Annotated in this window: 41 protein-coding genes and 2 pseudogenes (1 of these 43 running past the window's edge); 14 read left to right on the top strand and 29 right to left on the bottom strand. The window is 71.2% G+C overall.

Annotated elements, in window-relative coordinates; translation table 11 throughout:
* Positions 1-213 precede the first annotated feature (213 nt).
* Together meaB and AC07DA_RS05860 are read right to left on the bottom strand one after the other, a co-directional pair.
* The gene (meaB, locus tag AC07DA_RS05865; RefSeq protein WP_383325262.1) at positions 214-1,170 is read right to left on the bottom strand and encodes a methylmalonyl Co-A mutase-associated GTPase MeaB; all 957 of its coding nucleotides are present in this window, start codon (positions 1,168-1,170) and stop codon (positions 214-216) included.
* A 40-nt stretch (positions 1,171-1,210) separates the two neighbouring features.
* Entirely contained in the window at positions 1,211-2,419 is a 1,209-nt protein-coding gene (locus tag AC07DA_RS05860; RefSeq protein ID WP_479124964.1) for an acetyl-CoA C-acetyltransferase, read from the bottom strand.
* 148 nt (positions 2,420-2,567) lie between these two features.
* Here AC07DA_RS05860 and mce point away from each other — a divergent pair, with 148 nt between their 5' ends.
* The 7 genes from mce (at position 2,568) to AC07DA_RS05825 (ending at position 12,575) form a co-directional block, all read left to right on the top strand.
* Complete coding sequence (mce, locus tag AC07DA_RS05855) at positions 2,568-3,008, top strand: methylmalonyl-CoA epimerase (RefSeq protein WP_333933921.1); 441 nt, start codon at positions 2,568-2,570, stop codon at positions 3,006-3,008.
* Between the two features lie 232 nt (positions 3,009-3,240).
* Entirely contained in the window at positions 3,241-7,188 is a 3,948-nt protein-coding gene (gene scy, locus AC07DA_RS05850; RefSeq protein ID WP_479124963.1) for a polarized growth protein Scy, read from the top strand.
* A 184-nt stretch (positions 7,189-7,372) separates the two neighbouring features.
* Positions 7,373-8,308, top strand: a complete 936-nt coding sequence (locus AC07DA_RS05845; protein ID WP_094055892.1) for a coiled-coil domain-containing protein — start codon at positions 7,373-7,375, stop codon at positions 8,306-8,308.
* Between the two features lie 86 nt (positions 8,309-8,394).
* The gene (locus AC07DA_RS05840; RefSeq protein WP_479124960.1) at positions 8,395-9,360 is read left to right on the top strand and encodes an ABC transporter ATP-binding protein; all 966 of its coding nucleotides are present in this window, start codon (positions 8,395-8,397) and stop codon (positions 9,358-9,360) included.
* Positions 9,361-9,362: 2 nt separating this feature from the next.
* The gene (locus tag AC07DA_RS05835; RefSeq protein WP_479124959.1) at positions 9,363-10,133 is read left to right on the top strand and encodes an ABC transporter permease; all 771 of its coding nucleotides are present in this window, start codon (positions 9,363-9,365) and stop codon (positions 10,131-10,133) included.
* Between the two features lie 118 nt (positions 10,134-10,251).
* Positions 10,252-11,706 (top strand): ABC transporter ATP-binding protein, encoded by a 1,455-nt coding sequence (locus AC07DA_RS05830; RefSeq protein WP_479124957.1) that lies wholly within the window; start codon positions 10,252-10,254, stop codon positions 11,704-11,706.
* The gene (locus AC07DA_RS05825; protein WP_479124955.1) at positions 11,703-12,575 is read left to right on the top strand and encodes an ABC transporter permease; all 873 of its coding nucleotides are present in this window, start codon (positions 11,703-11,705) and stop codon (positions 12,573-12,575) included. The genes AC07DA_RS05830 and AC07DA_RS05825 overlap by 4 nt, the downstream gene beginning before the upstream one ends.
* A 6-nt stretch (positions 12,576-12,581) precedes the next feature.
* Here the strand turns inward: AC07DA_RS05825 and AC07DA_RS05820 are convergent, their stop codons facing one another.
* Positions 12,582-12,911, bottom strand: coding sequence for an ATP/GTP-binding protein (locus tag AC07DA_RS05820; RefSeq protein ID WP_479124953.1), 330 nt, complete (start codon positions 12,909-12,911; stop codon positions 12,582-12,584).
* Positions 12,912-13,196: 285 nt separating this feature from the next.
* On the opposite strand from AC07DA_RS05820, the gene AC07DA_RS05815 reads away from it, so the two are divergent.
* Positions 13,197-14,225: an LLM class flavin-dependent oxidoreductase gene (locus AC07DA_RS05815; protein WP_479124951.1), complete on the top strand. Its 1,029-nt coding sequence runs from the start codon at positions 13,197-13,199 to the stop codon at positions 14,223-14,225.
* An 84-nt stretch (positions 14,226-14,309) separates the two neighbouring features.
* Here the strand turns inward: AC07DA_RS05815 and AC07DA_RS05810 are convergent, their stop codons facing one another.
* Positions 14,310-14,702: an SCO5389 family protein gene (locus AC07DA_RS05810; protein WP_311679350.1), complete on the bottom strand. Its 393-nt coding sequence runs from the start codon at positions 14,700-14,702 to the stop codon at positions 14,310-14,312.
* Between the two features lie 252 nt (positions 14,703-14,954).
* Here AC07DA_RS05810 and nucS point away from each other — a divergent pair, with 252 nt between their 5' ends.
* Positions 14,955-15,626 carry an endonuclease NucS gene (nucS, locus tag AC07DA_RS05805; RefSeq protein WP_479124950.1) on the top strand — a complete coding sequence of 224 codons (672 nt, stop codon included), beginning with the start codon at positions 14,955-14,957 and terminating at the stop codon, positions 15,624-15,626.
* 63 nt (positions 15,627-15,689) lie between these two features.
* Here the strand turns inward: nucS and AC07DA_RS05800 are convergent, their stop codons facing one another.
* From AC07DA_RS05800 to AC07DA_RS05785, 4 genes and pseudogenes are all read right to left on the bottom strand, one after another.
* A complete protein-coding gene (locus AC07DA_RS05800; RefSeq protein WP_479124949.1) occupies positions 15,690-18,194 on the bottom strand; it encodes an ATP-binding protein in 2,505 nt (834 codons plus the stop codon).
* A 266-nt stretch (positions 18,195-18,460) separates the two neighbouring features.
* Positions 18,461-18,784, bottom strand: a complete 324-nt coding sequence (locus tag AC07DA_RS05795; RefSeq protein WP_003993003.1) for an STAS domain-containing protein — start codon at positions 18,782-18,784, stop codon at positions 18,461-18,463.
* Between the two features lie 150 nt (positions 18,785-18,934).
* On the bottom strand, positions 18,935-19,783 hold the full coding sequence (locus AC07DA_RS05790) for a 3-hydroxyacyl-CoA dehydrogenase family protein (RefSeq protein ID WP_479124947.1): 849 nt from the start codon (positions 19,781-19,783) through the stop codon (positions 18,935-18,937).
* A 126-nt stretch (positions 19,784-19,909) separates the two neighbouring features.
* Positions 19,910-20,146: pseudogene (locus AC07DA_RS05785) on the bottom strand (TetR/AcrR family transcriptional regulator); the annotation flags it as partial.
* Here AC07DA_RS05785 and AC07DA_RS05780 point away from each other — a divergent pair.
* Together AC07DA_RS05780 and AC07DA_RS05775 are read left to right on the top strand one after the other, a co-directional pair.
* Positions 20,139-20,680: pseudogene (locus AC07DA_RS05780) on the top strand (ABC transporter permease); the annotation flags it as partial. The pseudogenes AC07DA_RS05785 and AC07DA_RS05780 overlap by 8 nt on opposite strands.
* Positions 20,681-20,693: 13 nt before the next feature.
* Positions 20,694-21,266, top strand: a complete 573-nt coding sequence (locus AC07DA_RS05775) for a cob(I)yrinic acid a,c-diamide adenosyltransferase (RefSeq protein ID WP_479124945.1) — start codon at positions 20,694-20,696, stop codon at positions 21,264-21,266.
* Positions 21,267-21,318: 52 nt separating this feature from the next.
* Here the strand turns inward: AC07DA_RS05775 and AC07DA_RS05770 are convergent, their stop codons facing one another.
* The gene (locus AC07DA_RS05770) at positions 21,319-21,900 is read right to left on the bottom strand and encodes a hypothetical protein (protein ID WP_479124943.1); all 582 of its coding nucleotides are present in this window, start codon (positions 21,898-21,900) and stop codon (positions 21,319-21,321) included.
* A 152-nt stretch (positions 21,901-22,052) separates the two neighbouring features.
* On the opposite strand from AC07DA_RS05770, the gene AC07DA_RS05765 reads away from it, so the two are divergent.
* The 3 genes from AC07DA_RS05765 (at position 22,053) to AC07DA_RS05755 (ending at position 25,844) form a co-directional block, all read left to right on the top strand.
* Positions 22,053-23,246 (top strand): sensor histidine kinase, encoded by a 1,194-nt coding sequence (locus AC07DA_RS05765; protein ID WP_479124941.1) that lies wholly within the window; start codon positions 22,053-22,055, stop codon positions 23,244-23,246.
* Entirely contained in the window at positions 23,243-23,884 is a 642-nt protein-coding gene (locus AC07DA_RS05760) for a response regulator (RefSeq protein WP_479124939.1), read from the top strand. Before AC07DA_RS05765 ends, AC07DA_RS05760 begins: the two co-directional genes overlap by 4 nt.
* Positions 23,885-24,017: 133 nt before the next feature.
* Positions 24,018-25,844, top strand: a complete 1,827-nt coding sequence (locus AC07DA_RS05755) for a glycosyl hydrolase family 18 protein (RefSeq protein WP_479124938.1) — start codon at positions 24,018-24,020, stop codon at positions 25,842-25,844.
* Positions 25,845-25,944: 100 nt separating this feature from the next.
* On the opposite strand, the gene AC07DA_RS05750 is transcribed toward AC07DA_RS05755, so the two are convergent.
* From AC07DA_RS05750 to rho, 20 genes are all read right to left on the bottom strand, one after another.
* Positions 25,945-26,391 carry a DUF2550 domain-containing protein gene (locus AC07DA_RS05750; RefSeq protein ID WP_479124936.1) on the bottom strand — a complete coding sequence of 149 codons (447 nt, stop codon included), beginning with the start codon at positions 26,389-26,391 and terminating at the stop codon, positions 25,945-25,947.
* A 130-nt stretch (positions 26,392-26,521) separates the two neighbouring features.
* On the bottom strand, positions 26,522-26,899 hold the full coding sequence (locus AC07DA_RS05745; protein ID WP_094055913.1) for a F0F1 ATP synthase subunit epsilon: 378 nt from the start codon (positions 26,897-26,899) through the stop codon (positions 26,522-26,524).
* 133 nt (positions 26,900-27,032) lie between these two features.
* On the bottom strand, positions 27,033-28,481 hold the full coding sequence (atpD, locus tag AC07DA_RS05740) for a F0F1 ATP synthase subunit beta (protein ID WP_479124934.1): 1,449 nt from the start codon (positions 28,479-28,481) through the stop codon (positions 27,033-27,035).
* A gap of 3 nt (positions 28,482-28,484) precedes the next feature.
* Positions 28,485-29,399: a F0F1 ATP synthase subunit gamma gene (locus AC07DA_RS05735; RefSeq protein ID WP_479124933.1), complete on the bottom strand. Its 915-nt coding sequence runs from the start codon at positions 29,397-29,399 to the stop codon at positions 28,485-28,487.
* A gap of 20 nt (positions 29,400-29,419) precedes the next feature.
* A complete protein-coding gene (gene atpA / locus AC07DA_RS05730; RefSeq protein ID WP_365087516.1) occupies positions 29,420-31,009 on the bottom strand; it encodes a F0F1 ATP synthase subunit alpha in 1,590 nt (529 codons plus the stop codon).
* A 124-nt stretch (positions 31,010-31,133) separates the two neighbouring features.
* Positions 31,134-31,949: a F0F1 ATP synthase subunit delta gene (locus AC07DA_RS05725; RefSeq protein ID WP_479124931.1), complete on the bottom strand. Its 816-nt coding sequence runs from the start codon at positions 31,947-31,949 to the stop codon at positions 31,134-31,136.
* On the bottom strand, positions 31,946-32,494 hold the full coding sequence (locus AC07DA_RS05720) for a F0F1 ATP synthase subunit B (RefSeq protein ID WP_031117488.1): 549 nt from the start codon (positions 32,492-32,494) through the stop codon (positions 31,946-31,948). The genes AC07DA_RS05725 and AC07DA_RS05720 overlap by 4 nt, the downstream gene beginning before the upstream one ends.
* 39 nt (positions 32,495-32,533) lie before the next feature.
* A complete protein-coding gene (locus AC07DA_RS05715) occupies positions 32,534-32,770 on the bottom strand; it encodes an ATP synthase subunit c family protein (RefSeq protein ID WP_247463749.1) in 237 nt (78 codons plus the stop codon).
* A 74-nt stretch (positions 32,771-32,844) separates the two neighbouring features.
* Complete coding sequence (atpB, locus tag AC07DA_RS05710; protein WP_479125424.1) at positions 32,845-33,612, bottom strand: F0F1 ATP synthase subunit A; 768 nt, start codon at positions 33,610-33,612, stop codon at positions 32,845-32,847.
* A gap of 273 nt (positions 33,613-33,885) precedes the next feature.
* The gene (locus AC07DA_RS05705; RefSeq protein WP_479124930.1) at positions 33,886-34,323 is read right to left on the bottom strand and encodes a hypothetical protein; all 438 of its coding nucleotides are present in this window, start codon (positions 34,321-34,323) and stop codon (positions 33,886-33,888) included.
* 298 nt (positions 34,324-34,621) lie between these two features.
* Positions 34,622-35,968 carry an MraY family glycosyltransferase gene (locus tag AC07DA_RS05700; protein ID WP_479124928.1) on the bottom strand — a complete coding sequence of 449 codons (1,347 nt, stop codon included), beginning with the start codon at positions 35,966-35,968 and terminating at the stop codon, positions 34,622-34,624.
* 129 nt (positions 35,969-36,097) lie between these two features.
* A complete protein-coding gene (locus AC07DA_RS05695) occupies positions 36,098-37,336 on the bottom strand; it encodes a serine hydroxymethyltransferase (RefSeq protein WP_479124926.1) in 1,239 nt (412 codons plus the stop codon).
* 68 nt (positions 37,337-37,404) lie between these two features.
* Complete coding sequence (locus AC07DA_RS05690; RefSeq protein ID WP_479124924.1) at positions 37,405-38,082, bottom strand: arsenate reductase/protein-tyrosine-phosphatase family protein; 678 nt, start codon at positions 38,080-38,082, stop codon at positions 37,405-37,407.
* Complete coding sequence (locus AC07DA_RS05685) at positions 38,079-38,726, bottom strand: L-threonylcarbamoyladenylate synthase (RefSeq protein WP_479124923.1); 648 nt, start codon at positions 38,724-38,726, stop codon at positions 38,079-38,081. The genes AC07DA_RS05690 and AC07DA_RS05685 overlap by 4 nt, the downstream gene beginning before the upstream one ends.
* A gap of 88 nt (positions 38,727-38,814) precedes the next feature.
* Complete coding sequence (gene prmC / locus AC07DA_RS05680; RefSeq protein ID WP_479124921.1) at positions 38,815-39,660, bottom strand: peptide chain release factor N(5)-glutamine methyltransferase; 846 nt, start codon at positions 39,658-39,660, stop codon at positions 38,815-38,817.
* Between the two features lie 39 nt (positions 39,661-39,699).
* Positions 39,700-40,776: a peptide chain release factor 1 gene (prfA, locus tag AC07DA_RS05675; RefSeq protein ID WP_479124919.1), complete on the bottom strand. Its 1,077-nt coding sequence runs from the start codon at positions 40,774-40,776 to the stop codon at positions 39,700-39,702.
* A 109-nt stretch (positions 40,777-40,885) separates the two neighbouring features.
* Positions 40,886-41,107, bottom strand: a complete 222-nt coding sequence (rpmE, locus tag AC07DA_RS05670) for a 50S ribosomal protein L31 (RefSeq protein ID WP_003992975.1) — start codon at positions 41,105-41,107, stop codon at positions 40,886-40,888.
* A gap of 197 nt (positions 41,108-41,304) precedes the next feature.
* Positions 41,305-42,441 carry an LCP family protein gene (locus AC07DA_RS05665; protein WP_479124918.1) on the bottom strand — a complete coding sequence of 379 codons (1,137 nt, stop codon included), beginning with the start codon at positions 42,439-42,441 and terminating at the stop codon, positions 41,305-41,307.
* A 207-nt stretch (positions 42,442-42,648) separates the two neighbouring features.
* Positions 42,649-44,445 (bottom strand): trypsin-like serine protease, encoded by a 1,797-nt coding sequence (locus AC07DA_RS05660; RefSeq protein WP_479125422.1) that lies wholly within the window; start codon positions 44,443-44,445, stop codon positions 42,649-42,651.
* Between the two features lie 121 nt (positions 44,446-44,566).
* On the bottom strand, positions 44,567-46,276 hold the 3' portion of the coding sequence (gene rho, locus AC07DA_RS05655) for a transcription termination factor Rho (protein ID WP_479124916.1). The gene runs 324 nt beyond the window's last position; 1,710 of the gene's 2,034 nt are visible here — the last part of the coding sequence; the start codon falls outside the window, past its right edge; its stop codon occupies positions 44,567-44,569.

The following is a 46,276-nucleotide window of genomic DNA, read 5'->3' as shown; positions in this document are numbered from 1 at the left end:
CTGCCGGCCCGGCCACCTCCCGGCACCGCCCCGGCCGCCTCCCGACGAGACTCAGCCCTCCGTCAGCCCCGCCACCAGCTCGTCCGCCGCCCGGTAGAGATCAAGCCCCCTGGCACAGCCCCGACCCACACCCGGCAACGGGCGCGCAACGGGCGAACCCACCTGCCGGCCCGGCCACCTCCCGGCACCGCCCCGGCCGCCTCCCGACGAGACTCAGCCCTCCGTCAGCCCCGCCACCAGCTCGTCCGCCGCCCGGTAGGGATCCAGCTCCCCCGCCACGATCCGCTCCGCCAGCGCCCCCAGCCGCCGGTCCCCGTGCAGGTCCCCGATCCGCTCCCGCAGGGCCGTCACCGCGATCGTCTCGACCTCCCGCGCGGCCCGGGACATCCGCCGCTCGGCGAGCACCCCCCGCTCCTCCATCCAGGCCCGGTGCTTCTCCAGCGCCTCGACGACCTCGTCCACGCCCTCCCCCCGCGCGGCGACGGTCTTCACGATCGGGGGACGCCAGTCGCCCGGCCCCCGCGCCTCCCCCAGCCCCAGCATGTGGTTCAGCTCGCGGGCCGTCGCGTCGGCCCCGTCCCGGTCCGCCTTGTTCACGACGTACACGTCACCGATCTCCAGGATCCCGGCCTTGGCCGCCTGGATCCCGTCCCCCATCCCCGGCGCCAGCAGCACCACGGACGTGTCCGCCTGCGAGGCGATCTCCACCTCGGACTGCCCGACCCCCACCGTCTCGACCAGGATCACGTCGCAGCCGGCCGCGTCCAGCACCCGGATCGCCTGGGGCGCGGCCCACGCCAGCCCGCCCAGGTGCCCGCGCGTGGCCATCGAGCGGATGTAGACGCCCGGGTCGGACGCGTGCTCCGACATCCGCACCCGGTCCCCGAGCAGCGCACCGCCGGAGAACGGGGACGACGGGTCGACGGCGAGCACGCCGACCCGCTTGCCCTGCTTGCGGTAGGCGGAGACCAGCGCCGAGGTCGACGTCGACTTGCCGACCCCGGGCGACCCGGTCAGACCCACCACGTACGCCCCGCCGGTCAGCGGCGCCAGCGCCGCCATGACCTCACGCAGCTGCGGGGACGCCCCCTCCACCAGCGAGATCAGCCGGGCGACGGCCCGCGGCCGCCCCTCCCTGGCCTGGGCCACCAGCGTGGAGACGTCCTGCATCACAGCTCCGTTCTTGAGAGGGGAATCAGAAAGCCGCCGTTCAGGCCTTCGGCACCCGCACGATCAGCGCGTCACCCTGACCACCGCCACCGCAGAGCGCGGCCGCGCCGACGCCACCGCCCCGCCGCTTCAGCTCCAGCGCCAAGTGCAGCACGAGACGGGCTCCGGACATCCCGATCGGGTGACCCAGGGCAATGGCGCCGCCATTGACATTCACCTTTTCGGTGGACACTCCGAGATCCTTCATCGACTGCACGGCCACCGCCGCGAACGCCTCGTTGATCTCGATGAGGTCGAGGTCCGAGACCTCCAGCCCCTCCTTCTTCAGCGCGTGCAGGATCGCGTTGGACGGCTGCGACTGCAGCGAGTTGTCCGGTCCGGCCACGTTCCCGTGCGCCCCGATCTCGGCGATCCACTCCAGGCCGAGCTCCCGCGCCTTGGCCTTGCTCATCACGACCACGGCGGCGGCGCCGTCGGAGATCTGCGAGGCGGAACCGGCCGTGATCGTGCCGTCCTTGGAGAACGCCGGGCGCAGCTTGCCGAGCGACTCCACGGTCGTGTCGCCGCGGATGCCCTCGTCCTTGCTGAACAGCACCGGGTCGCCCTTGCGCTGCGGGATCTCGACCGGCGTGATCTCGGCCTCGAACAGGCCGTTCTTCTGCGCGGCGGCGGCCCGCTGGTGCGACAGCGCGGCGATCTCGTCCTGCTCGGCCCGGCCGATGCCCAGGCGCGTGTTGTGCTTCTCCGTCGACTCGCCCATGGCGACGCCGTCGAAGGAGTCGGTCAGCCCGTCGTACGCCATGGCGTCGAGCATCTGCACCGCGCCGTACTTGAAGCCCTCGCGGGACTTCGGCAGCAGGTGGGGGGCGTTGGTCATGGACTCCTGGCCGCCGGCGACGACCACGTCGAACTCGCCCGCGCGGATCAGCTGGTCGGCCAGCGCGATGGCGTCGAGGCCGGACAGGCACACCTTGTTGATGGTCAGCGCGGGCACGTTCATCGGGATGCCGGCCTTGACCGCGGCCTGGCGCGCCGGGATCTGCCCCGCCCCGGCCTGCAGCACCTGCCCCATGATCACGTACTGCACCTGGTCGCCGCCGATCCCCGCACGGTCGAGGGCGGCCTTGATCGCGAAGCCGCCGAGGTCGGCTCCGGAGAAGGACTTGAGCGAGCCGAGCAGCCGTCCCATGGGCGTACGCGCGCCCGCGACGATCACCGAGCTGTTCGCCTCAGATGTTCCAGAAGTCATGAGCTGCGATCCCCTTACCGGCTGCACAGCCGAGGAGTGAACGAGGGTTTACTTCGAATGTACTGAGTGGCACTCCGTGCCGTCATCGGGCTGTCGGTGTGATCGCGCGCACGTTGCGTAACCACCTCGGGGGCGCTGCACTGAGACCATGCTGACGCGAATCGACCACATCGGAATCGCCTGTTTCGACCTCGACAAGACCGTCGAGTTCTACCGTGCCACCTATGGCTTCGAGGTGTTCCACTCCGAGGTCAACGAGGAGCAGGGCGTGCGCGAGGCCATGCTCAAGATCAACGAGACGTCCGACGGCGGCGCCACCTACCTGCAGCTCCTGGAGCCGACCCGCGAGGACTCCACCGTCGCGAAGTGGCTCGCCAAGAACGGCGAGGGCGTCCACCACATCGCCTTCGGCACCGCCGACGTCGACGCGGACGCCGCCGACATCAAGGACAAGGGCGTCCGCGTGCTGTACGAAGAGCCCCGACGCGGTTCCATGGGGTCACGGATCACCTTCCTGCACCCCAAGGACTGCCATGGCGTACTGACAGAACTGGTCACTTCGGCGCCTGTTGAGTCACCTGAGCACTGACCCTCGTACATAGGGGCCGGTAGGGTTGGGTGCGGTCGCCGCTCAGCCAGGGTGACCGCGGTCCCGCCGTGCGACGGCAGGACCACCGGGGTCCGGGTTTCGGGGGACGAGCGCCGGGGCAGCAGCCTCTGCTCCGCCGATGATCTGACACCATTCCCCGGGGGCCCCGTTCGGCGGATGGACGGAGCTCGTTCGGAAAGAGTTGCGACCAGGGGACGGATGGGACCGCGCAGTGCGGGGCTACGAGAGCCAGGAGCGAGAGCCGGCGGCTGACGTCGACCACCTCTCTCGGTTCGAAGCCGAGATGAAACGGCTGAAGACCGAACGGGAAAAGGCGATCCAGCACGCCGAGGACCTCGGCTACCAGGTCGAGGTGCTGCGCGCCAAGCTGCACGAGGCGCGGCGCACCATCATGTCCCGGCCCGCCTTCGACGGGGGCGACATCGGCTGGCAGGCCGAGCAGTTGCTGCGCAACGCGCAGATGCAGGCCGACCAGATCCGCACGGACGCCGAGCGCGAGCTGAGCGAGGCCCGGGCGCAGACCCAGCGGATCCTCCAGGAGCACGCCGAGCAGGCGGCCCGCCTGCAGGCCGAGCTGCACCAGGAGGCGGTGACCCGCCGCCAGCAGCTGGACCAGGAGCTGGCCGAGCGCCGCCAGACGGTCGAGTCGCACGTCAACGAGAACGTGGCGTGGGCGGAGCAGCTGCGCGCCCGCACCGAGCAGCAGGCCCGCCGGCTGCTGGAGGAGTCCCGCGCGGAGGCCGAGCAGTCCCTGGCCGCCGCCCGCGCGGAGGCCGAGCGGCTGGCGACCGAGGCCCGGCAGCGGCTGACGAACGCGGCCGAGGAGGCCCGGGCCGAGGCCGAGCAGATCCTGCGGCGGGCCCGCACGGACGCCGAGCGGCTCCTCAACGCCGCCTCCATGCAGGCCCAGGAGGCCACCGACCACGCCGAGCAGCTGCGCTCCACCACCGTCTCGGAGTCCGAGTCGGCGCGCCGCCGGGCCCAGGAGCTCAGCAAGGCCGCCGAGCAGCGGATGGCCGAGGCCGAGGAGGCGCTGCGCAAGGCGCAGGCCGAGTCGGAGAAGCTCGTCGCGGAGGCCAAGGAGGCCGCCGCCAAGGCCCTGGCGAGCGCCGAGGCCGCGAACGAGACGCGCACGCGCACGGCCAAGGAGCAGGTCGCCCGGCTGGTCGAGGAGGCCACCAAGGAGGCCGAGAGCACCAAGTCCGAGGCGGAGCAGATCGTCGCGGACGCCCGGGCCGAGGCCGAGAAGATCGTCGCCGAGGCCGCCGAGAAGGCCCGCACGCAAACGGCCGAGGAGACCGCCACCCAGCTGTCCAAGGCGGCCCGGACGGCCGAGGAGGTCCTCAACAAGGCGTCGGAGGACGCCAAGAAGACCACCAAGGCCGCCGCCGAGGAGGCCGAGCGGATCCGCAAGGAGGCCGAGGCCGAGGCGGACCGGCTGCGCGCCGAGGCGCACGACATCGCCGAGCAGCTCAAGGGCGCCGCCAAGGACGACACCAAGGAGTACCGCGCCAAGACGGTCGAGCTGCAGGAGGAGGCCCGCCGGCTGCGCGGCGAGGCCGAGCAGCTGCGGGCGGACGCCGTCGAGGAGGGCGAGAAGATCCGCGCCGAGGCCCGCAAGGAGGCCGTGGCGCAGATCGAGGAGGCGGCGAAGTCCGCCGAGGAGCTGCTCGCCAAGGCCAAGGCCGACGCGGACGAGCTGCGCACGACGGCCCAGACGGACAGCGAGAAGGTCCGCACGGAGGCCATCGAGCGGGCGACGACCCTGCGCCGGCAGGCCGAGGAGACCCTCCAGCGCACCCGGCAGGAGGCCGAGCGGCACCGCGAGGAGGTCGTCGAGCAGGCCGAGGCCCTCAAGGCGGAGGCCGAGCGCGCGGCGCGGGAGCTGCAGGAGGAGACCGAGCGGGCCGTCGAGGCCCGGCGCGCGGAGGCCGCCGAGGAGCTGGCGCGGCTCCAGACGGAGGCGGAGGAGCGGCTGACGGCGGCCGAGCAGGCCCTGTCGGACGCCCGGGAGGAGGCCGCGCGGATCCGCCGCGAGGCCGCCGAGGAGAACGAGCGGCTGCGCGCCGAGGCCGCCGAGCGGATCCGCACGCTCCAGCAGCAGGCCGAGGCCGAGGCCGAGCGGCTGCGCGACGAGGCCGCCTCGGACGCGTCCGCGGCGCGCGCCGAGGGCGAGGCCGTCGCCGTACGCCTGCGCACGGAGGCCGCGAGCGAGGCCGAGCGGCTGAAGTCGGAGGCGCAGGAGAGCGCCGACCGGATGCGCGCGGAGGCGCAGGCCGCCGCCGAGCGGCTCGCCGCGGAGGCGTCGGAGACGCTGGCCGCCGCCCAGGAGGAGGCCAACCGGCGCCGCCGCGAGGCCGAGGAAGTCCTCGGCAGCGCCCGTCAGGAGGCCGACCAGGAGCGCGAGCGGGCCCGCGAGCAGAGCGAGGAACTGCTGGCCTCGGCGCGCAAGCGCGTGGAGGAGGCGCAGACCGAGGCCGTACGGCTGGTCGAGGAGGCCGACCGGCGCGCCACGGAGATGGTGTCGGCGGCCGAGCAGCACGCGCAGCAGGTCCGGGACTCCGTCGCGGGGCTGCACGAGCAGGCGCAGGAGGAGATCGCCGGGCTGCGCTCCGCCGCCGAGCACGCGGCGGACCGGACGCGGCGCGAGGCCCAGGAGGAGGCGGACCGGGTCCGCTCCGACGCCTACGCCGAGCGGGAGCGGGCGAGCGAGGACGCGGGCAGGCTGCGCCGCGAGGCGCAGGAGGAGGCCGAGGCCGCCAAGGCGCTCGCCGAGCGGACGATGTCCGAGGCGATCACGGAGGCGGAGCGGATCCGCACGGAGGTCGCCGAGCACGCCCAGCGGGTGCGTACGGAGGCGTCGGACACGATCGCCGAGGCCGAGCAGAGCGCCTCGCGCACCCGGGCCGACGCCCGCGAGGACGCCAACCGCATCCGGTCGGACGCGGCCGCGCAGGCGGACGCCCTGATCACCGAGGCGCGCAGCGAGGCGGAGCGGCTCACCACCGAGACGGTCCAGGAGACCGACCGGCTGCGGATGGAGACGGTCACCGAGGCCGAGCGGGTGCGCACGGAGGCCCTCGCCGAGGCCGAGCGCGTGCGGTCCGAGGCGGCCGCGGAGGCCGAGCGGCTGCGGGCCGAGTCGGTCGCGACGGCCGACCAGCTGGTCGGGGAGGCCACCGGCGAGGCGGAGCGGCTGCGCGCCGAGGCCGCCGAGACGGTCGGTTCGGCGCAGCAGCACGCGAAGCGGATCCGCTCCGAGGCCGAGCGCGTCAAGGCCGACGCGGAGGCGGAGGCGGAGCGGCTCGTCGCCTCCGCGCGCGAGGAGGCCGACCGCACCCTGGACGAGGCCCGCAAGGACGCCAACAAGCGGCGTTCCGAGGCGGCCGAGCAGGTCGACAAGCTCATCACGGAGACCACGGCCGAGGCGGACAAGCTGCTCACGGAGGCGCAGCAGCAGGCCCACAAGACCACCGCGGAGGCCGAGGCGCAGGCCGACACGATGGTGGGGGCGGCCCGTACGGAGGCCGGCCGGATCGTCTCCGAGGCGACGGTCGAGGGCAACTCCCTCGTGGAGAAGGCCCGTACGGACGCCGACGAGCTGCTGGTCGGCGCGCGCCGGGACGCCACGCAGATAAGGGAGCGCGCCGAGGAGCTGCGCGACCGCATCACCTCGGAGATCGAGGAGCTGCACGAGCGGGCCCGCCGGGAGTCGGCCGAGGCGATGAAGACGGCGGGCGACCGCTGCGACGCGCTCGTCAAGGCGGCCGAGGAGCAGCTCGCGAAGGCGCAGGCGAAGGCCAAGGAGATCGTCTCGGAGGCCAACTCCGAGGCGGGCAAGGTCCGGATCGCCGCGGTGAAGAAGGCCGAGGGCCTGCTCAAGGAGGCCGAGCAGAAGAAGAACACGCTCGTCCGGGAGGCCGAGGAGCTGAAGGCCGAGGCGATCCGCGAGGCCAAGCGCACGGTCGAGGAGGGCAAGCGCGAGCTGGAGGTCCTGGTCCGGCGCCGCGAGGACATCAACGCCGAGATCTCCCGTGTCCAGGACGTGCTGGAAGCGTTGGAGTCCTTCGAGGCCCCGTCCACGGGCAAGGACAGCGGAGTCAAGGCGGGAGCGACGGTCGGTGCCCCCCGTTCGGGTGGCAAGAGCTCGGAAAGCTAGCGAAACGGGGCGAATCCGGTGTGTGCTGAAGGGCTTTGACCAAGATTTTGGCAAGCAGTCCGACGGTCAGCCACTCAAAAGGGGTGTCATTTTCCAGATCAAACGCGCATCCGCTCGATGACACACCGTTTCGGCCCCTAGGATTCCACCTATCACCTCACCGGTCTCATTCGACAGGAACCCCATGAGCGACACTTCCCCCTACGGCTTCGAGCTTGTGCGGCGTGGGTACGACCGCGCTCAGGTGGACGAACGTATCTCCAAGCTCGTCTCCGACCGTGACAGCGCTCTCGCCCGCATCACCGCTCTGGAAAAGCGCATCGAAGAGCTCCACCTCGAGACGCAGAACGCCCAGGCCCAGATCACCGACGCCGAGCCGTCGTACGCGGGTCTCGGCGCGCGCGTGGAGAAGATCCTCCGCCTCGCCGAGGAAGAGGCGAAGGACCTGCGCGAGGAGGCCCGGCGCGCGGCGGAGCAGCACCGCGAGCTCGCCGAGTCGGCCGCCCAGCAGGTGCGCAACGACGCCGAGTCGTACTCCGCCGAGCGCAAGGCGAAGGCCGAGGACGAGGGCCTGCGGATCGTCGAGAAGGCCAAGAGTGACGCCGCCCAGCTGCGGGCCGAGGCGCAGAAGGACGCGCAGTCCAAGCGCGAGGAGGCGGACGCCCTCTTCGAGGAGACCCGCGCCAAGGCCGCGCAGGCCGCCGCCGACTTCGAGACGAACCTCGCCAAGCGCCGCGAGCAGTCCGAGCGCGACCTGGCCTCCCGTCAGGCCAAGGCCGAGAAGCGCCTCGCCGAGATCGAGCACCGCGCCGAGCAGCTGCGTCTGGAGGCCGAGAAGCTGCGCACGGACGCCGAGCGCCGCGCCCGCCAGACGGTGGAGACGGCCCAGCGCCAGGCCGAGGACATCGTGGCCGACGCCAACGCCAAGGCCGACCGCATCCGTTCGGAATCCGAGCGCGAGCTGGCCGCCCTCACCAACCGCCGCGACTCCATCAACGCCCAGCTGACGAACGTCCGCGAGATGCTCGCGACGCTCACGGGCGCCGCGGTGGCCGCCGCCGGCACGCCGGCCGAGGACGAGCCGATCTCCCGCGGGGTCCCGGCCCAGCAGTCCCGGTAACAGCCCGGCATACGGAGTCTGAACCTCCGCAAAGCCCTCTGCCGCTCGGGTGGCAGAGGGCCTTGTCCCGTTCTAGCGTGGCGGGCATGATTGAGCTGGAGGGGCTGACCAAGCGGTACGGCGAGAAGGTGGCGGTCAACAACCTGTCGTTCGCGGTGAGACCGGGCATCGTCACCGGCTTCCTCGGGCCGAACGGCGCGGGCAAGTCCACGACCATGCGGATGATCCTGGGTCTCGACCACCCGACCGCCGGCGACGTCCGGATCGACGGCAAGCACTACCAGCAGCTGAAGGACCCGCTGACGTACATCGGCGCCCTGCTGGAGGCCAAGGCCTGGCACGGCGGGCGCAGCGCCTACAACCACCTGCTGTGCCTCGCGCAGAGCAACGGCATCCCGCGCCGCCGGGTGGGCGAGGTGCTGGAGACGGTCGGGCTGACGGCGGTCGCGAAGAAGAAGACCAAGGGCTTCTCCATGGGCATGGGGCAGCGGCTGGGCATCGCGGCCGCGCTGCTCGGCGACCCGCGGATCCTGATGTTCGACGAGCCGGTCAACGGCCTCGACCCCGAGGGCATCCACTGGATCCGCACCCTGATGAAGTCGCTGGCCGCTCAGGGCCGGACCGTGTTCGTCTCCTCGCACCTGATGAGCGAGATGGCCCTGACGGCCGATCACCTGGTCGTCATCGGGCAGGGGCGGCTGCTGGCGGACACCTCCATGGCCGACTTCATCGCGCGCAACTCGCGGTCGTACGTCCGGGTGCGCAGCCCGCAGCGGGAGCGGCTGCTCGACGTGCTGCACCAGGCGGGCGTGGTGGCCGTGGAGAGCGGCGAGGGGGTCCTGGAGGTGGACGGCGGCAAGGCCGAGCAGGTCGGCGAGCTGGCGGCGCAGCACCAGATCACGCTGCACGAGCTCAGTCCGCAACAGGCGTCGCTGGAGGAGGCGTTCATGCGGCTGACGGCGGAGTCGGTGGAGTACCACGCGCAGAGCGGGGCGAGCTCCGGGCCGCCACCGCAACAGCAGCAGTGGGGCGACGGCTGGAAGAGGGGCTGAGCATGGCGGTGACCCAGGTCGTACGGTCGGAGTGGACCAAGATCCGGTCGGTGGCGTCCACGGTGTGGACCCTGTCACTGGTGGTGGTCGTGACGGTCGCGCTCGGCATGCTGATCTCGGCCCTGTCGAAGAGCGAGTTCGACTCGATGGACGCGCGGGACCGGGCGGAGTTCGACCCGACGTTCATCAGCTTCGCGGGGATGAGTCTCGGCCAGCTCGCGATGATCGTCTTCGGGGTGCTGGTCGTGTCGAACGAGTACAGCACCGGCATGATCCGCACCTCGCTGGCTGCCGTGCCGCGGCGCGGCTCGTTCCTGTTCGGCAAGATCGCGGTCGCGACCGCGCTCGCCCTGCTGGTCGGGCTCGTCACCAGCTTCGCCGCCTTCTTCCTGGGGCAGGCGATGCTCGGCGAGCACCGGGCGGAGATCGGCGACCCCGGGGTGCTGCGGGCGGTGCTGGGCGGCGGCCTCTACATGACGCTGATCGCGATGTTCTCCATGGGCGTCGCCGCGATGCTGCGCTCGCCGATGCTGTCGCTGGGCATCCTGATGCCGTTCTTCTTCCTGATCTCCAACATCCTCGGGAACGTCGACGCGACGAAGAAGGTCGGCCGGTTCCTGCCCGACCAGGCCGGCAGCAAGATCATGCAGGTGGTGCCGCCGCTCGGCGACGACACACCGTACGGGCCCTGGGGCGGCCTCGGGATCATGGCGCTGTGGGTGCTCGCGGCGTTGATCGGCGGGTACGTGCTGCTGCGGAAGCGCGACGCCTAGACGGTCCTGGCCCGACCTTTTACCTCCTCTTGGGTGGAACCGTCAGCGCCTCGATATCCTCCTAACCCTTACGGGGGCGTGTGCCCTGCTGTCCTGAACCTTGCGATGGGTGCGGAGCATGATCGAAGCAGTCGGCCTGACGAAGCGCTACGGCGACAAGACCGCTGTGTACAACCTTTCCTTCCAGGTGCGGCCCGGCGCCGTCACGGGCTTCCTCGGACCGAACGGCTCGGGCAAGTCGACGACGATGCGCATGATCCTCGGGCTCGACAACCCGACGGCCGGGCGGGTGACGATCGGCGGCTACCCCTACCGCAAGCTGCCCAACGCCGCCCGCCAGGTCGGCGCCCTGCTGGACGCCAAGGCCGTGCACGGCGGCCGCTCCGCCCGCAACCACCTGCTGTCCCTGGCCCAGCTGTCGGGCATCCCGGCCCGGCGGGTCGACGAGGTGCTCGGGGTCGTCGGCCTGCAGGACGTGGCCAGGAGGCGGTCCAAGGGCTTCTCGCTCGGCATGGGGCAGCGGCTCGGCATCGCCGCGGCGCTGCTCGGCGACCCGCAGGTGCTGCTGTTCGACGAGCCGGTCAACGGCCTCGACCCCGAGGGGATCCTCTGGGTGCGCAACCTGATGAAGGCGCTCGCGGCGGAGGGCCGGACGGTCTTCGTCTCCTCCCACCTGATGAGCGAGATGGCCCTGACGGCCGACCACCTCATCGTGATCGGGCGCGGCCAGCTGCTCGCCGACATGAGCGTGACGGCCTTCATCTCGGCGAACTCCGCGGACTTCGCCCGGGTGCGGACGCCGGACACCGAGCCGCAGCAGCGGGAGAAGCTGACGTCGGCGCTGACCGAGGCGGGCGGGCACGTGCTGCCCGAGCAGGACGGCGCGCTGCGCGTCACGGGACTACCGCTGCCCCGCATCAGCGACATCGCGCACGACTCCGACGTCCGGCTGTGGGAGCTGTCGCCGCACCAGGCCTCGCTGGAGGAGGCCTACATGCGGATGACGCAGGGCGCGGTCGACTACCGCTCGACCATCGACCAGAAGGAGGGTCTGCAGCAGCCGCTGCCGCCCGGCGCGCAGCCGCCGGTGCCGGTGCCGGGCCAGGGCCAGCCGGGCTGGTACGCCCCGCCGCCGCCCCAGCAGGGCGGGCAGCCGTTCCCGGCGCCGCCGCAGGGCGCTCCGGGCCGGTCCCCGGCGGGGCCGTACGGCGCCGCCCAGGGCGCTCCCGTGCCGGGCGCCCCCAACCCGTACGCCCAGCCGGCACCGCAGACGCCTCCGGCGCCCCAGGGCGCCCCGCAGCCGGTGGCGCAGGGCGACGCGGACCGGCCGGCCGCCGCGTCCGCGTCGCCCGAGCCCCGGACCCCGCAGACCTCCGCGCGGCCCGCGCCGCAGGCTCCGGCGGAACAGGCCCCCGCCGGGGGCGCACCGGCCGCGCCCGCGGCCGGTGCCGGCGCCCCGCAGGCGCCCGCCGCGCCCCCCGCGCCCCGGCCGGCCGCCGCGCCCGCGCAGCCCGTCGCCGCGCCCGCCGCCGCCCCGACCTCCGACCTGACCAAGCCCGAGGACGCCCGATGAGCAGCCCCCAGTCCCAGATGCCGCAGGCCGCGCCCGCCTGGCAGGCGGCGCCCGGCACCGCGTTCCCGCCCGGCTACACCTCGCCGATCCCGGTCGTGCGCACGCACCTCGGGCACGCCGTCGCGTCCGAGTGGACGAAGATCAGATCGGTGCGCTCCACCCTGTGGACGCTCGGCGTGTTCGTTCTGCTCGTCCTCGGCATCGGCACGCTGACCGGCGTGGTGGTGGCCGGCTCCGACCCGGCCCTGGGCGGCGAGAGCCCCCTCGGCCTGGGCTTCTTCGGGCTGCTGCTGGGCAGCATGTGCATCATCACGCTGGGCGTGCTGACCACGGCGTCGGAGTACGGCACCGGCATGATCCGCACCACGATGGTCGCCTGCCCGAGCCGGGGCCGGGTGCTGGCGGCGAAGGGCGTGGTGTTCTTCCTGGTCGCGTTCGTCGTGACGCTGGTGTCCGCGTCCCTCGTCGCCTTCCTGCACGTGGCGATGCTGGAGGGCGACGGCGCCAGGTCCCCCTCCGCCGGGGAGTGGCTCAGGGCCACGGTCGGCATCGCCGCCTACATCGCGCTGCTGGGCCTGCTCTCGCTCGCCGTCGGCTCGATCATCCGGCACTCGGCGGGCGCCATCACCATCATGATCGGCGCCGTCCTGGCCCCTCTGGTGATCGCGCTGTTCATGTTCTCGGAGTCGCTGCAGGGCGTCCGCGACGCGCTGTTCGAGTACTCGATCCCGAACCAGCTCAGCGTCTTCTACTCCAACTCCCTCAGCCAGTCCGGCCCGTCCGGCTGGGACCCGCTGTGGATCATGTTCGGCGCCACGGCCGTCGCCTTCGCCGCCGCCTTCGCGCTGCTGGAGAAGCGGGACGTCTGAGCCCGGTCAGAACCTCGGCGCGTTACGGGACCGCCGCACCCCTGGGGTGCGGCGGTCCCGCGCGTTCCAGCAGGCCTTGTGCCAGTGCCGTCTGTCGTCGACGCCCGCGTACTCGGCCCAGGCCACCACGTGCGGCACCCCGTCGGGGATCAGCTGGTCGCAGCCGGGACAGCGGTAGGCCTTGCCCTGCGCACTGGCGCCGGCCACGTGCCGCACGCTCCAGTTCTCGCCCTGCCAGCGCTCCGAGGACTGCCAGCCGCCGTAGCGACCGCGGTCGTCCTCGGAACTCCGGCCGGACGATCCGGCGCCCTTGGGTCGGTTGCGACGCGGGGACACGGGACACCTCTCGGGGCTATACAGGAAGCGGGCCCTGTCCAGCCTACGCGGCGTCCGGAGGGGTACGCGTACGGCACCAATCGCCACAAGTCCCTCTCGGGCGCGGCGGACTCCGCCCGGGGTCCGCCCGCGCGGTCTCCCCCGGAATCCGCGCGGACTCCTCGCGGAGCGGCCCATTCTGCAGACAATCCGCAAAGTAACCCGACCGGCCGTGTCCTCGGCACGTGTCAGGCGGTTATGCCCTGTGGGGGAGCTCCGTGTCGGAGCCAAGGAAGCAGGAAAGCAATGCGCGTTGGAAGTTTCGTGTTGGCGGCCCAGTTCCCCGGTCAGGGCGAGGGAGAGGCGCTGCACCGCGCGGTCCGCTCGGCCGAGGTGGCCGAGGAGGCCGGGCTCGACACGGTCTGGCTGGCCGAGCACCACTTCGTGCCGTACGGCACGTGCCCGTCGGCCATCACCCTGGCCGCCCTGCTGCTCGGCCGCACCCGCCGCATCCGGGTCGGTACGGCGGTCAGCGTGCTGCCCACCGTCCATCCCGTCGCCCTCGGTGAACAGGCGGCGCTGCTGCACCACACGAGCGGCGGCCGTTTCACGCTCGGCGTCGGGCGCGGCGGCCCGTGGGTCGACCTGGAGGTGTTCGGCGCGGGCCTGGAGGCCTACGAGAAGGGGTTCCCCGAGTCGCTGGACGTCCTGCGGCGCTGGCTGCGCGAGCCGTCCGTGGGGGCCGACGGGGAGCGTTTCCGCTTCCGCGAGGTCCCGGTGGTGCCCCGGCCGTCGGAGGCGCTCACCGAGGCGCCCGGACCCGAGCTCGTCGTCGCCTGTACGTCCCCGGCGAGCGTGCGGCTGGCGGCCGAGCGCGGGCTGTCGATGCTCCTGGGGATGCACGTGGGGGACGAGGAGAAGGCGGAGATGGTCGCCCTGTGGCGGCGGCACGCGCGGTCGTCCGGGCGGTCGGCGGAGGAGATCCGCCGCGCGTCGCATGTGTCGGCCGGTGTCTGCCAGATCGCGGACCGGCGGGTCGACGCGGCGGAGACGCTGATGAAGGCGATGCCGGGCTGGCTGAAGCAGGGCCTGGAGGCCCATGTCACGGTCGACGGGCGCACGCGCCGGATGCGCGACCCGCTGGCGTACACCGAACTGCTCTGCGGGCTGCACCCGGTGGGCACGCCGCGGCTGTGCGCCGACCGGCTGGCGGCGACCAGCGAGCGGACGGGCATCTCCCGCTTCGCGCTGCTCGTCGAGGGCTCGGGGGATTTGGCGGCGACGGAGGAGAACGTACGGCGGCTGGGGGCCGAGGTGCTCCCCCAACTCGTCTGAGGCCACGGTGAGTTCCTGGGGGCTTGCCGCTCCGGTGCAGTACTGCACCTCCCGCGTGCGGAGCGGCAAGCGAACGGCGCCGCGTCAGCAGTCCCGGAACTCGGGCGACTGGTTCAGCACCTGACTGCGGACCGAGGTGAAGCGGGTCAGCGTCTCGTCGACCGAGGAGTCAAGCGGGAACACGGCCACCCGGTGGCAGTTCTGGAAGGCCAGGCGCACACCGAAGTGCCGCTGCAGCGCGCCGCGTATCGCGTCACTCGCAAGTGCACGCAGCAACTGACCGCGTGCCTGCTCGTCCGGCGGAGGCGTCTGGTTGTCGGCGAACGCACCGCCGTCCACCTTCAGCTGGGCCACCAGGGAGCTGATCATCTCCCACGCATAGGGCAGGGAGGTCCGGACGCAGTCGACGAATTCCGCTTCGTCGACCTCGCCTCGCTCGGCCTGTTCGAGTAGGGCCGGTGAGACGTCGAGCGACATGAGTTCTCCTCTCGCACCCCCAAGGAGCAGGGGTTGCCTGACAGATGAGGGAGAGCGCGATACCGGACACGCTGCGTACACGCACCGCGACCTCCCGCTCATACGGTAAGCAACGGCCGGGGGCGGCACCAGGAAAATGCGCAGATGAGACACTCCCAGTGAGCACATCCTGCACACAATCGGCCAACACCGAACACGTGTTTTCCAGGGCGAATCGCGTCGACCCGTGCCCGTCGAGTAGCGTTGCCGACCATGCGTCTCGTCATTGCCCGCTGCTCCGTGGACTACGCCGGACGGCTCACCGCCCACCTCCCCTCGGCCCCGCGCCTGATCCTGGTGAAGGCGGACGGCAGCGTCTCGATCCACGCCGACGACCGGGCCTACAAGCCCCTGAACTGGATGTCGCCGCCGTGCACCCTGAAGGAGGGCACCGGCGAGGACGAGGGCGTCTGGACCGTCATCAACAAGGCGGGCGAGAAGCTCATCATCACGATGGAGGAAGTCCTCCACGACTCCACGCACGAACTGGGCGTCGACCCGGGCCTGATCAAGGACGGCGTGGAAGCGCACCTCCAGGAGCTGCTCGCCGACCGCATCGAGACACTCGGCGAGGGCTACACCCTCATCCGCCGCGAGTACCCGACGGCCATCGGCCCCGTGGACATCCTGTGCCGGGACGCCGACGGGAAGACCGTCGCGGTGGAGATCAAGCGGCGCGGTGAGATCGACGGTGTCGAGCAGCTGACGCGCTACCTGGAGCTGCTGAACCGCGATCCCCATCTCGCCCCGGTCCGCGGCATCTTCGCGGCCCAGGAGATCAAGCCCCAGGCCCGCGTCCTCGCCACCGACCGCGGCATCGGCTGCCAGGTCCTCGACTACGACGCCCTGCGCGGCATCGAGGACGACAAGCTGCGCCTGTTCTGACCCACTCCCGCGCGACGAGGCCGGGTCCGCCGAGCGGACCCGGCCTCGTCGTGCGCACGGGCGTCAGATCATCTGGGTGGAGCTGCTCGGCGACCCCGGACCGCCGTCCTCCGGCGCGCTCGCCGTGGTGCTGGCGGGGGCGCTGGAGGCCGGCCCGCTCGCCGAGTCCGACGTGGACGGCGAGGACGGCGGGTCGGAGGTCGGGGGCTCCGAGGTGGGCGGCTCGGAGGTCGGCGGCTCCGACGTGGGCGGCTCGGACGTCGTCGGCGGCTTGGACGTGGTGGGCGGCTTCGACGAGGACGGCGGCTTGGACGAGGACGGGGGCCTGGAGGACGACGGCGACGTCGACGGCGAGGCGGAGCCGCTCGGGTCCGCCGAGCCGCTCGGGGAGCCGGTCGGGGTCGGGTCGTCCGAGGTGCCGGGCGTGCCGTCCGGGCCCGGGTCGGTCGGGCGGCCGGTCGCCGCGCCGGGACCGCCGCCGTCGTTGGCCGCCGGGTCGGCGCCCAGGCTGCCGTCGCCCGCGCCCTGGCTGGCCGAGGGGTTGACGCCGACCCGGTCGGACGGCGTGTTCGGCTCGTTGTCGGAGGTGGCGCCGAGCGTCACGACCGTGCCGAGCACGGCGACGAGCAGGGCGCCCGCGCCGGCGGCCACGAGGTTGCGCCGGGCCAGCCCCTTCAGCCCGCCCCGGGCCTTGCGCGAGGGCGAGGGCGAGCTGCGGTGGGTGATCAGGGCCGGGGCCGTGGGGGGCTGGAGCGTGGGGAAGGCCGCCGGGACACCGCCGGCCGGGGACGCCGACTCCTCGTACCGGGCGTCGGGCACCTCCTCCGCCGCGGTCGGCCCGAGTTCGATCGGCGTGCCCGCGCGGTCGGCGACCAGGGCGAGGGCGCGCCGGCCCGCGACGGTGCCGCGCTTGTCGGAGAGGGCGCCCCGCAGGCCGAGGGAGGTCTCGAGTTCGCTGCGGGCCCGGTCCAGCCGGCCGCCGCACAGGGCGAGGACGCCGAGCTCGTGGTGGAAGTAGGCCTCTTCGGCGACGTCGCCGGCGAGCCGGGCGGCCTCGGCACCGGCGCGCAGGGTCCGCTCCCAGGCGCTCCAGTGCAGTCCGGCGGCGAAGGCGGGCGCGGCGGTGCGGGCCAGGTGGACGGCCGCGCTCTCCTCGCCCTCGGCGGGCGGGGTGGTGAGCGGTCCGAGCACGGTGAGGGCGGCGAGGAGCGCGTCGGCCTCGGCGCACACGCGTTCGGGGGTGACCGAGGGGTGCCCGGCCCACCAGGAGTAGTGCTGGGCGGCGCTGCGGGCGCCGGCCTCGGCCTCGTCGGCGTATCCGGCGGCCTCCAGCTGCGCGGGGACGCCCGCGGCGAGCCGGTAGCGGGAGCCGACCGCGGAGACCAGTCCGCAGGCGGCCAGTTCGCCGAGCGCGGCGTCCGCGTGGGTGTCGCCGACCAGGGCGGGCAGGTGCGCCTGGTGCGGGATCTCGCCGTCGAGGGCGACGGCGAACCGCAGGGTGGCCCGCGCGGAGGCGCTCAGCCGGGAGGCGAGCAGTGGCGCGGGCGCGGCGGCCTCGCCCAGTGAGGGCAGCGGCACGTCGTCGGCGAGGTCGTAGGGGCCGGCGGCGTCGGCCGGGGGCGCGTCCTCGAAGACGCCGAACTCGTCGACGGCTCCGGCACCGGCGCGCAGCCGGTCGCGCTGCCGCAGCAGGGCGCCGGCCTGGACGAAGCGCAGGGGCAGTCCCTCGGACTCGAACCAGAGGTCGCCCGCCCAGTTGGCCTCTTCCTCGGTGAGGGGCCGGCCGACGGCGTGCTCCAGCAGGTCGAGTCCGTCCGCGCGCTCCAGGCCGCCGAGGAGGACCTCCTCGATCGCGGCCTCGGCGGACGGGGCGGGCACGTCCGGGGTGGCGCCCAGCAGGAAGGCGCACTCGGGGGTGGCGTCGAGCAGCTCGTCGAGCGCGGCGCCGCCGAACTGCAGGTCGTCGAGGACGACGACGGCGCCGATCTCCCGGAGGTGGGTGACCAGTTCGTCCCGGTCGGGGCGGTGCAGGGGGGCGTTGTACACCGCGTGGAACAGGTCGTACAGAAGATCGGCCGAGGTGCGGCCGAAGCCGTTGAGGCGGACCACCCCGTCCGGGGCGAGGTCCGCGCAGTCCTCGGCGACGGTGTCCAGCAGCCGGGTGCGGCCGGAGCCGGCCGGGCCGGTCAGGCGGACGGAGCGGCCGCGGGCGAGCAGGCGCACCAGTCGCTCGCGTTCGTCCTGCCGGGCGAGCAGCGGCAGGGCGGGCTGCGCGGGCCCGGGCGGGACGGGGGGCCGGGCCGCCCGCTCGGCCTCGGCGCGTTCGGCCGCGGTGAGCTTCACCGGCCGGGCGGGCCGTTCGACGGGCGGGCAGACCTCTATCTCGCTGCCGTCGACGGGGTTGACCGTCAGCAGGAAGTCGCCGGAGACGAGCTGCACCGTGCGGGCGAGCGCGGGCGCGTGCTGTCCGAAGTCGGGTGTGAGGGATTCCCGGGGCGGGCGCTGGCGCGGCCCCTGGCCGTCGCCCTCGTGGCCGTACTCCTCGGGTCCCCGGGTGTTCGGATCCATAGGTCAAGCCCCCCAAAAGCGGGTGTGTGCTGTGAAAGCCCCTCCCGGCCTTGCTGCACACCGCGCTGTCGCTTCTGGTCCGGGCCCGCTGGAAGGGTGTCGTGGCAGCGGGCAGCCGAACCCTAAACCTTCGCACAGTATCTACGACAGTCCGGGGTACCGCGCCGTCCGTAACGTCACGGTCTCGTGAGGATTGTGCGCGTCGCACGGTTCGACGACGTCCGTCCGGGTCTCCCCGGGCGCCGGGTTCACACGCGTACGCGCGGTCACACGCGGGGCAGTGTCTCCACCCCGATGCCCCCCTCGATCGCCAGGATCCGGTGCAGGCGCGTGGCCACCAGCAGGCGCTGCATCTGCGGCGGTACCCCGCGCAGCACCAGGCGCCGGCCGCAGCGGCCGGCCCGCCGGTGGGCGCCCATGATCACACCCAGGCCGGTGGCGTCCCAGGAGTCCAGTTCGGACAGGTCGAGCACGAGGTCACCGACTCCGTCGTCGACGGCCGAGTGCAGGACCGTACGGGCGTCCGCCGCGCTCCGGACGTCGAGGCGGCCCCCGACGACCAGCTCGGCGTGGTCGCCCCTGATGTGCATATGCGCTCCCCGTGCGTGCGAATCGTGCTCCGCGTTCTGGTTTTGGGTGATGCAACCTCTGACTGCGTGGAGGAGTCAGAGGTTGCTTCTTGTAAGCGAACCGATACCGAATTCACCCGTGGGTGTGATGACCCTCGGGCATGTGCGGTTTCAGTGCTTGTAGAAGCCCTGCCCGCTCTTGCGTCCGATGTCACCGGCGTCAACCATCCGGCGCATCGACTCGGGAGCCGCGAACTTCTCGTCCTGGGACTCGGTGTAGATGTTGCTCGTGGCGTGCAGCAGGATGTCGACGCCCGTCAGGTCCGCCGTCGCCAGCGGGCCCATGGCGTGGCCGAAGCCGAGCTTGCAGGCGAGGTCGATGTCCTCGGCGCTGGCCACGCCCGACTCGTGCAGTTTCGCCGCCTCGACGACGAGGGCGCAGATGAGACGGGTCGTCACGAAGCCGGCCACGTCGCGGTTGACGACGATGCAGGTCTTGCCGACCGACTCGGCGAACTCCCGGGCGGTGGCGAGGGTTTCGTCGCTGGTCTTGTAGCCGCGGACGAGTTCGCACAGCTGCATCATCGGCACCGGCGAGAAGAAGTGCGTGCCGACGACCCGCTCGGGACGCTCCGTCGCGGCCGCGATCTTGGTGATCGGGATGGCTGAGGTGTTCGAGGCGAGGATCGCAGAGTCCTTCACGATCTTGTCGAGCGTGCGGAAGATCTCGTGCTTGACTTCCAGCTTCTCGAACACGGCCTCGACGACCACGTCCGCGTCGGCCGCGGCGTCCAGGTCGGTGGTCGCGGTGATGCGGGCGAGGGCGGCGTCGGCGTCGTGCGCCTCCAGCTTGCCCTTGGCGACGAACTTGTCGTACGACGCCTTGATGCCGTCGGTGCCCCGCTTGAGCGCCTCGTCGGTGACGTCGCGCAGGACGACGTCCCAGCCCGCCTGAGCGGAGACCTGGGCGATGCCGGATCCCATGAGGCCGGCCCCGATGACGGCGAGCTTCCGTGCCACTGTGCGACTCCCCTGACGCGCTGTTTGTGTCTGCCTCTCGGGCGGACACTAGCGCTCGTGAGGGCCCGTGTGACCAGTAAGTAATGCGCGTCACGTCTCACATGACGGACATCACACCGGCGAGGGTCATTCCGCGCCACGGACGGCGTAGTTGAGTACCTGCTCGTTCAACAGGCCCTCGATGTCGTCGAGGAGCCGGAGCATCTCCCGGGACACTTCGCCCGGGTTGCGCCCCTGGGCCATCTCACGGCCGATGGAGACGAAGAGGGTGCCGTGGACCCAGCAGATCTGACCGGCGATCAGCCCCGGCAGCGGGTCGCCGGCACCGGCGCCGGTCTCCTCACGGAGGGTCGCCTCCGGGTTCGCCGGCTTCACGATCATCCTGGAGAAGGGCAGGGGGTGGTCGAGCGGATGCGGGTCACCCCGGTCAGCCGGCTGGCCCTGCTGCTCGGGCGGATGCTGCGGGAGGCCACGGTCTTCGTCTTCCAGGCGGTGCTGCTGGTACTGACGGCGGTGGCGATGGGCCTGCGGGCGCCGCTGGCCGGCGTGCTGATCGGCTTCGGCTTCGTCGCGCTGCTCACCGTGTCGCTGTCGGCGCTGTCGTACGCGCTGGCGATGAAGCTGAGCACACCGCAGGGGTTCGGCCCGACGGTCAACGCGCTCACGATGCCCTCGATGCTCCTGTCCGGCCTGATGCTGCCGATGTCCCTGGGCCCGGCGTGGCTCGACGCCCTGTCGCACCTCATGCCGTTCCGCTATCTGGTGGACGCGGTGCGAGACGCCTACGTCGGCAGTTACGCCACGGCCGACATGCTGTACGGCGTCCTGGTGGCCCTCGGCCTGGCCGCGCTGTCCGTGACGGTGGGCACACGCGTGTTCCGATCCGCCGGAGCGTAACTACGCTGGCCGCATGGTCAATCTGACGCGCATCTACACCAGGACCGGTGACCAGGGCACGACCGCCCTCGGCGACATGAGCCGGGTCGCCAAAACGGACCTGCGGATCTCGGCGTACGCCGACGCCAACGAGGCGAACGCCGTGATCGGCACGGCGATCGCGCTGGGCGGCCTGGACGAGGAGGTCGTCAAGGTCCTCACCCGCGTGCAGAACGACCTGTTCGACGTGGGCGCGGACCTGTCGACGCCGGTGGTGGAGAACCCGGAGTTCCCGCCGCTGCGGGTCGAGCAGTTCTACATCGACCGGCTGGAGGCGGACTGCGACCGCTTCAACGAGCGGCTCGAGAAGCTGCGCTCCTTCATCCTCCCGGGCGGTACGGCGGGTGCGGCCCTGCTGCACCAGGCCTGCACGGTGGTCCGCCGGGCGGAGCGCTCCACCTGGGCGGCCCTGGAGGCCCACGCCGACACGATGAACCCCCTGACGGCGACCTACCTCAACCGCCTCTCCGACCTCCTGTTCATCCTGGCCAGGACGGCGAACAAGGAGACCGGGGACGTGCTGTGGGTGCCGGGCGGGGAGCGCTAGCTTCCGGTCGGGAACGTGACGGCACCTCCTGTCGCGTACTGCTTGGCCTTGCTCATCGGGGGAGCCTCTCCTTCGGGTCGGTGACCGCCTCCGGCGCGCCCGCGGGGGCCTTCCGCGGCCAGATCAGATAGCTCAGCGCGACCAGTCCGTGGATCCCGGCCGCACGCCAGGCCACGTAGCGCCAGCTCTCCAGGGAGGTCACGCGGCCCGGGTCGTCCACGTACCAGATGGCGAGCTGCAGGAGCGCGGTCGCGACGGCGGCGCCCAGCAGCGTGCCCATCCAGACCTTGCCCTCGTGACGCGCCCGGGCCAGGCCGTACTGCGGCGGCTTCCGGGGCGGCGGGGCGCCGCCGAAGCGGTGGGCCGCGTGCCCGTCGAGCCACTTCACGGTGCGGTGGCCGTGGCCCACGGTGTAGCCGATGTACAGCGCGGCCAGTCCGTGCGTCCAGTCGGGTTCCGCGCCGTTCTTCAGGTCCAGCGCGGTGGCGACCAGCAGGACGACCTCCAGCAGCGGCTCGCACAGCAGCAGCGCCAGCCCCGTGCGCGGCATGCGCAGCAGGTAGCGGAAGGCCAGTCCGGCCGCCAGCAGCACCCAGAAGCCGATCTCACAGGCGGCGATCAAGGCGACGATCACGGTTCGCTCCTCTCGGTCACCCTTCCAGGCTCCCGGGCGGTGCGGCCGGAATCGTCGTCGCGACTGACGAACCCCCGGTACATCGAAAGATGCAGTCCAGGACCCTGCGCGGGGATCAGGCGCGGGGCGCGGCGGCCGTGTTGGATGGTGCCATGGCCGTACGACTCCCCCGCCCCCGCCGCTTCGACGTGCACGTCGCGCTGGGCGGACTGCTGGGCGGGCTGCTGCTGTGGGGCGTCGGCCTGGCCACCCGTCCGCACACCGAGCCGTACGTGCTGCTGCCCGGGCGCTGGCCCCTGCTGCTGCCGCTCGTCGTGATGGCGGGCTGCGAGCTGCTGCGCCGCAGCGCCCCGCGCGCCGCCCTGCTGATCGGCACGCCCGCCCTGGTGCTGGACCTCCTCACCCAGGGCAGCCTGGTCACCATCCTGATGTACACCGACCTGATGTACGCGGCCGTCCTGTACGGGCCGTCCGCCTCGGCCCACCGCATCCCGCGCGTCACCGGGCTGCTCACGGTGGCCGGGACCGTGGTGCCGTTCGCGGTCTGGCGCGAGCCGGAGGCGCTGCTCATCGGCGTGGTCACCGGCCTGGTCACCTTCGGGCCCGCCGCCACCGGCCTGATCGTCCGCAACCACCGCGACGCCGCCGAGGCGGCCCGGCTGCGCGCCGAGCAGACCGCGCTGCTCGCCGAGCTGGACCGCGCCCAGGCCGTCACCGCCGAGCGGGCCCGGATGGCCCGCGAACTGCACGACATGGTCGCCAACCACCTCTCGGCCATCGCCATCCACTCCACGGCCGCGCTCTCCCTCCAGGACGCCAGGACCTCGCAGGAGGCGCTGGTGGTCATCCGCGAGAACAGCGTGGCGGGTCTCGCCGAGATGCGGCGGCTCATCGGGATCCTCCGGGACTCCAGCGGCGACACCGAGCCGGTGGCCGCCCCCACCCTCGACGGACTGACCGCCCTGGTGGAGAACGCGCGCACCAACGGCCTCGACGTCCTCCTCGACGCCACCCCCGGCACGGTCCCGGCGCCCGTGGAACTCGCCGCCTACCGCATCGTCCAGGAGTCCCTCACCAACGCCCTCAAGCACGCCGGCGCCGGCCGGGTCGCCGTGTCCCTGGCCCGGCGCGACGGTGCCCTCACGGTCGAGGTGACCAGCCCCTACGGCGACCGGGACGGCCCCACCGCTCCCGGCTCGGGCGCCGGGCTGGTCGGCATGCGCGAGCGTGCCGCGCTGCTGGACGGCACCTTCGAGGCCGGCCCCGAGGACTCGCCGGACGGCAAGGTCTGGGCCGTCCGCGCGACCCTTCCCGTCACCGACACCGCCGAAGGAGACACCGCATGATCCGCGTCCTGGTCGCCGAGGACCAGTCGGCCGTGCGCGCCGGCCTGGTCCTCATCCTGCGCAGCGCTCCCGACATCGAGGTGGTCGGCGAGGCGGCGGACGGCGAGCAGGCGGTGGCGCTCGCCCGCGAGCTGCGGCCCGACCTGGTGCTGATGGACATACAGATGCCGCGTCTGGACGGGGTGTCGGCAACCCGGCAGGTCGTCGCGGAACGGCTCGCGGACGTGCTGGTGCTGACCACCTTCGACCTCGACGAGTACGTCTTCGGGGCGCTGCGCGCGGGCGCGTCCGGCTTCCTGCTGAAGAACACCGAGGCGCGGGACCTGCTGGAGGCGGTGCGGACGGTGGCACGCGGGGAGGGGCTGATCGCCCCGGCGGTCACCCGGCGGCTGATCGCGGAGTTCGCCGCGAAGCCCGCCCGGGAGCCCGCGGCCGACCCGGCGGCGCTGGAACGGCTGACCCGGCGCGAGCGCGAGGTGCTGTCCTGCCTGGGCGAGGGCCTGTCCAACGCGGGCATCGCCGAGCGGCTCGACATGGCGGAGGCGACGGTGAAGACGCACGTCAGCCGCCTGCTGGGCAAGCTGGAGCTGCGCAGCCGGGTGCAAGCGGCGGTGCTCGCGCAGGAGTTGGGGATCTGACCCGCCACGGACCGGCACAGGTCAAGGTGGTCCAGACCTATTGACCGGTGGTCCAGACCTTTCTATTCTCACCGCACCATGAGTGGCGTGAGGCTCAGTCACGCCCCCCACAACTCCATCAAGGAGGCGCAGCATGCGCTTCAGACACAGAGCCGCGGCAGGGTTCGCGACCCTGTTGCTCCCCTTCGCCGGCCTCGTCGGCCTGGCGAGCCCGGCCCAGGCCGCGACGTCCGCCACCGCGACGTACGCCAAGACCCAGGACTGGGGCTCCGGCTTCGAGGGCAAGTGGACGGTGAAGAACACCGGCACCACCACCATCAGCTCCTGGACCGTCGAGTGGGACTTCCCCTCCGGCACCTCCGTCACCTCCGCCTGGGACGCCGACGTCACCTCCTCCGGCTCCCACTGGACCGCGAAGAACAAGTCCTGGAACGGCAGCCTCGCCCCCGGCGCCTCCGTCACCTTCGGCTTCAACGGCTCCGGCTCCGGCTCCCCCGCCAACTGCAAGCTCAACGGCGGCAGCTGCGACGGCGGCACCACCCAGCCCGGCGACAGCGCCCCGAGCGCCCCCGGCACCCCGACCGCCTCCGGCATCACCGACACCTCGGTGAAGCTGACCTGGTCCGCCGCCACCGACGACAAGGGCGTCAAGAACTACGACGTCCTGCGCGACGGCACCAAGGTCGCCACCGTGACGACGACCTCGTACACGGACACCGGCCTGACCAAGGGCACGGACTACTCCTACTCGGTCCAGGCCCGGGACACCGCCGACCAGACCGGCCCGGTCAGCGGCTCCGTCCGCGTCCGCACCACCGGCGGCACCACCGAGCCCCCGCCCACCGGCGACAAGATCAAGCTCGGTTACTTCACCGAGTGGGGCGTCTACGGCCGCAACTACCACGTCAAGAACCTCGTGACGTCGGGCACCGCGTCGAAGATCACCCACATCAACTACGCGTTCGGCAACGTCAAGAACGGTCAGTGCACCGTCGACGACACCTACGCCGCCTACGACAAGGCCTACACGGCCGACCAGTCCGTCAGCGGCACCGCCGACACCTGGGACCAGCCGCTGCGCGGCAACTTCAACCAGCTGCGCCAGCTGAAGGCGAAGTACCCGCACATCAAGGTGCTGTACTCCTTCGGCGGCTGGACCTACTCCGGCGGCTTCGGCCAGGCCGCGCAGAACGCGGCCGCGTTCGCCAAGTCCTGCAAGGCCGTCGTGGAGGACCCGCGCTGGGCCGACGTCTTCGACGGCATCGACATCGACTGGGAGTACCCGAACGCCTGCGGCCTGACCTGTGACACGTCCGGCCCGGCGGCCTTCAAGACCCTCTCCCAGGCCCTGCGGAACGAGTTCGGCCCGAACTACCTCGTCACCGCGGCCATCACCGCCGACGGCTCCGACGGCGGCAAGATCGACGCGGCCGACTACGGCGGCGCCGCGCAGTACCTCGACTGGTACAACGTGATGACGTACGACTACTTCGGCGCCTTCGACAAGGACGGCCCGACCGCCCCGCACTCCCCGCTCACCTCGTACCCGGGGATCCCGCAGGCGGGCTTCAACTCGGCCGACGCGATCGCCAAGCTCAAGGCCAAGGGCGTCCCGTCCGCGAAGCTGCTGCTCGGCATCGGCTTCTACGGCCGCGGCTGGACCGGCGTCACCCAGTCCGCCCCGGGCGGCTCGGCGACCGGCGCGGCTCCGGGCACGTACGAGGCGGGCATCGAGGACTACAAGATCCTGAAGAACTCCTGCCCGGCCACCGGCACGATCGCCGGCACGGCGTACGCCCACTGCGGCAGCAACTGGTGGTCCTACGACACCCCGGCGACCATCGCGGGCAAGATGAACTGGGCCAAGAACCAGGGCCTGGGCGGCGCGTTCTTCTGGGAGTTCAGCGGAGACACCGCGAACGGAGAACTCGCGACCGCGATCGACAGCGGCCTGAAGTAGACCGCTTCAAAGAAAAGTTCTAAGGGCCACAGGCCCTAGGCGACATTGACGCTCCCCCAGACTTCGTCCGGGGGGACCCCCACCCAGCGGGTGAACGTGGCTACGCCACGTTCACCCGCTGTCCGGGCGGGGCTGCCTCAAGCCACGCGAGGAAACCGGTCAGCGCGTCTTCGCTCATCGCGAGCTCCAGACGCGTGCCCCGGTGCAGACAGGCCAGGATCACATGGTCGGAGATGAGCGCCAGCTCCTCCTCGCCCTCCGGGACCCGGCGGCCGGCCACCTCGATCGAGGACCGCTCCAGCACGCGGCGCGGGCGCGGCGAGTACGAGAAGACACGGAACCACTCGACGCGGTCGCCGTTGTACCGGGCCACCCCGTACGCCCAGCCCTTGCCGTTCGGTTCGCTCCGCTCGGGGACGTCCCAGCGCAGGCTGGCGTCGAAGGTGCCGCCCGAGCGCTGGATGAGCCGGCGGCGCAGCCCGAAGACGAACAGGCCCACCACCACGAGGCCCACCACGATTCCGCACACAGTCAGAGCGAGGACCATCGACACCGACCTCCTCGTCTCCTAGGTAACGGAACGTAAAAAACACCCACATCCACCTCAGCCGCGGCCGGGTCCGGATCTCTCCGGTACCCAGCCGCGGCTGAGTGACGTCTTCACACGGCGGGCGCGGTCAGCGCGCCGCCGTCGCCGCCCGCAGACGGACGTCCGCGCGGCGCTGGGCCTCCGCGTCGTCCTCCGCCTTCGCGCGCTCCAGCTCCCGCTCCGCGCGCTGGACGTCGATCTCGTCCGACAGCTCGGCGACCTCCGCCAGCAGCGACAGCTTGTCGTCGGCGAACGAGATGAATCCGCCGTGCACCGCGGCGACGACCGTCCCGCCGTCGCTCGTGCGGATGGTCACCGGGCCCGACTCCAGCACACCGAGCAGCGGCTGGTGACCGGGCATGACGCCGATGTCGCCGGACGTGGTGCGCGCGACGACCAGGGTGGCCTGGCCGGACCAGACCTCACGGTCGGCCGCGACCAGCGCGACGTGCAGCTCAGCAGCCAAGGGTGGCTCCTCGGGTCACCACCCGGCGGGGGTGCCGGGTGTTGGTTACAAGTCTAATGGGCGTGACGAAGGGGGCGGGACGTTCCCCGCCCCCTCCGCCGTGAGCACGAGGCTCACATGTCGAGCGCGAGGCTCAGGAGACGCCCAGCTCCTTCGCGTTCTTCTTCAGGTCCTCGAGACCACCGCACATGAAGAACGCCTGCTCCGGGAAGTGGTCGTACTCGCCGTCGCAGATCGCGTTGAACGCGGCGATCGACTCGTCCAGCGGCACGTCCGAACCGTCCACGCCGGTGAACTGCTTGGCGGCGTGCGTGTTCTGGGACAGGAAGCGCTCCACGCGACGGGCACGGTGGACGACGAGCTTGTCCTCCTCGCCGAGCTCGTCGATACCGAGGATCGCGATGATGTCCTGCAGGTCCTTGTACTTCTGCAGGATGTTCTTCACGCGCATCGCGGCGTTGTAGTGGTCCGCCGAGATGTACCGCGGGTCGAGGATGCGGGACGTCGAGTCCAGCGGGTCCACGGCCGGGTAGATGCCCTTCTCGGAGATCGGACGGGAGAGCACCGTCGTCGCGTCGAGGTGGGCGAAGGTGGTGGCCGGGGCCGGGTCGGTCAGGTCGTCCGCGGGGACGTAGATCGCCTGCATCGAGGTGATCGAGTGACCACGGGTCGAGGTGATGCGCTCCTGGAGGATGCCCATCTCGTCGGCCAGGTTCGGCTGGTAGCCCACCGCGGAGGGCATGCGGCCGAGCAGGGTCGACACCTCGGAACCGGCCTGGGTGAAGCGGAAGATGTTGTCGATGAAGAACAGCACGTCCTGCTTCTGGACGTCACGGAAGTACTCCGCCATCGTCAGACCGGCCAGGGCCACGCGCAGACGGGTGCCCGGGGGCTCGTCCATCTGGCCGAAGACCAGGGCGGTCTTGTCCAGAACGCCGGACTCCTCCATCTCCGCGATGAGGTCGTTGCCCTCACGGGTGCGCTCGCCGACGCCCGCGAAGACGGAGACGCCCTCGTGGAGGTTGGCGACACGCATGATCATTTCCTGGATCAGCACGGTCTTGCCGACACCGGCACCACCGAACAGACCGATCTTGCCGCCCTTGACGTACGGGGTGAGCAGGTCGACGACCTTCAGGCCCGTCTCGAACATCTCGGTCTTCGACTCGAGCTGGTCGAACGCGGGGGCCTTGCGGTGGATGGGCCAGCGCTCGCCCGTGTGGACCTCGTCGCTGTTCAGCACCTCACCGAGGGTGTTGAACACCTTGCCCTTGGTGAAGTCGCCGACCGGGACGGTGATGCCCGCACCGGTGTCGACGACCGGGGCCTGGCGGACCAGGCCGTCGGTGGGCTGCATGGAGATGGCGCGGACCAGGCCGTCACCCAGGTGCTGGGCGACCTCCAGGGTCAGCGTCTTCTTCTCGCCCGCCAGCGCCGGGTCGGCGACCTCGACGTGGAGGGCGTTGTAGATCTCGGGCATCGCGTCGACGGGGAACTCCACGTCGACGACCGGGCCGATGACCCGCGCGACGCGGCCAGTGGCCACGCCAGCAGGAGCGGTCGGCTCAACAGTGGTGGTCATTTGTCAGTCACTCCCCGCGGTCGCGTCGGCCAGGGCACTGGCGCCACCGACGATCTCGCTGATTTCCTGGGTGATTTCGGCCTGGCGGGCCTGGTTGGCAAGCCGGGTGAGCGTCTCGATGAGCTCGCCGGCGTTGTCGGTGGCCGACTTCATCGCGCGCCGCGTGGCGGCGTGCTTGGAGGCGGCCGACTGGAGCAGCGCGTTGTAGACGCGGCTCTCCACGTAACGCGGCAGCAGGGCGTCCAGGACGTCCTCCGCCGAGGGCTCGAAGTCGAACAGCGGGAGGATCTCGCCCTTGGGCTTGGCCTCCTGCTCGACCTCCTCGAGGCTGAGCGGCAGGAGCCGGGCCTCGATCGCCGTCTGCGTCATCATCGACACGAACTCGGTGTAGACGATGTGGAGCTCGTCCACGCCGCCCTCGGCCGTCTCCGTCTCGATGGCCTCGATCAGCGGTGCCGCGACCTTCTTGGCGTCCGCGTACGACGGGTCGTCGGTGAAGCCCGTGAACGACTCCGCGATCTTGCGCTCGCGGAAGTTGTAGTGGGCGACACCACGGCGGCCGACGATGTAGTTGACGACCTCCTTGCCCTCGGCCTCGAGCTTCGCCGTGAGCTTCTCCGCGGCCTTGATGGCGTTGGAGTTGAAGGCGCCGGCCAGACCGCGGTCGCTCGTGAGGAGCAGGACCGCGGCACGGGTCGGGTTCTCCGGCTCCGTCGTCAGCGGGTGCTTGGTGTTGCTACCGGTGGCGACCGCCGTGACCGCCCGGGTGAGCTCGGTCGCGTACGGGGTGGAGGCCGCCACCTTGCGCTGCGCCTTGACGACGCGCGAGGCGGCGATCATCTCCATCGCCTTGGTGATCTTCTTGGTCGCGGTGACGGATCGGATGCGACGCTTGTAGACCCGGAGCTGGGCTCCCATGAGTCAGGTCCCTTCCGTCGTCACTTGCCGGCAGCCGGGGCGTCCTCGCCGAGCAGCTTGCCGTCGGAGGTCTCGAACTGCTTCTTGAACTCCGCGATGGCGTCGGCGACGGCCTGCAGCGTGTCGTCGGACATCTTGCCGCCCTCGCGGATGGAGGTCATCAGGCCCTGCTCCTTGCGGTGCAGGTACTCCAGCAGCTCCTTCTCGAAGCGGCGGATGTCGGCGACGGGGACGTCGTCCATCTTGCCGGTGGTGCCGGCCCAGACGGAGACGACCTGGTCCTCGGTGGCCATCGGCTGGTACTGCGGCTGCTTCAGCAGCTCGACCATGCGCTGACCGCGCTCCAGCTGCGCCTTCGACGCGGCGTCCAGGTCGGAACCGAAGGCGGCGAACGCCTCCAGCTCGCGGAACTGGGCGAGGTCCACGCGCAGCCGGCCGGAGACCTGCTTCATCGCCTTGTGCTGCGCGGAACCACCGACTCGGGAGACGGAGATACCGACGTTCAGCGCGGGGCGCTGACCGGCGTTGAACAGGTCCGACTCCAGGAAGCACTGGCCGTCGGTGATGGAGATGACGTTGGTCGGGATGAACGCCGAGACGTCGTTGGCCTTGGTCTCGACGATCGGCAGACCGGTCATCGAACCCGCGCCCATCTCGTCGGAGAGCTTGGCGCAGCGCTCCAGCAGACGGGAGTGCAGGTAGAAGACGTCACCCGGGTAGGCCTCACGGCCCGGCGGGCGGCGCAGCAGCAGCGACACGGCGCGGTAGGCGTCGGCCTGCTTCGACAGGTCGTCGAAGATGATCAGGACGTGCTTGCCCTGGTACATCCAGTGCTGGCCGATGGCCGAACCGGTGTACGGCGCCAGGTACTTGAAGCCGGCCGGGTCGGACGCCGGGGCGGCGACGATGGTCGTGTACTCCAGCGCGCCGGCCTCCTCCAGAGCGCCGCGCACGCCGGCGATGGTGGAGCCCTTCTGGCCGATGGCGACGTAGATGCAGCGGACCTGCTTGTTCGGGTCGCCGGTGCGCCAGTTGTCGCGCTGGTTGATGATCGTGTCGACGGCCAGGGCGGTCTTGCCGGTCTGGCGGTCACCGATGATCAGCTGGCGCTGGCCGCGGCCGATCGGGGTCATCGCGTCGACGGCCTTGTAGCCCGTCTCCATCGGCTCGTGCACCGACTTGCGGACCATGACGCCCGGGGCCTGCAGCTCCAGGGCGCGACGGTCTTCGGTCTCGATCTCGCCGAGGCCGTCGATCGGGTTGCCGAGGGGGTCCACCACGCGGCCGAGGTAGCCCTCGCCCACCGCGACGGAGAGAACCTCACCGGTGCGGGAGACCGGCTGTCCCTCCTCGACGCCGCTGAACTCGCCGAGGACGATGGCACCGATCTCGCGCTCCTCGAGGTTGAGGGCGAGGCCGAGGGTGCCGTCCTCGAACTTCAGCAGCTCGTTGGCCATGGTCGAGGGCAGGCCCTCGACCTTCGCGATGCCGTCGCCGGCAAAGGTGACCGTACCGACCTCCTCGCGCGAGGCCGCGTCCGGCTTGTACGCCTGGACGAAGTTCTCCAGCGCGTCCCGGATCTCCTCCGGCCGGATCGTGAGCTCCGCCATCTGGGTTCCCTGCTCTCCTTGTTGGGCCCGAAGTTTCTTAGGGGGTCTGGGGGCGACCCCCAGGATTCTTCTGCACGGCCCAACCAGGGCCGTCGTAAGTACGTTGTGCCTATTGAGTTGCTGCTCAGCCGGCGAGCCGGCGGCTGGCGTCCTCGATGCGGTCCGCGAGGGAGCCGTTGATGACCTCGTCGCCGACCTGCACCCGGATCCCGCCGAGGACCTCGGGGTCCACGTCCAGGTTGAGGTGCATCGTGCGGCCGTAGAGCTTCGCGAGGGCGGCACCCAGGCGCTGCTTCTGCGGGTCGCTCAGCGGCACCGCCGAGGTCACGGTGGCGACCATGCGGTCCCGCCGCTCGGCGGCGAGCTTGGACAGGGACTCCAGTCCCGTCTCCAGGCTACGTCCCCGGGGCGCGGTCACAAGGCGCGTCACCAGACGCTCGGTGGCCGCCTGCGCCCGGCCGCCCAGCAGGCTGCGCAGCAGCCCGCTCTTGGCCGAGGTGGTGGCCTTGCGGTCGGTCAGCGCGGCACGCAGCTCGGTGCTGCCGGAGACGATCCGGCCGAACCGGAACAGCTCGTCCTCGACGTCGTCGAGCTTGCCGGCCTGCTGCGCGGCGGTGAGGTCGGCGGTGTCGGCCAGCTGCTCCAGCGCGTCCACCAGGTCGCGCGACTGCGACCAGCGGGAGCGCACCATGCCGGCCACCAGGTCCGCGGCCGGGCCGCTGACCTGGGTGCCGAGCAGGCGCTGTGCCAGCCCGGCCTTGGCCTCGCCGGACTGCGCCGGGTCGGTCAGGACCCGACGCAGCGACACCTCGCGGTCGAGCAGCGCGGTGACGGCGGCCAGCTCACCGGCGAGCGAGCCCGCGTCGACGGACGTGGAGTCCGTCAGCGCGTCGAGACGCTCTCGTGCGGCTGCCAGGGCCTCGCGGCTCGCTCCGTTCATCGGCCGGCCTCGGCCTTCTCCTCGAGCTCGTCGAGGAACCGGTCGATCACGCGGCTCTGGCGGGCGTGGTCCTCCAGGGACTCGCCGACGAGCTTGCCGGCCAGATCGGTGGCGAGCTTGCCCACGTCCTGGCGCAGCGCGGACGCGGCGGCCTTGCGGTCGGCCTCGATCTGGGCGTGACCGGCGGCGACGATCTCCTCGCGCTGCCGCTGGCCCTCGGCCCGCATCTCGGCGATGAGAGCGGCACCCTGCTCCTGCGCCTCCTGGCGCAGACGCGCGGCCTCGTGCCGGGCCTCGGCGAGCTGTGCCTTGTACTGCTCAAGGACGCTCTGGGCCTCGACCTTCATGGTCTCGGCCTCTTCGATACCGCCTTCGATCGCCGCGCGGCGCTCCTCCAGAACCTTGTTGATGTTCGGAAGCAGCTTCTTCCAGAAGAAGAAGAACACGATGGCGAAGGCGATGGTGCCGACGAGCAGCTCGGGGCCCGGAGGAACGAGCGGGTTCTGCTCCTCCTCGGCCGCCAGCTGCACCAGGTTGGCGATCACATCAGTGCCTTTCGTCGATATGTGTCAGGTGGCTAAGGCTTAGACACCGAACACGAACGGCATGACGATGCCGATGAGGGCGAGCGCCTCACAGAAGGCGAAACCGAGGATCTGGTTGGCGCGGATGAGACCGGCGGCCTCGGGCTGACGGGCGAGAGCCTGCGTGCCGTTACCGAAGATGATGCCGACGCCGACGCCGGGGCCGATGGCGGCGAGACCGTAGCCGATGGAACCGAGGGAGCCGGAGACCTCAGCGGCAAGCTGCACAGCGGACATGCTGTAACTTCCTTCTCTTTGCGGACCGGTGGGGGTTGGCCACCGGACGACTGGGGGTTTACGGGCGGATGGGCTCAGTGGTGCTCGGCGAGAGCACCCTGAATGTAGGAGCAGGCCAGCAGCACGAAGACGTACGCCTGAACGGCCTGGACGAAGAGCTCGAAGAGGATCATGACCATGGTCATGACGAAGGAGACACCGGCCGCCGGGATCATCCAGCTGTTCAGCAGGTACCAGGAGGCGACGGTGAACATCACCAGCATCAGGTGACCGGCGAACATGTTCGCGAACAGTCGCACCGCGTGCGTGAAGGGCCGCACCAGCAGGTTCGAGAAGAACTCGATGACCATGACGAGCGGCAGCACGGCACCGAGCGACTTGTCGTAGCCCGTGACGTTCTTGAAGAAGCCGACGAAGCCGTGCCGCTTGAAGGTCAAACCGACCCACGTGATGTAGACGACGGCGGCCAGCACGATCGGGTACGCGATGATCGACGACACCGGGAACTGTGCCAGCGGGATCACGGACCAGATGTTCATGATCCAGATGAAGAAGAACAGCGAGACCATCAGGGGGACGTACTTCTCGCCCTCCTTCTTGCCGAGGGTCTCGTAGACGATGCCGCGGCGGACGAAGTCGTATCCGGCTTCACCGACCATCTGCAGCTTGCCCGGCACCACCTTCGCCTTGCCGAAGGCCGCGTAGAAGAAGCCGATGACGAGGAGGGTGGTGATGAGGGCGAGCAGCATCACCTTGTTGAACTCGAACCCCCCGACCGTGGCGATCGGCTTGAAGAGGAACGAGTGCAGGCCCGGTGCCGGAAAACCACACCCGTCGGACATGATCCGACAGCTCCAGTCGAAGGCGAGCTGGGTCTGGTCAGCACTCACCGCGGGCTCCTTCGGTGTGACGCATAGGTACGGCAACCTCGTTGTGTCGGCGCGGCGCGCAGCCGCGGATCGGCACCGGACTGGTGTTACGGATGTGAGGGCGGCTGGGGGGCATCGAGCCTCGCGTTCGAGCAGGCGTCAGCTCAGATGCCCGCGCCCGCGATGCCGCAGTTGGCACCGGACGATAGCAGGAGTTCGTACTGCCCTTTATCGCGCCCCTACTCGTCACGACGACGACCCGGTCTTCTCGGGCTTCTCGCTCTTCTCGGAGTCCGGGTCGATGTAGAAGATCTTGGCCTTCATGTGCGCACGGGCCTGCGCAGCCATCCACACGACGGTCGCGACGACGAGCCCGATGGCGAACGCCTTCGCGTTGAAGAGAGAGGTGTCCCTGAAGAGGGCGACGAAGATCATGAGAAGCAGCAACTGGGCGACGTAGAGCATCAGCCCCATCGCCTGGAACAACTGCGGGAGCGTTTTTGCCGTCCACTGGAGGACGTACAGACCGATCCCCATGAAGAGGATGGCCAGCAGTGCGCCGATCCCGGCGCCGACGGCTCCCTTGCCTCCGGCCACCACACCACTGACGGCGGCCGTGACCACACCGGCAGCGGCTGTGGGCACAGCACACTGCAGAAGGTTCCGGGCGTCATTGGACGGCATGGCGGCAACTCCGCTTTCGCAGGGGGCAGGGGTGTCGTCATGGACGAGCGTAGTCCCGGGCTGAGTGGAGACCTCACACCGCTGGACCGTCGCACTGCGGTCCTTCGGCTCTATCCGGGGGGTTCTCGTGAACCGTATCACAAACTATTTGATGCAGTCTTTACCTGAAGGTGTGCGCACTCTCACACATGAGAGTGAACCTGCCCGTCTGAGCGTGAACATCGCCGGGATGTCTGGTATTGGAGCGCTTCGCACCCCCATCAGCATCCCACGACTTGGCAATGCTCTAGTCAGATTCTTACCTTGTCCCCGCCTTGCGCCGGGCGGCGGGGTGTGAGCGGGCGCCGATCGCCGTCGCTCCGTTGGCACCCGAGACGCCGGACGCCACCGGGGTACGGCTCTCCGGTCCGGGCCGCGCGGGCTGGTCCGTCGCGGACGCCGGGGTCGAGGCCTCCGGTGCCAGGGCCGCGACCGCGCCGCGGCGGCGGTAGCGCGGCGGCACGAACCGCTCCATCCAGCGCGGGGTGCGCGGCGTGAACCGCGGCAGCAGGAGCAGGACCAGACCGATCGCGCTGAGGAAGACCACGCCGAGCACGATCCACATCGACGCCGAGTTGACCGAGTAGGCCAGCGCGCCGAAGGCGATGAGCGCGGACCAGAAGTACATGATCAGCACCGCGCGGCTGTGCGAGTGCCCGATCTCCAGCAGCCGGTGGTGCAGGTGGCCCCGGTCGGCGGCGAACGGCGACTGGCCGCGCCAGGTGCGGCGCACGATCGCCAGGATCAGGTCGGCGGCCGGCACCGCGATGATCGTCAGCGGCAGCAGCAGCGGGATGTAGACGGGCACCGTCTGGTGCACGGCCTCCTTCTCGGACCCGACGTACAGGTTGAGCGCGTCCGGGTCGACCTGCCCGGTGACGGAGATCGCGCCGGCGGCCAGGACCAGGCCGATCAGCATCGAGCCCGAGTCGCCCATGAAGATCCGCGCCGGGTGCATGTTGTGCGGCAGGAAGCCCAGGCACATGCCCATCAGGATCGCCGCGAACAGCGTGGCCGGGGCGGCGGCCTCGATGCCGTACGAGTACCAGATGCGGTAGGCGTACAGGAAGAACGCGGTGGCCGCGATGCAGACCATGCCGGCCGCCAGGCCGTCCAGGCCGTCGACGAAGTTGACCGCGTTGATGGTGATGACGACGAGCGCGACCGTCAGCAGCGTGCCCTGCCACTGGGTGAGCGCCACCGAGCCCACGCCCGGGATCGGCAGCCACAGGATCGTCAGGCCCTGCACGACCATCACGCCCGCGGCGATCATCTGGCCGCCCAGCTTGATCAGGGCGTCGATCTCGAACTTGTCGTCCAGGACGCCGATCAGCCAGATCAGGGCCGCTCCGGACAGCAGCGCCCGGGGTTCGTTGGAGGTCTCGAAGACCTGGTTGAGGTTGGTCAGGTGGTCGGCGACCAGCAGGCCCGCGCACAGGCCGAAGAACATGGCGATACCGCCGAGCCGCGGAGTGGGTTCCCGGTGCACGTCACGGGCCCGGATCTCCGGCATCGCCCCGGCCACGATCGCGAACTTGCGTACCGGCCCTGTCAGCAGATACGTCACCGCGGCCGTGACGCAGAGCGTCAGCAGGTATTCACGCACGGGCTTCCCCACAGGTCTCGCTGGCCATCTCAGCTCCACACCCTAGCGATGCGCGCATATGGGTGGGGACTTCCGGGTAGCGACGATGGTTGCACGAGTGGCTGTGCACCTCGGTGCGCCTCCCCCGGCTCAGCGGGGATACGGCGGAAACGCACCGGCCAGTTCCCGCACTTCTTCACGGGCTCTCACCGGCTCCGTCACACCCCGCAGCACACCGGCGAGCAGCTTGGCGATCCGGGCCATCTCCGCCTCGCCCATGCCCTGCGTGGTGACCGCGGCCGTGCCGAGCCGCAGGCCCCGGGCGTCGCCGTGCGGCAGGGCGCAGCAGTCCAGGACCAGGCCGGCGGCGGCCAGCCGGCCCCGGGCGGTGCGCCCGTCGACGCCGAGCGGCGCCGGGTCGGCGGTGATCAGGTGGGTGTCCGTGCCGCCGGTGGTGACGGCCAGGCCCTCGGCGGCCAGCCGGGCCGCGAGAACCCGCGCGTTCGCCACCACCTGATGGGCGTACGCGGCGAACGCCGGTGTTGCCGCCTCGCCGAACGCGACGGCCTTGGCGGCGATGGTGTGCATCTGGGCGCCGCCCTGCGTGAAGGGGAACACGGCCCGGTCCACCCGCTCGGCCAGCTCCGCCCGGCACAGGATCATGCCGCCGCGCGGGCCCCGCAGCACCTTGTGGGTGGTCGCGCAGACGACGTCCGCGTACGGCACCGGGCTGGGCGCCGCTCCCCCGGCCACCAGCCCCATCGGGTGCGCGGCGTCCGCGACGAGGTAGGCGCCCACCTCGTCGGCGACCTCGCGGAAGAAGCCGTAGTCGAAGTGCCGCGGGTAGGCGATCGAACCGCACACGATCGCCTTGGGGCGGCGCGTGCGGGCCAGGGTGCGCACCTGCTCGTGGTCGACGAGCCCGGACTCGGCCTCCAGGCCGTAGCCGACGAAGTCGAACCAGCGGCCGGAGAAGTTCACCGGCGAGCCGTGCGTGAGGTGGCCGCCGTGCGGCAGGCCCAGGGCGAGGACGGTGTCGCCGGGGCGCAGCAGGGCGGCGTAGGCGGCCAGCACCGCCGAAGACCCCGAGTGGGACTGCACGTTGGCGTGGTCGGCGCCGAACAGGGCCCGGGCCCGGTCGACGGCGAGCCGCTCGGCGACGTCCACGATCTCGCAGCCGCCGTGGTGGCGGGCCCCCGGATAGCCCTCGGCGTACTTGTTGGCGAGCGGTGAGCCGAGGGCGGCCAGCACGGCCGGGGAGCTGAAGTTCTCGGCGGCGATCAGCTGGAGCGTCGTCGCCTGCCGCTCCCGCTCCCCGAGCAGGACGTCGGCGAGCTCGGGGTCCTGGCGGCGCAGGACATCGGCCTCGATGGCAGGGGTGACCGTCATGGTGGGCTCCGGGCGTCGACGGTGACGTACGACCAATGTAGGCCCGGGGCCCCCGCGGCGCTCGGTCGTTACGTCCGTGCGGGAACGCCGGTGAGCGCCGTGACGACCGGGTCGAGCGCCTGGTGTATCTCGTCGCCGATGGACCGGAAGAACGTCAGGGGCGCCCCGTACGGGTCGTAGACCTCGTCCGCCTCGGCGTTCGGGGCGAGCAGCCACCCGCGTAGAGCCGCCGCGGCGCGGACCAGGGCACGGGCGCGGCCCACCACGCCGTCCTCCAGGGGCGGCAGGGTCGCCGGGTCGATGGCCTTGACCAGGCGGGTGAACTCCTTGAGCGTGAAGGTGCGCAGGCCCGCCGAGTGGCCCATCGAGATGACCTGCGCCCGGTGGTCGCGGGTGGCGGTCAGCACCAGGTCGGCGCGGATCACGTGCTCGTCGAGGAGCTCGCGCCCGGTGAAGCCGGAGGCGTCCGCGCCGAAGTCGGCCAGGACGGTCTCCGCGTGGGCCTCCATGGGCGCGCCCTCGTGACCCCAGGTGCCGGCGCTCTCCACGATCAGGCCGCCGCCCAGGATGCCCAGCCGCTCCTGCACGAAATGGCGGGTCAGCCGCTCGGTGATGGGTGAGCGGCACACGTTGCCGGTGCTGACGTGGAGGATGCGGAAGCTGTCGCGCGGCAGTCCCACGAAGGTCGTCGTGATCTCCGCCGCGCTGTCCCCGTTGCCTATGCCACGCCCCTCAGGGGCCGTCAATTCGCCACCTCGAGGTCGGGTACGACCTTCCTCAGCTCGTCCGCCGAGAGCGCGCCGGCGCGCAGCAGCATCGGCACCTCACGGGTCACGTCGACGATCGACGACGGCACGTTGCCGGGGGTCGGGCCGCCGTCGAGGTAGACGGAGACGGAGTCGCCGAGCATCTGCTGCGCCGCGTCGCAGTTCTCCGGCGCCGGGTGGCCGGTGAGGTTGGCGGAGGACACGGCCATGGGACCGACCTCGGTGAGCAGTTCGATGGCGACGGGGTGCAGCGGCATGCGCACGGCGACCGTGCCCCGGGTGTCCCCGAGGTCCCACTGCAGGGACGGCTGGTGCTTGGCGACGAGCGTCAGGGCGCCCGGCCAGAAGGCGTCCACGAGCTCCCAGGCCAGCTCGGAGAAGTCCGTGACGAGCCCGTGCAGCGTGTTCGGCGAGCCGATGAGGACGGGGGTGGGCATGTTGCGCCCGCGGCCCTTGGCCTGCAGCAGGTCGGAGACCGCCTCCGAGGAGAACGCGTCGGCGCCGATGCCGTACACCGTGTCCGTCGGCAGCACCACGAGCTCGCCACGGCGGACGGCGGACGCTGCCTCGCGCAGACCGGTGACTCGGTCGGTCGCGTCGTTGGTGTCGTATCGCCGTGCCATCTTTAGCTGGCCTCCTCGTACACGTGCTGCTGGGATGAAGTCCGCGAGGTCCGCGACGTCTGCGGGGATCGCGGGGTGCCCTGGGTGCTCACGGCAGCGCCTTGCGGGCCGTGGCGAAGCGCGGGCGGTTGTTCAGGTCCGGGTGGTCGGCCGCGTCGGTCCAGCCGCGGTCCTCGGCGAAGATCCACGGCACCTGGCCGCCCTGGGTGTCGGCGTGCTCCACGACCACCACGCCCCCGGGGCGCAGCAGCCGGTGCGCGGTCCGCTCCAGGCCGCGGATGAGGTCCAGGCCGTCCTCGCCGGAGAACAGGGCCAGGCCGGGGTCGTAGTCCCGCGCCTCGGGAGCGACGTACTCCCACTCCGTGAGCGGGATGTAGGGCGGGTTGGAGATGACCAGGTCGACCTGGCCGTCGAGGTCCGGGAAGGCGGTCAGGGCGTCGCCCTGGCGCAGCTCCACCCTGGATCCCTCCACGTTCTTGCGGGTCCACCGCAGGGCGTCCTCGGACAGCTCCACGGCGTGCACGCGCGAGCGCGGGACCTCCTGGGCGAGGGCGAGCGCGATGGCGCCGGAGCCGGTGCACAGGTCGACGATGCACGGCTCGACGACGTCCATGGCCCGCACCGCGTCTATGGCCCAGCCGACCACGGACTCGGTCTCGGGACGCGGCACGAACACCCCGGGGCCGACCTGGAGTTCCAGGTACCGGAAGTAGGCGCGCCCGGTGATGTGCTGGAGCGGCTCGCGGGCCTCGCGGCGGGCGATGACCTCCCAGTACCGGGCGTCGAAGTCGGAGTCCTTGACGGAGTGCAGCTCGCCGCGCTTGACGCCGTGCACGAACGCGGCGAGCTCCTCCGCGTCGGTACGCGGCGAGGGCACGCCGGCGTCGGCGAGCCGCTGGGTGGCCTGGGCCACCTCCGCGAGCAGCAGATTCACGCAAGTCCTCCGAGTGTGCTCGTTCGTGCCCTTCGTGCCTTACGCAGCCGCCAGCTTCGCCGCCGAGTCCGCGTCGACGCAGGCCTGGATCACCGCGTCGAGGTCGCCGTCCAGGACCTGGTCCAGGTTGTACGCCTTGAAGCCGACGCGGTGGTCCGAGATGCGGTTCTCCGGGAAGTTGTACGTGCGGATCTTCTCGGAGCGGTCGACGGTGCGGACCTGGCTGCGGCGGGCGTCGGCGGCCTCCCGCTCCGCTTCCTCCTGCGCCATGGCGAGCAGCCTGGAGCGCAGGATACGCAGTGCCTGCTCCTTGTTCTGCAGCTGGCTCTTCTCGTTCTGGCAGGAGGCGACGACTCCGGTCGGGATGTGCGTGATGCGCACGGCGGAGTCGGTGGTGTTGACGGACTGCCCGCCGGGACCGGAGGACCGGTAGACGTCGATGCGCAGGTCGTTGGGGTTGATCTCGACGTCGACCTCCTCGGCCTCGGGCGTGACGAGCACGCCGGCCGCGGAGGTGTGGATACGGCCCTGGGACTCGGTCGCGGGCACGCGCTGCACGCGGTGCACGCCGCCCTCGTACTTCAGCCGGGCCCACACGCCCTGTCCGGGCTCGGTGGCGCCCTGACCGCCCTTGGTCTTCACGGCGACCTGGACGTCCTTGTAGCCGCCCAGCTCGGACTCGGTGGCGTCGATGATCTCGGTCTTCCAGCCGACGCGCTCGGCGTAGCGCAGGTACATGCGCAGCAGGTCGCCCGCGAACAGCGCGGACTCGTCGCCGCCGGCGCCGGCCTTGATCTCCAGGATGACGTCCTTGTCGTCGCTGGGGTCGCGCGGGACGAGCAGGAGGCGCAGCTTCTCCGTCAGCTCCTCCTGCCGCTTCTCCAGCTCCTTGACCTCGGCCGCGAAATCGGGATCGTCGGCGGCGAACTCGCGTGCGGTCCCGATGTCGTCGCCCGTCTGCTTCCAGGAGCGGTACGTCGTGACGATCGGGGTGAGCTCGGCGTAACGCTTGTTCAGCTTGCGCGCGTTGGCCTGGTCGGCGTGGACCGACGGGTCGGCGAGCTTCTTCTCCAGGTCGGCGTGCTCGGCGACGAGTTCCTCGACGGCCTCGAACATCTTGGGGCTCCTGTGTACGGACGGGGGTGAAGGGGCGGGCGACCAAAAACGCCGGTCCCGGCGCGCCCCCCGGTGGGGACACTGCCGTGGACCGGCGAAATGGGGCTCGCTACTTCTTGGAGCCGGCGGCCTTGCCGAAGCGGGCCTCGAAGCGGGCCACACGGCCACCGGTGTCGAGGATCTTCTGCTTGCCCGTGTAGAACGGGTGGCACTCGGAGCACACGTCGGCCCGGATGGTGCCGGACTCGATGGTGCTGCGCGTGGTGAACGACGCGCCGCAGGTGCAGCTGACCTGCGTCTCGACGTACTCGGGGTGGATGTCGCGCTTCAAGGTGTCTCCTAGGTTTCGGGAGGGCGCCGGGTCGCCGCCGCGGGGTGCGGGGGCGTGAACCGGAGCCGACGTACCAGTCTGCCAGGACTGGGGCCATCCCCCAAAACCGGGGGTTGCGGTGATCTATTCCCCGCGGGCCCGTGGGGGCTTGTCGCGCCCGCGCGGCGGAGCCGTACATCGCCACGGCCCCGCGCCCCTCACGGGGCGCTGACCACGCCCTTAGCCTCGCCGGTGGCGGAGCCGGAGGTCGCCGACTCCGGGATCGGCCGGTCGTTCGCCAGGGCCTTCCAGATCTGGTCGGCCTTCTTCTCCTGGAGGAGGACGCGGTTGGGGTCGGCCGGGTCGTAGACGACCGGCATCGTGACCATGTGCATGTTGGCGGGGCTGATGCCCCGCAGGCCGCTCGCGAAGGAGGCGAGCTTGTTGACCGAGCCGAGGTCGGAGTCGGTCGTCACCGTCTTGGTCGCGGTCTCCGCGAGGTCGAGCAGCTTCTTCGGATTGCTGAAGACGCCGACGTCCTTGACCTGGTGGACCAGGGCCTTGATGAAGGCCTGCTGGAGCTGGATGCGGCCGAGGTCGGAGCCGTCACCGACGCCGTGCCGGGTGCGGACCAGGCCGAGGGCCTGCTCGCCGTCGAGTCTGTGGGTGCCGGCCTTCAGCTTCAGGTGGCTGTCGGGGTCGTCGATGCTCCTGGTCGTGGTGATCTCGACGCCGCCGAGGTCGTCGATGAGCTTCTGGAAGCCGGCGAAGTCGACCTCCAGGTAGTGGTCCATGCGCAGGTCCGTGATGGACTCGACGGTCTTCACGGCGCAGGCGGCTCCGCCGGTGGAGTACGCGGAGTTGAACATCGCGTTGCGGGCGGCGGGGTGCTCGTTGCCCTGGGTGTCCGTGCAGGCGGGCCGGTCGATGAGGGTGTCGCGCGGGATGGAGACCACGCTGGCCTTCTTGTGGCCCTTGTAGATGTGGACGATCATCGCCGTGTCGGAGCGGGCGCTGCCGTCGTCGGTGCCGCCGCCCAGCTTCCTGTTGCTGCCGGAGCGGGTGTCCGAGCCGAGCACCAGGATGTTCTCGGAGCCGTTGTCGGCCGCCCTGGGACGGTCGGTGCCCAGGGCCTGGTCGATGTCGACGCTCTTGAGGTTGCCGTTGAGCTTGAAGTACACGTAGCCCACGCCGGCGCCGCCCAGGACGACGATGCCCGCGGCGGTCCAGGCCGTGATGATCAGGCCCTTGTGGCGCCTGCGGGGGGCGCGGCGTCGGCCCTTGCCGCGGTTGCGCGGTCCCTTCGTGCCGGTCTCGCCCGGTATACCCGGATCCGGCGTGCTCTCGGCAGACATGTGCTCCTCAGCTCGTCTACGGTCGGTTACCCCCTGCGGTCAGTGCCAGGCGTGGCCGGTCGGAACCCTTCCTCGCACCATCGTCGCTCCGCCTGGTCAGACGGGGAAACTCGGGAAAGGGTTGCACAACGGACTGTGCCCACCGCGTGGGGCGGTGGGCACAGTGTGTGGCCGGTGGGGCCGGGGGGACCCGGCTCACCTGCTGTTTCAGCCGAGGATGTCGTACTGCTTGAAGTCGGTGGCGACGGACTTCCTTGTGGTGAAGATCTCGCTGGTCGCCTTGCCGGTGCCCGCGTACAGGTAGAGCGTGCCGCCGGGGGTGCGGGCCAGGAAGTCGGCCCTGCCGTCACCGGTGATGTCACCGACCGCGTCGAAGGCGTTGTACGTGGTGCTGCTCCAGGTGCGGACCTTGATCCGGCCGGAGAACGCCCCGGTGCCGGACTTGCCGGTGCCCTTGTACAGGTAGACCGTGCCGCCGCTCTTGCTGCGGGCGATCAGGTCGGTCTTGCCGTCACCGGTGAAGTCGCCCTTGCCGCGGACGGAGTTGTACTGGTTCCAGCCGGTGCCGACCTTGACGCGCGGGGCGAAGGTGCCGTTGCCCTTGCCCGGGTAGATCCACATCACGCCGGCCGAGTCGACGGAGAGCAGGTCGGGCAGGTAGTCGCCGGTGACGTCACCGGGGGTGACGATGCGGGTGCGGGTCTTCCAGTTGTCGGCGATCTGCTGGGTGGACCAGGTGCCGCTGGAGATCACGTAGCGGGTCCAGTAGACGTCGCCGGTGGAGCTGACCCGGTAGACGAGGTCCTGGTAGCCGTCGCGGTCGAGGTCGGTCTGCAGGACGACGTTGACGCCGTCCCAGTTGCCCCAGGACTCGCGGGCGGCGAGGGAGGTGCCGTTGGAGTTCTTGGAGTAGCCGGTCTTGGTGGAGGCGTTGCGCACCCACACGTCGGCCCGGTGGTCGCCGTTGATGTTGGTGTCGTCGAGCCGCGGGTAGGCCGCGCCGACGTAGGTGCTGACCTTGCTGAAGACGCTGTAGGCGCCCTTGGCGACGCAGTCGGTCACGCCCCAGGACACGACACCGACGATGCGGTTGTTGACGACCAGGGGGCCGCCGGAGTCGCCGTTGCAGGCGGTGGTGGTGCCGGTGTCGCTGCCGGTGGCGGGCTTGCCCGCGCACACCATGTGGCCCTTGACGAAGTCCGCGCCGTACGCGGCGGAGCAGGTCGCGTCGGACTGGATGGGCAGCGTGGCCGTCTTCAGCGTGTCGGAGATGGCGTCGCTGGTGGAGCTGGTGCGTCCCCAGCCGTAGACCTTGGCGCTGGTGCCGGCCTGGTACGAGGCGGTGTCGCCGGGCGTCGTCATGCGGATCGGCGTGGCCTTGACCGGGACCGGCAGGGTCAGCACCGCGATGTCGTTGTCGATGGTCCTCGCGCTGTACGACGCGTGGTTCCACTGCCGCCAGACGCCGGTGACGGTGCCGCCGTGCAGGTCGGTGCCGTCCGCGGAGGGCAGCTGGGAGGTGCCGGTGACGACGGCGCCGTTGGCGTGCCAGTCGTAGCCCTTGACGCAGTGCGCGGCGGTGAGGATCTTCGTCGGCGCGACGACGGCGCCGCCGCAGAAGAAGCCGATGTCGTCACCGGTGCTGGAGGTGCCCCGGTCGTCGTAGTAGTGGAGCTGGGCCATCCAGGGCGCCGAGGTGATGGTGGTCTGGCTGCCACCGATGATCTTCGGGTCGATACGGCTGGTCCCGGTGCTCGCGCTCAGCGAGGCCTTGCTCGTCCCGCCCGCCGTGTCGTCGCCGGCCAGGGCGCCGGCGACGCGCTTCTCCAGCTCCGCGAGCGGCGGCGAGGCGGCCACGGCGGGCTTGACGGCGGGCTGCGGCAGCGGGGTGGCCGCGCCGGCGGAGGTCGTCAGCAGCGCGGCAGCCACGGCGGCGGCCACACCGGCGGCGGCGACGGGCAGCGCGATGCGTATCCGGCGTCTGTGCCGGCCGCCCCCGGGCATGGATGTACCCACGAATGTCCCCCCGCGGGATCAAAGTGCGAAGAGAGCGTGATCCTATCTCCGCATGGACACCACAAAGGGCCGCCCCCTCGCGGGGAGCGGCCCTGTGCGCGGTACTGCCTCAGTCGCCGTTGCCGGGCGCCGGAGTGGTCTTCTGGATCTGCATCAGGAACTCGGCATTCGACTTCGTCTGCTTCATCTTGTCGAGAAGCAGCTCGACCGCCTGCTGCTGGTCGAGCGCGTGCAGCACCCGGCGCAGCTTCCAGACGATGGCGAGCTCGTCGTTGGCGAGCAGGATCTCCTCCTTGCGGGTACCGGACGCGTCGACGTCCACCGCCGGGAAGATCCGCTTGTCGGCGAGCTTCCGATCGAGCTTGAGCTCGGCGTTGCCCGTGCCCTTGAACTCCTCGAAGATCACCTCGTCCATGCGGGACCCGGTGTCCACCAGGGCGGTGGCGAGGATGGTCAGCGAGCCGCCGTCCTCGATGTTGCGGGCCGCACCGAAGAACCGCTTCGGCGGGTACAGGGCGGTCGAGTCGACACCACCGGACAGGATGCGGCCGGAGGCCGGGGCGGCGAGGTTGTACGCACGGCCCAGACGCGTGATCGAGTCGAGCAGCACGACCACGTCGTGGCCCAGCTCCACCAGGCGCTTGGCGCGCTCGATGGCCAGCTCGGCGACGGTGGTGTGGTCCTCGGCCGGGCGGTCGAAGGTCGAGGAGATGACCTCGCCCTTGACCGACCGCTGCATGTCGGTGACCTCTTCCGGACGCTCGTCGACGAGGACGACCATCAGGTGGCACTCGGGGTTGTTGTGCGTGATCGCGTTGGCGATCGCCTGCATGATCATGGTCTTGCCGGTCTTCGGCGGGGCCACGATCAGACCGCGCTGGCCCTTGCCGATCGGCGACACGAGGTCGATGATCCGGGTGGTCAGCACGCCCGGGTCCGTCTCCAGGCGGAGGCGGTCCTGCGGGTACAGCGGGGTGAGCTTGTTGAACTCCGGGCGGCCGCGGCCGTGTTCGGGCGCCATGCCGTTGACGGAGTCCAGGCGCACCAGCGCGTTGAACTTCTCGCGGCGCTCGCCTTCCTTGGGCTGGCGGACCGCACCGGTGATGTGGTCGCCCTTGCGCAGGCCGTTCTTGCGGACCTGGGCGAGGGAGACGTACACGTCGTTCGGTCCGGGCAGGTAGCCGGAGGTCCGGATGAACGCGTAGTTGTCGAGGATGTCGAGGATGCCCGCGACGGGGATCAGGACGTCGTCCTCGTTGATCTGCGGCTCGGTGGCCATGTCGTCGCGGCCGCGACGGCCCCGGCGGTCGCGGTAGCGCCCGCGACGGCCGCGCCGGCCGCCCTCGAAGTCGTCGTCGTCCTGCTGGCCGCGGTCCTGGCGGCCGCCGCCCTGCTGGTTCTGCTGCTGGCCGCGGTCCTGGCGGCCGCCGCCCTGCTGGTCGTCGCCCTTGCCGCCGCGGCGGTCGCGGTCACGCCCGCGGTCCCGGTCGCGGTCACGGCGGTCGCGGCGGCGGCCCTCGCCGCCGTCACCGTCGGACTTGGCCTCGTTGCCCTGCGACTGCTGTGTCTGCTGCTGCACCGGCGTCTCGGCCTTGGGCTCGTTCTTCGCCTCGGCGGCGACGGTCTCGGGAGCGGAAGCGGGGGATCCGGCATCGGCGGTGGCGCGGCGACGGCGGCGCTCGGAGGGCGCGTCGTCGGACGCCGGCTGGCCGGGGATCTCGATCTGCTGCTGGGCCGCGGCCTTGTCGGCCTGCTCCGCGGGGGCCTCGGGGGCCTGCTTCGCGTCGGCCTTCTTCTGCGCCTTGTCGCCGTTGTCGCC

This window comes from Streptomyces sp. NPDC044921 (assembly GCF_056432865.1).
The sequence above is the reverse complement of the archived record's forward strand: the minus strand, read 5'-3'. Positions and strand labels throughout refer to the sequence as shown.

Bases quoted from the DNA above. Each gene is read 5' to 3' on its own strand.
- AC07DA_RS05845 (WP_094055892.1), top strand. From the start codon at position 7,373: ATGAGCGACACTTCCCCCTACGGCTTCGAGCTTGTGCGGCGTGGGTAC.
- AC07DA_RS05660 (WP_479125422.1), bottom strand. From the start codon at position 44,445: ATGCCCGGGGGCGGCCGGCACAGACGCCGGATACGCATCGCGCTGCCC.
- AC07DA_RS05860 (WP_479124964.1), bottom strand. From the start codon at position 2,419: ATGACTTCTGGAACATCTGAGGCGAACAGCTCGGTGATCGTCGCGGGC.
- AC07DA_RS05815 (WP_479124951.1), top strand. From the start codon at position 13,197: ATGCGCGTTGGAAGTTTCGTGTTGGCGGCCCAGTTCCCCGGTCAGGGC.
- AC07DA_RS05750 (WP_479124936.1), bottom strand. From the start codon at position 26,391: ATGGTCCTCGCTCTGACTGTGTGCGGAATCGTGGTGGGCCTCGTGGTG.
- AC07DA_RS05735 (WP_479124933.1), bottom strand. From the start codon at position 29,399: ATGGGAGCCCAGCTCCGGGTCTACAAGCGTCGCATCCGATCCGTCACC.
- AC07DA_RS05825 (WP_479124955.1), top strand. From the start codon at position 11,703: ATGAGCAGCCCCCAGTCCCAGATGCCGCAGGCCGCGCCCGCCTGGCAG.
- prfA (WP_479124919.1), bottom strand. From the start codon at position 40,776: ATGTTCGAGGCCGTCGAGGAACTCGTCGCCGAGCACGCCGACCTGGAG.
- AC07DA_RS05775 (WP_479124945.1), top strand. From the start codon at position 20,694: ATGGTCAATCTGACGCGCATCTACACCAGGACCGGTGACCAGGGCACG.
- AC07DA_RS05835 (WP_479124959.1), top strand. From the start codon at position 9,363: ATGGCGGTGACCCAGGTCGTACGGTCGGAGTGGACCAAGATCCGGTCG.
- AC07DA_RS05755 (WP_479124938.1), top strand. From the start codon at position 24,018: ATGCGCTTCAGACACAGAGCCGCGGCAGGGTTCGCGACCCTGTTGCTC.
- atpD (WP_479124934.1), bottom strand. From the start codon at position 28,481: ATGACCACCACTGTTGAGCCGACCGCTCCTGCTGGCGTGGCCACTGGC.
- atpA (WP_365087516.1), bottom strand. From the start codon at position 31,009: ATGGCGGAGCTCACGATCCGGCCGGAGGAGATCCGGGACGCGCTGGAG.
- AC07DA_RS05665 (WP_479124918.1), bottom strand. From the start codon at position 42,441: ATGTCTGCCGAGAGCACGCCGGATCCGGGTATACCGGGCGAGACCGGC.
- AC07DA_RS05715 (WP_247463749.1), bottom strand. From the start codon at position 32,770: ATGTCCGCTGTGCAGCTTGCCGCTGAGGTCTCCGGCTCCCTCGGTTCC.
- nucS (WP_479124950.1), top strand. From the start codon at position 14,955: ATGCGTCTCGTCATTGCCCGCTGCTCCGTGGACTACGCCGGACGGCTC.
- mce (WP_333933921.1), top strand. From the start codon at position 2,568: ATGCTGACGCGAATCGACCACATCGGAATCGCCTGTTTCGACCTCGAC.
- atpB (WP_479125424.1), bottom strand. From the start codon at position 33,612: ATGTCCGACGGGTGTGGTTTTCCGGCACCGGGCCTGCACTCGTTCCTC.
- AC07DA_RS05840 (WP_479124960.1), top strand. From the start codon at position 8,395: ATGATTGAGCTGGAGGGGCTGACCAAGCGGTACGGCGAGAAGGTGGCG.
- AC07DA_RS05810 (WP_311679350.1), bottom strand. From the start codon at position 14,702: ATGTCGCTCGACGTCTCACCGGCCCTACTCGAACAGGCCGAGCGAGGC.
- AC07DA_RS05830 (WP_479124957.1), top strand. From the start codon at position 10,252: ATGATCGAAGCAGTCGGCCTGACGAAGCGCTACGGCGACAAGACCGCT.
- AC07DA_RS05765 (WP_479124941.1), top strand. From the start codon at position 22,053: ATGGCCGTACGACTCCCCCGCCCCCGCCGCTTCGACGTGCACGTCGCG.
- meaB (WP_383325262.1), bottom strand. From the start codon at position 1,170: ATGCAGGACGTCTCCACGCTGGTGGCCCAGGCCAGGGAGGGGCGGCCG.
- AC07DA_RS05695 (WP_479124926.1), bottom strand. From the start codon at position 37,336: ATGACGGTCACCCCTGCCATCGAGGCCGATGTCCTGCGCCGCCAGGAC.
- AC07DA_RS05685 (WP_479124923.1), bottom strand. From the start codon at position 38,726: ATGGCACGGCGATACGACACCAACGACGCGACCGACCGAGTCACCGGT.
- AC07DA_RS05800 (WP_479124949.1), bottom strand. From the start codon at position 18,194: ATGGATCCGAACACCCGGGGACCCGAGGAGTACGGCCACGAGGGCGAC.
- AC07DA_RS05760 (WP_479124939.1), top strand. From the start codon at position 23,243: ATGATCCGCGTCCTGGTCGCCGAGGACCAGTCGGCCGTGCGCGCCGGC.
- AC07DA_RS05725 (WP_479124931.1), bottom strand. From the start codon at position 31,949: ATGAACGGAGCGAGCCGCGAGGCCCTGGCAGCCGCACGAGAGCGTCTC.
- AC07DA_RS05705 (WP_479124930.1), bottom strand. From the start codon at position 34,323: ATGCCGTCCAATGACGCCCGGAACCTTCTGCAGTGTGCTGTGCCCACA.
- AC07DA_RS05795 (WP_003993003.1), bottom strand. From the start codon at position 18,784: ATGCACATCAGGGGCGACCACGCCGAGCTGGTCGTCGGGGGCCGCCTC.